Origin of the sequence: Methylosinus sp. KRF6 (assembly GCF_018887255.1) — a bacterium.
In the GTDB taxonomy this organism is placed as follows: Bacteria; Pseudomonadota; Alphaproteobacteria; order Rhizobiales; family Beijerinckiaceae; genus Methylosinus; species Methylosinus sporium.
In genome coordinates this window covers 3,711,573-3,768,003 of sequence record NZ_JAHLJF010000001.1, presented here as the reverse complement: position 1 = coordinate 3,768,003, position 56,431 = coordinate 3,711,573, and the positions used below count along the sequence as shown (strand labels likewise).

The 56,431-nt window shown below is 63.7% G+C and carries 52 protein-coding genes, 1 tRNA gene and 1 pseudogene; 20 read left to right on the top strand and 34 right to left on the bottom strand.

The window, feature by feature from the left end:
• Positions 1-25: 25 nt before the first annotated feature.
• On the bottom strand, positions 26-679 hold the full coding sequence (locus KP010_RS17900; protein WP_142863069.1) for a glutathione S-transferase family protein: 654 nt from the start codon (positions 677-679) through the stop codon (positions 26-28).
• Between the two features lie 137 nt (positions 680-816).
• Here KP010_RS17900 and KP010_RS17895 point away from each other — a divergent pair, with 137 nt between their 5' ends.
• The 3 genes from KP010_RS17895 to mtnA all read left to right on the top strand — a co-directional run bounded on the left by KP010_RS17895 (position 817) and on the right by mtnA (position 3,866).
• The gene (locus KP010_RS17895; protein ID WP_343219793.1) at positions 817-2,034 is read left to right on the top strand and encodes a polyhydroxyalkanoate depolymerase; all 1,218 of its coding nucleotides are present in this window, start codon (positions 817-819) and stop codon (positions 2,032-2,034) included.
• A gap of 332 nt (positions 2,035-2,366) precedes the next feature.
• Complete coding sequence (locus KP010_RS17890) at positions 2,367-2,657, top strand: hypothetical protein (protein ID WP_142863053.1); 291 nt, start codon at positions 2,367-2,369, stop codon at positions 2,655-2,657.
• 120 nt (positions 2,658-2,777) lie between these two features.
• On the top strand, positions 2,778-3,866 hold the full coding sequence (mtnA, locus tag KP010_RS17885) for an S-methyl-5-thioribose-1-phosphate isomerase (RefSeq protein WP_142863054.1): 1,089 nt from the start codon (positions 2,778-2,780) through the stop codon (positions 3,864-3,866).
• A 198-nt stretch (positions 3,867-4,064) separates the two neighbouring features.
• On the opposite strand, the gene KP010_RS17880 is transcribed toward mtnA, so the two are convergent.
• The gene (locus KP010_RS17880) at positions 4,065-4,715 is read right to left on the bottom strand and encodes a class II aldolase/adducin family protein (protein WP_142863055.1); all 651 of its coding nucleotides are present in this window, start codon (positions 4,713-4,715) and stop codon (positions 4,065-4,067) included.
• Positions 4,716-4,804: 89 nt separating this feature from the next.
• Between KP010_RS17880 and hslV the strand changes: the two genes are divergently transcribed.
• The 4 genes from hslV (at position 4,805) to KP010_RS17860 (ending at position 8,223) form a co-directional block, all read left to right on the top strand.
• A complete protein-coding gene (gene hslV / locus KP010_RS17875; protein ID WP_018265038.1) occupies positions 4,805-5,371 on the top strand; it encodes an ATP-dependent protease subunit HslV in 567 nt (188 codons plus the stop codon).
• An 18-nt stretch (positions 5,372-5,389) separates the two neighbouring features.
• Entirely contained in the window at positions 5,390-6,697 is a 1,308-nt protein-coding gene (gene hslU, locus KP010_RS17870) for an ATP-dependent protease ATPase subunit HslU (RefSeq protein WP_142863056.1), read from the top strand.
• 119 nt (positions 6,698-6,816) lie between these two features.
• A tRNA-Ala gene (locus KP010_RS17865) sits at positions 6,817-6,892 on the top strand.
• A gap of 134 nt (positions 6,893-7,026) precedes the next feature.
• Complete coding sequence (locus KP010_RS17860) at positions 7,027-8,223, top strand: acyltransferase (RefSeq protein WP_216281277.1); 1,197 nt, start codon at positions 7,027-7,029, stop codon at positions 8,221-8,223.
• On the opposite strand, the gene pstS is transcribed toward KP010_RS17860, so the two are convergent.
• On the bottom strand, positions 8,190-9,224 hold the full coding sequence (gene pstS, locus KP010_RS17855) for a phosphate ABC transporter substrate-binding protein PstS (RefSeq protein WP_142863058.1): 1,035 nt from the start codon (positions 9,222-9,224) through the stop codon (positions 8,190-8,192). The two genes, KP010_RS17860 and pstS, sit on opposite strands and share 34 nt — an antisense overlap.
• Before the next feature lie 47 nt (positions 9,225-9,271).
• Positions 9,272-10,489: a phosphonoacetate hydrolase gene (phnA, locus tag KP010_RS17850; RefSeq protein ID WP_142863059.1), complete on the bottom strand. Its 1,218-nt coding sequence runs from the start codon at positions 10,487-10,489 to the stop codon at positions 9,272-9,274.
• A gap of 196 nt (positions 10,490-10,685) precedes the next feature.
• On the opposite strand from phnA, the gene KP010_RS17845 reads away from it, so the two are divergent.
• Positions 10,686-11,579, top strand: a complete 894-nt coding sequence (locus KP010_RS17845) for a LysR substrate-binding domain-containing protein (RefSeq protein WP_142863060.1) — start codon at positions 10,686-10,688, stop codon at positions 11,577-11,579.
• Here KP010_RS17845 and KP010_RS17840 read toward each other — a convergent pair.
• The 3 genes from KP010_RS17840 to KP010_RS17830 all read right to left on the bottom strand — a co-directional run bounded on the left by KP010_RS17840 (position 11,576) and on the right by KP010_RS17830 (position 13,620).
• Positions 11,576-11,878, bottom strand: a complete 303-nt coding sequence (locus KP010_RS17840; protein WP_142863061.1) for a hypothetical protein — start codon at positions 11,876-11,878, stop codon at positions 11,576-11,578. The genes KP010_RS17845 and KP010_RS17840 overlap by 4 nt on opposite strands.
• Positions 11,879-11,956: 78 nt before the next feature.
• Positions 11,957-12,757 (bottom strand): 23S rRNA (guanosine(2251)-2'-O)-methyltransferase RlmB, encoded by an 801-nt coding sequence (gene rlmB, locus KP010_RS17835; RefSeq protein WP_142863062.1) that lies wholly within the window; start codon positions 12,755-12,757, stop codon positions 11,957-11,959.
• Entirely contained in the window at positions 12,754-13,620 is an 867-nt protein-coding gene (locus tag KP010_RS17830; protein WP_142863071.1) for a 4-(cytidine 5'-diphospho)-2-C-methyl-D-erythritol kinase, read from the bottom strand. Before KP010_RS17830 ends, rlmB begins: the two co-directional genes overlap by 4 nt.
• Before the next feature lie 636 nt (positions 13,621-14,256).
• Here KP010_RS17830 and KP010_RS17825 point away from each other — a divergent pair.
• The 4 genes from KP010_RS17825 to KP010_RS17810 are packed head-to-tail and all read left to right on the top strand — an operon-like array spanning position 14,257 to position 16,708.
• Positions 14,257-14,541 carry a DUF2282 domain-containing protein gene (locus KP010_RS17825; protein WP_108918068.1) on the top strand — a complete coding sequence of 95 codons (285 nt, stop codon included), beginning with the start codon at positions 14,257-14,259 and terminating at the stop codon, positions 14,539-14,541.
• A gap of 51 nt (positions 14,542-14,592) precedes the next feature.
• Positions 14,593-15,462 (top strand): DUF692 family multinuclear iron-containing protein, encoded by an 870-nt coding sequence (locus KP010_RS17820; RefSeq protein WP_142864761.1) that lies wholly within the window; start codon positions 14,593-14,595, stop codon positions 15,460-15,462.
• Positions 15,459-16,238: a DNA-binding domain-containing protein gene (locus KP010_RS17815; protein WP_246659663.1), complete on the top strand. Its 780-nt coding sequence runs from the start codon at positions 15,459-15,461 to the stop codon at positions 16,236-16,238. The genes KP010_RS17820 and KP010_RS17815 overlap by 4 nt, the downstream gene beginning before the upstream one ends.
• Positions 16,235-16,708 carry a DoxX family protein gene (locus tag KP010_RS17810; RefSeq protein WP_108918071.1) on the top strand — a complete coding sequence of 158 codons (474 nt, stop codon included), beginning with the start codon at positions 16,235-16,237 and terminating at the stop codon, positions 16,706-16,708. The genes KP010_RS17815 and KP010_RS17810 overlap by 4 nt, the downstream gene beginning before the upstream one ends.
• A gap of 16 nt (positions 16,709-16,724) precedes the next feature.
• On the opposite strand, the gene KP010_RS17805 is transcribed toward KP010_RS17810, so the two are convergent.
• The 8 genes from KP010_RS17805 to KP010_RS17770 form a co-directional block, all read right to left on the bottom strand.
• Positions 16,725-17,516: a putative DNA-binding domain-containing protein gene (locus tag KP010_RS17805; protein ID WP_142861408.1), complete on the bottom strand. Its 792-nt coding sequence runs from the start codon at positions 17,514-17,516 to the stop codon at positions 16,725-16,727.
• Complete coding sequence (locus KP010_RS17800) at positions 17,513-18,358, bottom strand: DUF692 domain-containing protein (protein WP_142861407.1); 846 nt, start codon at positions 18,356-18,358, stop codon at positions 17,513-17,515. Before KP010_RS17800 ends, KP010_RS17805 begins: the two co-directional genes overlap by 4 nt.
• An 84-nt stretch (positions 18,359-18,442) precedes the next feature.
• Complete coding sequence (locus KP010_RS17795) at positions 18,443-18,703, bottom strand: hypothetical protein (RefSeq protein ID WP_108918084.1); 261 nt, start codon at positions 18,701-18,703, stop codon at positions 18,443-18,445.
• Positions 18,704-18,860: 157 nt separating this feature from the next.
• The gene (locus KP010_RS17790; protein WP_185966372.1) at positions 18,861-19,967 is read right to left on the bottom strand and encodes an alpha-amylase; all 1,107 of its coding nucleotides are present in this window, start codon (positions 19,965-19,967) and stop codon (positions 18,861-18,863) included.
• Between the two features lie 348 nt (positions 19,968-20,315).
• Positions 20,316-21,878 (bottom strand): hybrid-cluster NAD(P)-dependent oxidoreductase, encoded by a 1,563-nt coding sequence (locus tag KP010_RS17785; protein WP_142861406.1) that lies wholly within the window; start codon positions 21,876-21,878, stop codon positions 20,316-20,318.
• Positions 21,879-21,900: 22 nt separating this feature from the next.
• Positions 21,901-24,687 carry a cyclic nucleotide-binding domain-containing protein gene (locus KP010_RS17780; protein WP_142861405.1) on the bottom strand — a complete coding sequence of 929 codons (2,787 nt, stop codon included), beginning with the start codon at positions 24,685-24,687 and terminating at the stop codon, positions 21,901-21,903.
• 125 nt (positions 24,688-24,812) lie between these two features.
• Entirely contained in the window at positions 24,813-26,462 is a 1,650-nt protein-coding gene (locus KP010_RS17775) for a cytochrome-c peroxidase (protein WP_142861404.1), read from the bottom strand.
• Between the two features lie 39 nt (positions 26,463-26,501).
• Positions 26,502-27,389 carry a transporter gene (locus KP010_RS17770; protein ID WP_142861403.1) on the bottom strand — a complete coding sequence of 296 codons (888 nt, stop codon included), beginning with the start codon at positions 27,387-27,389 and terminating at the stop codon, positions 26,502-26,504.
• A 338-nt stretch (positions 27,390-27,727) separates the two neighbouring features.
• Here KP010_RS17770 and KP010_RS17765 point away from each other — a divergent pair, with 338 nt between their 5' ends.
• The 3 genes from KP010_RS17765 (at position 27,728) to KP010_RS17755 (ending at position 31,948) form a co-directional block, all read left to right on the top strand.
• Entirely contained in the window at positions 27,728-29,062 is a 1,335-nt protein-coding gene (locus KP010_RS17765; protein WP_246659662.1) for a tetratricopeptide repeat protein, read from the top strand.
• Positions 29,063-29,076: 14 nt separating this feature from the next.
• A complete protein-coding gene (locus tag KP010_RS17760; RefSeq protein WP_185966371.1) occupies positions 29,077-30,504 on the top strand; it encodes a FecR domain-containing protein in 1,428 nt (475 codons plus the stop codon).
• 457 nt (positions 30,505-30,961) lie between these two features.
• Positions 30,962-31,948 carry a hypothetical protein gene (locus KP010_RS17755; RefSeq protein WP_142861401.1) on the top strand — a complete coding sequence of 329 codons (987 nt, stop codon included), beginning with the start codon at positions 30,962-30,964 and terminating at the stop codon, positions 31,946-31,948.
• A 218-nt stretch (positions 31,949-32,166) separates the two neighbouring features.
• Here KP010_RS17755 and KP010_RS17750 read toward each other — a convergent pair whose 3' ends face one another.
• On the bottom strand, positions 32,167-34,980 hold the full coding sequence (locus KP010_RS17750) for a winged helix-turn-helix domain-containing protein (protein ID WP_246659661.1): 2,814 nt from the start codon (positions 34,978-34,980) through the stop codon (positions 32,167-32,169).
• A 213-nt stretch (positions 34,981-35,193) separates the two neighbouring features.
• Here KP010_RS17750 and KP010_RS17745 point away from each other — a divergent pair, with 213 nt between their 5' ends.
• Together KP010_RS17745 and KP010_RS17740 are read left to right on the top strand one after the other, a co-directional pair.
• Positions 35,194-36,108 (top strand): helix-turn-helix transcriptional regulator, encoded by a 915-nt coding sequence (locus tag KP010_RS17745; protein WP_142861399.1) that lies wholly within the window; start codon positions 35,194-35,196, stop codon positions 36,106-36,108.
• Positions 36,109-36,343: 235 nt separating this feature from the next.
• A complete protein-coding gene (locus tag KP010_RS17740) occupies positions 36,344-37,753 on the top strand; it encodes an alginate export family protein (RefSeq protein WP_142861398.1) in 1,410 nt (469 codons plus the stop codon).
• A 5-nt stretch (positions 37,754-37,758) separates the two neighbouring features.
• Here KP010_RS17740 and KP010_RS17735 read toward each other — a convergent pair whose 3' ends face one another.
• From KP010_RS17735 to KP010_RS17725, 3 genes are all read right to left on the bottom strand, one after another.
• Entirely contained in the window at positions 37,759-39,249 is a 1,491-nt protein-coding gene (locus KP010_RS17735; RefSeq protein WP_246659660.1) for an MFS transporter, read from the bottom strand.
• Between the two features lie 276 nt (positions 39,250-39,525).
• A complete protein-coding gene (locus KP010_RS17730) occupies positions 39,526-39,957 on the bottom strand; it encodes a DoxX family protein (protein ID WP_142861397.1) in 432 nt (143 codons plus the stop codon).
• 60 nt (positions 39,958-40,017) lie between these two features.
• Positions 40,018-40,716, bottom strand: coding sequence for a pirin family protein (locus KP010_RS17725; RefSeq protein WP_142861396.1), 699 nt, complete (start codon positions 40,714-40,716; stop codon positions 40,018-40,020).
• Positions 40,717-40,828: 112 nt separating this feature from the next.
• Between KP010_RS17725 and KP010_RS17720 the strand changes: the two genes are divergently transcribed.
• A complete protein-coding gene (locus tag KP010_RS17720; RefSeq protein ID WP_142861395.1) occupies positions 40,829-41,758 on the top strand; it encodes a LysR family transcriptional regulator in 930 nt (309 codons plus the stop codon).
• Positions 41,759-41,786: 28 nt separating this feature from the next.
• Here the strand turns inward: KP010_RS17720 and KP010_RS17715 are convergent, their stop codons facing one another.
• The 14 genes from KP010_RS17715 to KP010_RS17665 all read right to left on the bottom strand — a co-directional run bounded on the left by KP010_RS17715 (position 41,787) and on the right by KP010_RS17665 (position 53,207).
• The gene (locus KP010_RS17715; RefSeq protein ID WP_210244266.1) at positions 41,787-42,905 is read right to left on the bottom strand and encodes a DUF1275 family protein; all 1,119 of its coding nucleotides are present in this window, start codon (positions 42,903-42,905) and stop codon (positions 41,787-41,789) included.
• Positions 42,902-43,810, bottom strand: coding sequence for a VOC family protein (locus KP010_RS17710; protein ID WP_216281275.1), 909 nt, complete (start codon positions 43,808-43,810; stop codon positions 42,902-42,904). The genes KP010_RS17715 and KP010_RS17710 overlap by 4 nt, the downstream gene beginning before the upstream one ends.
• Positions 43,811-43,837: 27 nt before the next feature.
• Positions 43,838-45,688 (bottom strand): amidohydrolase, encoded by a 1,851-nt coding sequence (locus tag KP010_RS17705; RefSeq protein WP_210244265.1) that lies wholly within the window; start codon positions 45,686-45,688, stop codon positions 43,838-43,840.
• Positions 45,689-45,741: 53 nt separating this feature from the next.
• The gene (locus KP010_RS17700; protein WP_142861392.1) at positions 45,742-45,990 is read right to left on the bottom strand and encodes a XapX domain-containing protein; all 249 of its coding nucleotides are present in this window, start codon (positions 45,988-45,990) and stop codon (positions 45,742-45,744) included.
• The gene (locus tag KP010_RS17695) at positions 45,987-47,204 is read right to left on the bottom strand and encodes an MFS transporter (RefSeq protein WP_142861391.1); all 1,218 of its coding nucleotides are present in this window, start codon (positions 47,202-47,204) and stop codon (positions 45,987-45,989) included. The genes KP010_RS17700 and KP010_RS17695 overlap by 4 nt, the downstream gene beginning before the upstream one ends.
• Before the next feature lies 1 nt (position 47,205).
• Positions 47,206-47,886, bottom strand: a complete 681-nt coding sequence (locus KP010_RS17690) for a hydrolase (RefSeq protein WP_142861390.1) — start codon at positions 47,884-47,886, stop codon at positions 47,206-47,208.
• Positions 47,887-47,932: 46 nt separating this feature from the next.
• Positions 47,933-48,754, bottom strand: a complete 822-nt coding sequence (locus KP010_RS17685) for an alpha/beta fold hydrolase (RefSeq protein ID WP_142861389.1) — start codon at positions 48,752-48,754, stop codon at positions 47,933-47,935.
• A gap of 303 nt (positions 48,755-49,057) precedes the next feature.
• Positions 49,058-49,360 carry a PepSY-associated TM helix domain-containing protein gene (locus tag KP010_RS23405; RefSeq protein ID WP_246659659.1) on the bottom strand — a complete coding sequence of 101 codons (303 nt, stop codon included), beginning with the start codon at positions 49,358-49,360 and terminating at the stop codon, positions 49,058-49,060.
• An 18-nt stretch (positions 49,361-49,378) separates the two neighbouring features.
• Positions 49,379-49,630, bottom strand: coding sequence for a hypothetical protein (locus KP010_RS22865; protein ID WP_246659658.1), 252 nt, complete (start codon positions 49,628-49,630; stop codon positions 49,379-49,381).
• Complete coding sequence (locus KP010_RS22860; RefSeq protein ID WP_246659657.1) at positions 49,588-50,067, bottom strand: PepSY-associated TM helix domain-containing protein; 480 nt, start codon at positions 50,065-50,067, stop codon at positions 49,588-49,590. Before KP010_RS22860 ends, KP010_RS22865 begins: the two co-directional genes overlap by 43 nt.
• A 17-nt stretch (positions 50,068-50,084) precedes the next feature.
• Positions 50,085-50,387, bottom strand: coding sequence for a TonB-dependent receptor (locus tag KP010_RS17675; RefSeq protein ID WP_185966369.1), 303 nt, complete (start codon positions 50,385-50,387; stop codon positions 50,085-50,087).
• Between the two features lie 94 nt (positions 50,388-50,481).
• A complete protein-coding gene (locus tag KP010_RS23400) occupies positions 50,482-50,655 on the bottom strand; it encodes a hypothetical protein (protein ID WP_343219779.1) in 174 nt (57 codons plus the stop codon).
• Positions 50,588-52,735, bottom strand: a complete 2,148-nt coding sequence (locus KP010_RS17670; RefSeq protein WP_343219778.1) for a TonB-dependent receptor — start codon at positions 52,733-52,735, stop codon at positions 50,588-50,590. The genes KP010_RS23400 and KP010_RS17670 overlap by 68 nt, the downstream gene beginning before the upstream one ends.
• Positions 52,736-52,817: 82 nt before the next feature.
• On the bottom strand, positions 52,818-53,207 hold the full coding sequence (locus tag KP010_RS17665) for a hypothetical protein (protein WP_142861387.1): 390 nt from the start codon (positions 53,205-53,207) through the stop codon (positions 52,818-52,820).
• Between the two features lie 297 nt (positions 53,208-53,504).
• Between KP010_RS17665 and KP010_RS17660 the strand changes: the two genes are divergently transcribed.
• Positions 53,505-54,182, top strand: a complete 678-nt coding sequence (locus tag KP010_RS17660; protein ID WP_142861386.1) for a response regulator transcription factor — start codon at positions 53,505-53,507, stop codon at positions 54,180-54,182.
• Entirely contained in the window at positions 54,179-55,549 is a 1,371-nt protein-coding gene (locus tag KP010_RS17655; RefSeq protein ID WP_142861385.1) for a HAMP domain-containing sensor histidine kinase, read from the top strand. Before KP010_RS17660 ends, KP010_RS17655 begins: the two co-directional genes overlap by 4 nt.
• Before the next feature lie 305 nt (positions 55,550-55,854).
• Here the strand turns inward: KP010_RS17655 and KP010_RS17650 are convergent.
• A pseudogene (locus KP010_RS17650) lies at positions 55,855-56,301 on the bottom strand (UvrD-helicase domain-containing protein); the annotation flags it as partial.
• Positions 56,302-56,431 lie beyond the last annotated feature (130 nt).

The following is a 56,431-nucleotide window of genomic DNA, read 5'->3' as shown; positions in this document are numbered from 1 at the left end:
ATTCGAAGAGCGCGAGGCGCGAGTTTCAAAACTCGACCTCGAGCTCCTCGATCTCCTCCTTCTCGAGGAGCGCGGCGGCGAGCCATTCCTGCATCGCCGGCCATTCGTAGATGCGATCGCAATAGGCTTTGGAGACATCGTCGAGCGGGACGTCATAGGTGCGGAAGCGCGTCGCCACCGGCGCATACATGGCGTCGGCCACGGAGAGCGGACCGAAGAGATAGGGGCCGCCATAAGTCTCGAGGCATTCACGCCAGATTTGCGTGACGCGCGTGATGTCGCCCTGCGCCTTCGACCACACTTTGAACTTGGGAAAACGCCCTTTGAGATTCATCGGCAGCGCCGAGCGCAGCGACGTGAAGCCGGAATGAATCTCGCCGCAGATGGAGCGGCAATGCGCGCGGCGCATTCGGTCGGCGGGCAATAGGCCCGCGGCCGGCGCGATCTCGTTCAGGAACTCTCCGATCGCCAGAGTGTCCCAAATCTTCGCGCCGTCATGCGTGAGGCAGGGCACGAGGATCGACGGCGACAGCAGGAGAATCTCCGCACGCGCCGCGACATCGTCGGGGCTGACCACGATCTCCTCGAATTCGACGCCGGAAAGCTTGGCCATCAGCCAGCCCCGCAAGGACCATGACGAATAGTTCTTGCTGCTGATCGTGAGCGTCGTCGCCGCCATCTGAGCCGACATGAGTAACGATTCCTCCTTTTCTTATAGTGGACTACGGAGCAAGCGCTGTGCCATGCTAGAGCCCGTCCATGGCACGGGGCTTGCTCGACCAGCCCCATCGGTAACGGAAGGTTTCGCTCGGCCGCATGATGTATGACGCATATCAGAGCTACGCCGACGTGAGCAATCGACTTCGTCTGGCGGCGGCGAGCGGCGAGCGACTGGCTCGCTTGTGGAAATCCACGCCCTATGCGTCGCCTTTGCGGTGCTTCGAGGCTTATTGCGAGCTGGTCTCGCTGGCAGGCTTCACCCATGCGCGGCCCGACTATGGGATCACGCAGCTCTCGACCCATAATGGCGCCGTCGTCGATGTGCTCGAGGAGCCGGTCTATTCGACGCCCTTTTGCCAATTGCTGCGTTTTACGCGCAAGGATGCGGAGAATTTGCCGCGCGTGCTGCTGGTCGCGCCCATGTCCGGGCATTTCGCGACCTTGTTGCGCGGCACCATCCGCACGCTGATCCAGGATCACGACGTCTATGTCACCGATTGGATCAATACGCGGGACATAGCGCTTTCGCAGGGCGTCTTCGGCATGGACGAGTTCGCCCAGCATCTCATCGATTTTCTGCGCTTTCTCGGGCCGCCCGCGCATGTCGTCGCCGTGTGCCAGCCGACTGTGGCCGCGCTCGCCGCCGTCTCCATCATGGCCGAGGACAATGACCCTGCCCAGCCGGCGAGCCTCACGCTCATGGCCGGTCCGCTCGACGTCAGCGTCTCGCCCACCAAGGTCAATGAATTCGCCGTCTCCAAGCCGATCGACTGGTTCCGCAACAATGTCATCGGCACGGTGCCGCGCATGTTGCCGGGGGCGGGGCGGCGGGTCTATCCCGGCTTTCTGCAAATCTCCGGCTTCATGAGCATGAACGCCGAGCGCCACGCCAACGCCTTTATCGATCTCTTCCGCCACAGGGTCGAGGGCGAGCACGAGAAGGCGGACCGCATCCGCACCTTCTATGAGGAATATTTCGCCATAATGGACCTCGATGCGGATTTCTATCTGCAGACCATCGAGACCGTCTTCCACCAAAATGCCCTTTCTACAGGCAGGCTGCTCTTCAAAGGGCGCAAGGTGACGCCGCGCGCGATCAAGAAGACCTTTCTGCTCACGGTGGAGGGCGAGAAGGACGATATTTGCGCCGTGGGCCAGACGCTCGCCGCTCAGGATATGTGCAGCGGCCTGCGCCCCTATATGAAGTCGCACCATTTGCAGGCCGGCGTCGGCCATTATGGCGTCTTCAACGGCAAGCGCTGGGACAATCAGATCTACCCGGTCCTGCGCGACCATATCCAAAACAGCTTGTGACCTTGCGCCGCCACGACCGGGACTGTGACATTTTGTTGCAGGGCGTCATGGCGGCGCCGCAGGAGCGGCGGTCGGTAACGAAAACTTTCATATTATATTGATTTTCATACAGTAATATTGCGTTCAGCATTTGTGCGGTCGACCCTTTCATCAGCGTCCTCTATCGACCTACGGGAATTTTTCCTTGAAACTTTTGTGCGGCGCAATATTCTCCATTCATCGGATTTCGGCGCCGCGTCATCGCGCATCATTCGCGAGCCGCGCCGACGAGATCGACAAAAGAAAGCCTTCCGACCCGGTTCTCGTGGCTGCGAAGGCGAGACGAGGTCATTATGGAATCGATCAAGACTTGGTTTCAGGACTGGTCCGACGCCTGCGAATTCGCCAAGGAATGCGCGCCCGACTTGTCGTTCCTCCCCGGCGAGCCTTTCACCGCTCTGTTCGCGGTCGCTGTGAGCTGCTTCCTCGTCTGGTGGTGGAACGAGCGTTCCCTGCGCGCCAAAATGGCGATCGTCGCCAGCGCTTGGGCCGCGCCGCAGCCGGCCGAGGCCCCCGCGAGCCCCGTCGTCGCTCCTGACCGCGCATGGGCTCTCATTCCGGCCGCTCTGAAGCGCGCCGCTTGATCTCACTCGGCGGGCGGCGGCGCGAAAGCGCGGGCCGCCCGATCGCTTTCGGGCGAAAGGTCGACACGGCGACGGCCATAGGCTAGGCGTGGAGCAGAACTCCGCCGGACCGCCGCCGCGATGCGAATCGACTCACGCCACTACCGCACCATCTGGGAAAACGCCGACGGCAGCGTCGAGGCGATCGACCAGACCAAGCTCCCTCACAGATTCGAGACGAAAAGGCTCGCCTCGCTCGATGACGCCGTCGCCGCGATCGCGACAATGGTCGTGCGCGGCGCGCCGCTGATCGGCGTCACCGGCGCCTATGGGCTGGCGCTCGCCGCCGCAGCCGATCCTGGCGACGAGGCGATCGAGGAGGCTCATTCGCGGCTCGCCGCGGCGCGGCCCACAGCCGTCAATCTGCGCTGGGCGCTGGATCGGATGCGCAGGCTGCTGCTTTCGGCGGCGCCCTCGGACCGCCGCGCGCTCGCCTTCGCCGAGGCCGCCGCCATTGCGGATGACGACGCGCTCTGCTGCGAATCGATCGGCGATCATGGCGCGGCGCTGATCTGCGCCGCCGCCGCCGAGCATCCGGGCCGGCCGGTCAATATTCTCACCCATTGCAACGCCGGCTGGCTCGCCGCCGTCGATTGGGGCACGGCGCTCGCGCCCATCTACAAGGCGGCGCGCGACGGAATCGATCTCCATGTATGGGTCGACGAGACGCGGCCGCGCAATCAAGGCGCGAGCCTCACCGCCTTCGAGCTGTCGGGCGAAGGGATTCCCCACACCGTCATCGCCGACAACACCGGCGGCCATCTGATGCAGCACGGGCTCGTCGATCTCTGCATCGTCGGCAGCGACCGCACGACGCGCATCGGCGATGTCTGCAACAAGATCGGCACCTATCTGAAGGCGCTCGCCGCCCATGACAATGGCGTGCCCTTCTATGTCGCTCTGCCGAGCTCGACGATCGATTGGGCGATGCGCGACGGCGTCGCCGAAATCCCGATCGAGCAGCGCGACGCGAGCGAGGTGACGCATATCTCCGGCCTCGCCGACAATGGCGCGGTGACGCGCGTGCGAGTGACGCCGAAAGGCTCGCCCGCCGCCAATTACGCTTTCGACGTGACGCCTGCGCGCCTCGTCGGCGCGCTGATAACGGAGCGCGGAGTGTGCGCCGCGAGCGAGGCGGGACTGCGCGGATTGTTTCCTGATCTGGCGTAAGCGATGTGCGCGATTCCTTCTCCCACTCGTGGGAGAAGGTGGCCTCGCGAAGCGAGGTCGGATGAGGGCTCGATGCGATTTCGAATGGAATCCTGCATCTTGATCGAGCCGCAAATCTCACGGACCCTCATCCGACCCTCGCTGACGCGAGGGCCACCTTCTCCCGCAAGCGGGAGAAGGACGCGCAGCGGCGAGATTTCACTTCACGGACTTCAATCCGTAGTTCTCGAAACGCGTGATCTCGCTCTCTATCTCGTCCTCTGAAATCAGCACCGGCTCGCCGGCGATGCGCGCGAGATAATAGAGCCGCGCCAGCGTCTCCAGCTCCACGGCGCGCCACATTGCGCGGTCCAATCCTTCGCCGAGCGCGATCATGCCGTGGTTGCCGAGCAGCACGCCATGCGCGCGGCCCAATCCCTCCACCGCGAGATCGGAGAGCGCCTGCGTGCCGAAAGGCGCGTAATCCGTGCAGCGAATGCGCGACGTGCGGAAAATCCCGATCATATAATGCACGGGTGGAATCTCGCGCCGCAATGCGGCGAGCGTCGTCGCATAAATCGAATGCGTATGCACGACCGCCTGCACATCCGCGCGCGCGCGCAAAATGTCGCGATGCATCCGCCATTCGGTGGAGGGCGCGAGCGGCCCTTCCGATTCGCCGTCGCCGGCGAGCGGCATTCGCGCGATCATGGCGGGAGTCATTGTGGCGTAGGAAGTTCCGCTCGGCGTGATCAGCATGGTGTCGCCGTCGCGCACGGAAATATTGCCGGCTGTGCCTCGATTGAGGCCGAGCGCATTCATGCTCCGCGCCGCTTCGACGATCGCCTCGCGCTTGGTCGCATCCGTCATTCCGCTCCTCCGCCTGCGGATGCGCGCCTCTTGCCGAGGCGCGCTCCAGTCCCTACATCCTCGAGACTCTTTTTCCAGCCGAGGCTCGGATGACACAAGAACAAAATACGAAACCGGCGAGCTGGCACGCTACGACCATCGTTCTGGTGAAAAAGAACGGCAAGACCGTCATCGCGGGCGACGGACAGGTGAGCCTCGGCCAGACCATCGTCAAGGCGAACGCCAAAAAGGTGCGGCGTCTCGGCAAGGGCGATGTGATCGCGGGTTTCGCCGGCGCAACGGCCGACGCCTTTACTCTGTTCGAGCGGCTCGAGGGCAAGCTCGAACAATATCCGGGGCAGCTGACGCGCGCCTGCGTGGAGCTCGCCAAGGACTGGCGCATGGATCGCTATCTGCGTCGGCTCGAGGCGATGATGCTGGTCGCCGATCGCGAGGTGGGGCTGACGCTGACCGGCGCCGGCGACGTGCTGGAGCCGGAGGCCTTCGAGCATGGCTCGGTGGCGGCGATCGGCTCCGGCGGTAATTATGCGCTGGCCGCGGCGCGCGCGCTGCTCGATCAGCCGATAGAGGCGGATGTGATCGCCAAGCGCGCGATGGAGATCGCCGCCGACATCTGCGTCTACACCAATCGCAACATCGTGCTCGAATCGATCTGAGCTTTCCGAGGAACTGATATGGCCGATTTTTCCCCGCGCGAGATCGTCTCGGAGCTCGACCGATTCATCGTCGGACAGAAGGACGCCAAGCGCGCCGTCGCCATTGCGCTGCGCAATCGCTGGCGCAGGCTCCGCCTTGAAGGCTCCATGCGCGAAGAGGTGCTGCCGAAGAACATATTGATGATCGGTCCCACAGGCTGCGGCAAGACCGAGATCGCGCGGCGTCTCGCCAAGCTCGCCAATGCGCCTTTCCTCAAGATCGAGGCGACGAAATTCACCGAGGTCGGTTATGTCGGCCGCGATGTCGAGCAGATCGTCCGCGATCTCGTCGAGGTGGCGATTCTGCTGGTGAAGGAGCGTCGGCGCAAGGATGTCGAGGCCAAGGCCCAGCTGGCGGCGGAGGAGCGCGTGCTCGATGCGCTCGTCGGCCCGGCGGCCTCGCCGGCGACGCGCGATTCCTTCCGCAAGAAGCTGCGCGCCGGCGAGCTGGACGATAAGGAGATCGAGGTCGAGCTGGCGCAATCGGGGCCGCAGGTTCCCATGTTCGAGCTGCCGAACATGCCCGGCGCCAGCGTCTCCGCTTTCTCGATCGGCGATATTTTCGGCAAGGCGTTTCAGGGCCGGCCGAAGCGCCGAAAAATGCTTGTGAGGGAGGCCCATGGCCCGCTGCTCGCCGAGGAGAGCGACAAGCTCATCGATCAGGAGGAGAGCGTCCGCGAGGCGATTTCCGAGGTCGAGAATAATGGGATCGTCTTCCTCGACGAGATGGACAAGATTTGCGCCCGCGAGGGCAGGGGCGGGGCCGATGTCTCGCGCGAGGGCGTGCAGCGCGACCTGCTACCGCTGATCGAGGGCACCACGGTCGCGACCAAGCACGGGCCGGTGAAGACCGACCATGTGCTGTTCATCGCCTCCGGGGCCTTCCATGTCGCCAAGCCATCCGATCTTCTGCCGGAGCTGCAGGGCCGCCTGCCGATTCGTGTGGAACTCGCCTCGCTGGACGAGGAGGATTTCCGCCGCATCCTCACCGAGACCGAGGCCTGCCTCACCAAGCAATATGTGGCGCTCATGGCCACGGAAGGCGTCGCGCTGGAGATCGCGCCGTCGGCGGTGGACGCCATCGCCCGCGTCGCCGTTCAGGTGAATTCTACGGTCGAGAACATAGGCGCGCGCCGCCTGCAGACGGTGATGGAGCGCGTGCTGGACGAGGTGAGCTTCTCCGCCTCCGACCGCGCCGGCGAGACGGTGACGATCGACGGCGATTATGTGGAAAAGCACATAGGCGACCTCGCCAAGAACCGGGATTTGAGCCGTTTCATTCTCTGACACAGAAACGTCGAAACCGGGCTTGCGGCGCGCGCCCTGCTGAACTATACAGCCCTCGCGCTGCGGCGGTGACGCCGCTTCGCCCCGCCCTCACCCCCAGAGAGGGCGGCGACAAAAGTGGGGCCATAGCTCAGTTGGGAGAGCGCTTCAATGGCATTGAAGAGGTCGTCGGTTCGATTCCGTCTGGCTCCACCAAAGACCTCCCCCTGACATAGGCTGACGCTTCCGCTCTGCGCCGTCCGGGCGGCGCTCGGAGCCCTAATGCGGGCGTAATTCTCTGGTCTCGAAGACGCCGAATCGAATGGGGCCGCACCCCTCGGCGGATCAGAATGGACCTCTCCCGAAAACCTCGTCTCCAGCATCTCGACATGCTGCGCGGCCTCTGCGCGCTCGGCGTGGTGATCAGCCATTTGCGGGCGCTGCTCGTCGTCCCCTATGCCGAGGCGGCGCGGCATGGGCTCTTCGACAAATTGCTGTTCGCGCTCGGCGGCCTCGGCCATGAATGCGTCATCGCCTTTTTCGCGCTCAGCGGCTTTCTCGTCGGCGGCTCGACTTTGGCGGCGATGCGGGCGGGGCGTTTTTCCTGGGCCGATTATGGCGTCGCGCGACTCTCACGCCTGTGGACCGTGCTGGTTCCGGCCCTGGCGCTGACGGCGCTTTGGGACGCGCTGGGCGCCCTGCTGGGGCCGGCCGGCGCTTATCAGGGCGCTTTGGCGGCGATCCTCGAGAGCGGCCCCACGGCGCGCGAGCCGGCCACCCATTCGCTGGTGACGCTCCTCGGCAATCTGTTGTTCTTGCAGACGATCGAGACGCCGGTCTTCGGCTCCAACCGGCCTTTGTGGAGCCTCGCCAACGAGGCCTTTTACTATCTCGTCTTTCCGCTGCTGGCCTTCGCTTTTTTCCATCGCGCGCCGATCATGCGCGCGCTCTGCGCGGCGGCGGGCGCGCTGGCGCTGGCTCTGCTGCCGGTCGAATTGGCTCTGCTCGGGCTTCCCTGGCTCGCCGGGGCGCTCGCCGCGGATAATCCGGCGCGTCCCTCGCTCGCGCGTGCGCTCGCCGGCGCTCTGGCGACGCTCGCGGCGCTCGGCGTCTCGCATATGTCGCGCACTGTTCTCGGCGATATAGCGCTCGGCTGCGCCATCGCTTTCTGGCTGCGCGATCTCGCCGCCTTTCGGCCCATCGGCGGGCTCTATGGCGCGGCGGCGCATGGCGTCTCGGAAATCTCATACACGCTCTACGCCGTGCATTTTCCGCTGCTGCTGATGCTGTGGTTCTGGCTGCTCGCGCCGGCGCGGAGCCAGCCCGGCCTCGCCGTCCTCGGGCAGATGGCCATTCTCATGGCGGTCGCGCTGATCTATGCGGCCGCCGTCTGGTTCCTGTTCGAGCGGCGCACCGATGTCGTGCGCGGCTGGCTGCTGCGGCGGCTGCGAACCCCTCGCGGCGCGCCGGTCGTGAGCCGATGCGCCGGAGTTGAGACAAACCCAGGGGATCGTCAGTCGCGCGCAGAACGGAACGCCGCTTTCTGACGCCAGGCGGCTCTGATCTGATCCTTCACCGCATGGGGCAGCGGAACATATTGCAGGGCTTTGGCCGCCTTGTCGCCATGAGCGAAAGCCCAATCGAAGAATTTCAGCAGCGCGGCCGTCCGCTCCGCCTTGGCCGGCGCTTTGGGCGCCAGCACGAAGGTCGCCGTCACCAGCGGCCAGCTTTTCTCGCCCGGCATATTGGTGAGATCGACGGCGAAATTATCAGCGGCCGCCCAATCCGCATTGGCCGCCGCGGCGGCGAAGCTCTCTTCACTGGGCGCGACATATTTGCCGGCGCGATTGAGCAGCTTCGCCGGCGCGAGATGATTGGTCGTCACATAGGAATTCTCGGCATAGCCGATCGAGCCCAGTGTGCGCGGAACCTCGCCCGCCGTCCCGGCGCTGCCATGCACGCCGACGCCGCTGGGCCATTCCAGAGTCAGCGCGACGCCCATGCGCGTTTTCCACGTCTCGCTCACCTTGGAGAGATAGCGCGACAGCGCGAAGGTCGTTCCCGAGGCGTTGGAATGATGGATCGGGATGATCAGCAGATCGGGAAGCGCGAGGCCATGATTGAGCGCGACGATGCGCGGATCGTTCCAGCGCGTGATGGCGCCGAGATAGATGTCGGCGATGACCGGTCCGTCGAGCTTCAGCGCATTGGCGCCGACGCCGGGAATGTTGACGATGACGTCGAGGCCGCCGACGACGGTCGGAAATTGCAGAAGATCGGCTTCCTCTATGCGCTTTGCGTCCATGGCGACATCAGAGGCGCCGAAATCGACGGTTCCCGCGGCGGCCTGCTTCTGGCCGACGCCGGAGCCTGTCGCCTGATAATTCACTTGGACGCCGACGCTCGGCTTCGCCTCCTGCGCCCAGCGCGTGTAGATGGGCGCGGCGAATGCGGAGCCCGTTCCAGAGAGCGACGTCTCGGCGCGCGCGGCGTCGAGAGAGGAGATGGCGGCGATCGAGATGATGAAAATGCTGCAGGCGTTACGCATGGTCGTTCGTCCTGTTGCGAGAGAAAAGATCGTGAATGTCGCGCGCGTCAGATCGCGCGGTTGAGCGCGAGCGCGAAGACGTCGAAATTCCGCAGGCGCGCATTGCTCTCGCGTCTGACGGGACGATTGAGGAGCAGCGGAACCTGCTGCTCCGAGAGGCCGCCATGCGAGCGCAGCGGCGCGGTCAATCCGCTGAGGTCGTGGCTCGTCGCGGATGTTCCGAGCGCGAAGAGACGCTTGGCCAGCACGACGAGATCGCCGACGCGATCATTGGGCAATTCGAAACGCGCGCAGGCGGTTCGATTGTCGAGCACATGATCGACGCCTTCGAGCGCGGCGACGCATTGCGTCACTTCCGCGAGCAAGGACGCGGGCGCCGAGACGGTCGCATAGGAGCCGAGCGCGCCGTGATGCACGACATAAGGATCGGTGATCGGCAGGATCACGCGGCATGTCCCGGCGCCGAAGCGCATGTCCAGCACGTCTTGCAGAAAGACGATATTGGGACGGCCGATCGAATCCGTCTTGGCGTTCATGCCGTGATCGGCGGTCACTCCGATGACAGCGCCCATCGCGTCGAGCTGCGTGAGATATTTGTCGAGCATCGCACAGAAGGCGTTGGCGACGGGCGTTCCGGGCGCATGCTTGTGCTGCACATAATCCGTCGTCGAGAGATACATGATGTCGGGCCGCATCGTCTTCATCAGCCAGACGCCGGCGGCGAGAACGAATTCCGACAATTCCGCGCTATAGACGGCGGGAAGCGGAAGACCGACTTTGGCCAGAAGATCATCGACGCCGTTTTGCGCGAGCGTCGCCTCATCGGCCTTTTCTGCGGAGAAGCGAACGCCCTCGAGCCCGCTGCCGAGCAGCGCGCTGAGCTTGTCCTTCGCCGTCACCGTCGCGACCTTGCGGCCGGCCTTGGAAAACTCCGCGAGAATCGTCGGCGCGCGAAGATATTTCGCGTCATTCATCAAGACTTCGACGCCCTGCTCGGGATCGAAGAAATAATTGCCGCATATGCCGTGAACGCTCGGCGGCGCGCCGGTCACGATGGAGAGATTATTGGGATTGGTGAAGGAGGGCATCACGCAATCGGCGGTGAGCACGGCGCCGCGCTCGCCGAGGCCGGCGAAGAAAGGCGCGAGGCCGGCGCGGATCGCCTGATTGATGTATTCCTGCTCGCATCCGTCGATGCAGACGACGACGGTCGGCTCGGAGGGCGCGGCGTAGCGCCTTCCGTTGATGGTGATTTCGGATGTCATTTTCGCGCCCCGCATTCTCTCGTCGCTGCGTTTGCGACTTCGCTTCGGCGCTGGTTCATCTATCAGGCGGGGAGGTCATCTCGAAACGAATAAATCTCACAGCCCCTGTGAGCGGAGCCGATATGCTTCACAAAAGCGTCGCATCCGCAGGATGTTCATCACGTGATACGGCCTATGAGAGAGTGAGTGACACGAGATGGCGCGCAAGCCGCTACCGCTGAAAATGCTGCAGACGCTCGAGGCCGTGGTGCGGCTCGACGGCGTCTCCAGCGCCGCCAGGGAGCTCGGCGTCACCCATGGCGCGGTGAGCCGGCAGATCGCCGCGCTGGAGGATTGGCTCGGGCGCGCCTTGTTCGAGCGTGATCGCGGACGTCTGCGGCCGCTCGACGAAACGCGTGAATTCGTCGCCGTCATCACCGATAGTTTCGAGCGCATGGATGCGGCCATGGGACGCGTCGCGACGGCGCGCCGGCGTCTCAAAGTCTTCGCCCATGCGACTTTCGCGATGCATTGGCTGGTGCCGCGGCTCGAGCAATTCTATGCGCTGCATCCCGATGTGGATGTGCATGTGCAGACGCGTCAGACCGGAGAAGATCCCGCTCTCGCCTTTTTCGATGTCGCGATCATGCGCGGCTCCGAGCAGATCGGCAATTGGGAGTCCTCTTCCGTGCTGCAAGAGACGCTCACTCTGCTGACGACGCGTCGCCATGCGGATACGCTCGCCGCGCGCGGCGTCGCTGCGCTCCTCGGCGAGACATTCGCCGTCAGCGACACCCGGCCCGGCGAGACCGAGCGATGGCTCGAGGTCGCGCGACTGCCGCCCTTGCAAAAATGGCGCGTGCGTCGTTTCGGCCATTTCCACACGGCGCTGATGGCGATTCTCAACGGGCAGGGCGTCGCTGTCGGGCCGATCGAGCTGACAATGGGAAAAACCGCGGAAGGATCGCTCGCCGCGCCTTTCCCGCAGATCGTCGCGCCCGGTCCGCGCCATGTCGCCTTCATCGATCCGCATTCGGAGAGCTATCCGATGGCGAAGCGTTTCGTGCTGTGGCTCGCCGAAGCCGCCAGCGCCGTGGAGCGTGGCGGCTAATACACGAATTTCGAGGTCCCGCCGCGGCCGCGCGGGGCGGGGCCGCTCTGCGCGCCCGGCTTGCCTTCGACGCCCGGCGCGCCGGCGGCGAGGGCGCTCGCATCGAGGGCGAAGCCTTTGTTCTCGTCGATGAAGCTCGAGCGTCCTTCCACGGATTTCTGCGTCACCGTGCTCGGCGTCACATTTTGTCCGACGGCGGGGCCGGAGGTGCGGCCGCGCTGCGTCATCTGCTGCTCGGCGATGGCGGCGCCGCCGAGGATCAGAACGAGGCTCGTCGAAACGAGCGCGAGCTTGCGCATGGCGTCTCCTCCTTCGCGAATTCGATCCGCCCCTTACATCGAACCGGCGGGCCGCGCGGCAAGCGGAGGCGTTTCGCCTCAGCCCAGGCGAAGTCGCAGCGCCATCAGAGCGGCGGCGCAGGCGTTGGAGACATTGAGGCTCTTGATCGGCCCCGGCATGTCGAGCCGCGCGAGAATATCGCAGCGCTCGCGCGTCAGACGGCGCAGGCCCTTGCCTTCGGCGCCCAGAACCAGCGCCAGCGGCTTGCGCAAAGGGCTCGCCTCCAGCGGCTGCGGACCCTCCGAATCGAGGCCGACGATCAAAAAATCGCGCTCCGCCAATTGCTCGAGCGCGCGGGCGAGATTGACGACGGAGACGATCGTCACATGCTCGAGCGCGCCGGAGGCGGCCTTGGCGAGCACGCCGGTGAAATCCGGGCTGTGGCGCTCGGTCACGATCAGCGCATCGACCGCGAAGGCGGCCGCCGTGCGCAGAATCGCGCCGACATTGTGCGGGTCGGTCACTTGATCGAGCACGAGGACGAGTCCGCTCTTTTGCTCTATGTCGGCGATATCCGCCTCCGGCAGCGGGCGCGCTTCCAGCATCAGCCCTTGATGGACGCTCTCCTCGCCGAGCCGTTGCGACAGCGCGCGCGGGTCCACGATCTTCGGCGTGAGGCCGGCGGCGGCGGCCAGCGGCGCGATGCGCTCGGCGGCGTTTTCCGTCGCATAGAGCGCCAGCAATTTGCGCCGTCCGGCGATCAGCGCCTCGCGCACCGCATGGGCGCCATAGAGCACGACGACATCCGCCGCCGGGCGGCGAAATTGGGTCTCCTCCTTCGTCGGATGGCGCAGCGGCGGCGGGCGGCGGCCGCGATCCTTGGCTGGCGGGCGGGTCATCGCAGCGCCGCGGTTTTGACCCACCAGCCGCTGTGCTGGCGGCGGATCACCGCCGCGGCGCGGGCGGCCGCCTGACGGGTCGAGAACAGAGCGAAGCAGGTCGCGCCGGAGCCGGACATTCGCGCCAGCCGGCAGCCCTTGGCGGCCGACAGCACGGCGAGCGCATCGACGATGACCGGCGCCTCGACGCAGGCGGCGTCTTCCATATCGTTGCGGCCGCGGCGCAGCACCGCCGCTATCCCCTCGGCGCCGAGCGCCGCCGTGATATCGGGATGCGGAGCTGCGCCGGTCCGCTCGCCCGGGGAGAGGCCGAGGCGGGCGAAGACGCCGCGCGTCTCGACCGGCGCGCCGGGATTGATCAGCACGGCCGGCAGCGGCGGCAGGCCGAGGGGCTCGCCGATCGTCTCGCCCCGGCCGAGCATGAAGCGCGCGCGCGGAGAAAGGCAGACCGGCACGTCGGAGCCGGTGGCGCGGGCGGCCTCCAGCAGGCGCAGATCGTCGAGGGAAAGATCATTGGCGCGGGCGAGCAGGCGAAGCGCCGCGGCGGCGTCCGAGGAGCCGCCGCCTATGCCGGCCGCGACCGGCAGATATTTGGTGAGATGAAAGGCGCCGAGACGCAGGCCGGGGACGCGCTCGGTGAGGCGCTGGGCGGCGCGCAGCACGAGATTATCGCCCATTGGGCCGGCCGCGGCGGCGGTGGGGCCGTCGACGGCGAGGGAGAGGTCGTCGCCCGGCTCCAGCCGCAGAATGTCGCCGGCGCCGGAAAAAGCGACGACGCTCTCGAGCTCGTGATAGCCGTCGGCGCGCCGGCCGAGAATATGCAGCGTCAGATTGATCTTGGCGGGGGCGCGCGTCGCGAGCATGAATTCCAATGTCTCGGGCTGGAACGATCCGGGCGCGCCGGAAGCGGGCGACAGATGCGCCGGCCGCGCCCGCCCTGTCAAGAACCGCGCCTTCGGGCCCAGGGCTCCGAATTCAGGTTTCCAATTGGTTAACAGCCGCGTCATGCCCACGCTTGTCGCGGGCATCCACGCCGCGACATCGCGGAGAACTGCGAACACAGGCAGAACAAATCCGCTTTGATGAAGCATTGCGGAACGTCTCGGCGTGGATGGCCGGGACAAGCCCGGCCATGACGGTGGAACGTCAACGGGTTGTTAACCCGGATTCGTTGCCCTGCCTTCGGGCCCGTCGGGAGGCGGAGCGCCATCCCCATTTGCGGATTCGCGCGGCCTCGGCGTCGCTGACGACGATCGGCGCCGCGCATCATATCGAGGCGCGAGCGGAACTCTCGAGCGCGCATCGAGCGGGTCGCGAATGATGCGCGGCGCGCCTATCGTCGCCGGCGGCCGCATCGCCCGCTTCGTTCGTCGCCGCCGAAGTCGCTGGGGAGTTTTTCCGGCGCCTTGCACCGGGAATAGAGAGCCCGTAACAATCCCGCAAATCGAACGTATAGGGATTTGCAGGCCGGCATTCGGCGCCTTTGAGGAGCAAATAAGATGGACCGTCGTTCTTTCAATCTCGCTTTGGTCGGATCGCTCACGACTGCGCTCACTCTTTTGTCTTCCGCCGCTCCCGCCGAGGAAGACGGCAAGGAAAAGTGCTACGGAGTCGCCCTCAAGGGCCAGAACGACTGCGCCGCCGGCCCCGGGACGACCTGCGCGGGATCGTCCAAGATCGACTATCAAGGCAACGCCTGGAAATATGTTCCGCGTGGAACTTGCGCATCGATAAAGACGCCGTTCGGCAATGGCTCGCTGGAAGCGCTCAAGCGGCGGACCTGATTTTTTTGACGGACGTTTACGATCGAGCGGCGAGATGGCGCGGAGAGGAGCATGGACGAAATCGCCTCGACTTTTTCGTCGCTTCTCCCCGCCCGCGCGGGCGTCGGCTTCAAGCCGGCGCATTTCGACGCGATACTCGCAGATCCGTCCTCTATCGGCTTCTTCGAGATTCACGCCGAAAACTATATGGGCGCGGGCGGGCCGCCGCATCGCTCGCTCGGTCGTCTTCGGCAGGATCATCCGTTGTCGATCCATGGCGTCGGCCTGTCGATCGGCTCGAGCGAGCCGATCGACAAGCGGCAATTGGAACGGCTGCGGGAGCTTTGCGACCGCTATGAGCCAGCGAGCGTTTCCGAACATCTGGCCTGGTCGACGTATGGCGGCGTCTATTTCAACGACCTTCTGCCTTTGCCTTATGATCGCGACACGCTGAAGCGGGTGATCGAGAAAGTCGACGCGGTTCAGAGCTTCCTTGGGAGGCAGATTCTGCTGGAAAATCCTGCGACCTATTTGTCCTTCGCGCAGTCGGAGATTTCGGAGCCGGAGTTTCTCGGCGAAATTGCGGTCCGCAGCGGCTGCGGATTGCTTCTCGACGTCGAGAACATCTATGTGACGGCGACGAACAAGGGCTTCGACGCTGCGGAGCAGCTGGCGCGTTTCGCTTTCGCTCATGTGCGCGAAATCCATCTCGCCGGCCATTTCGAGACGCGCGACGCGGCTGGAGAGCGATTTCTGCTCGACGCCCATTGCGCGCCTGTCGTCGAGGCCGTATGGGCGCTGTACGAGCAGACGCTCTCGCGGACGGGGCCCGTCGCGACGCTGATCGAATGGGACAATGAAACGCCCGAATGGGCCGCGCTCGCTCATGAGGCGCGACGAGCGCAATCCGCGCTCGACGGCGTCTCGCGGCGGGCGGCGTGACAGAGGCCGGCGGCATGTGGGACAGAGCGCAGGCGCAATTCGCAGCCGCGCTGCTCGACACGAGCCTCGCTGCGCCCTCGTCCCTCATTTGCGAGAAGGGCGCGATCGGCGATCGCTTCGACGTTTATCGCAACAGCGTGATCGGCGGACTCGTTCGCGCTCTGGCGACGCGCTTTCCCGCCGTCGAACGTCTCGTGGGAGAGGCGTTTTTCGCAGCGATGGCGCGCGAGTTCGTCTTGCGGCGTCCGCCGACGTCCGCGGCGCTGCTCGAATATGGCGAAGACTTCCCGGATTTCGTCGCGAGCTTTCCGCCGGCGAAGGAGCTGCCCTATCTCTCCGATGTGGCGCGCCTCGAGGATGCGCGCGTGCGCGCCTATCACGCGGCCGATGTCGAGCCGCTGTCGCCGCAATCGCTGGCTCTGGTGTCTCCCGATCGTCTGGCGGAGCTCACTTTCGACATTCACCCATCCGCCTTTGTGCTGCGGTCCGATCACCCGATGGTGACGATATGGTCGATGAACGCCGGCGAAGCGGAGGCCGGGACGCTCGATCATTGGGCGGCCGAAGACGCTCTCGTGACGCGTCCGTGCCTGCGCGTCGAGACTCGCCGTCTCGCGCCGGGCGGAGCGATTTTTCTCCGGCGCCTCGCGGCGGGCGCCGAATTCGGCGAAGCGGTGAGCGCGGCGACTGCCGAGCAGCCGGCATTCGATCTCGCGGCGGTGCTCGTCGAAGCGCTCGCATCAGGATTTTTCACGGCATTCAGAGGTGACACATGAATGATTCCGCCAATGCGCCGACGGGATTCTCGCTCTGCGTCCTCACGCAACGCGTGATCGGCGAGCTCGAACGAATTCCCTATTCCGTGATCGCGCTCGGCGCGCGCATTTTCCCGGCGGCGGTCTTCTGGCAATCGGGACAGACGAAGGTCGAGGGGTGGCGCGTCTCGGAAAACGCCATTTATCTCTTCAAGGAAGATTACAAGCTGCCGCTGCTCGATCCCACAGTCGCGGCGCATCTCGCTGCGGTCGCGGAGCATGTCTTTCCGGCTCTGCTCATTCTCGGCCTCGCGAGCCGGCTCTCGGCCGCGGCGCTTCTCGCCATGACGCTGGTGATCGAAATCTTCGTCTACCCGGACGCCTGGCCGACGCATGGCGTTTGGGCGACGTGCTTGCTGCTCATTGTCGCGCGTGGACCCGGCGTCCTATCGCTCGATCATCTCCTGCCGCGGCGATGCGCGCGCGCGTAATCGGCGCGCGGGCGCGTCATGTGGACAGCGAAATTTTCGTCACTATGCCGTCCGCGAACCATTGCGCGAGAAAGCCGGCGGCGCGCTGCAGCAGCGTCTCGTCATTGTTCTGAAATTCGAGAAGCGTGCAAATATCGCCGAAGCTCTTTCCGGCTCTCGCCTCTATGAGCGCGAGACGCTCGTCCGCGGCGATTTCACGATAGACGGGCTCGTCGTCTCTGCGCCAGAGAAGAATGGTCTCATCGTCATCGGGATCGGCGCGCTCGGCCTCGCCGCCGTCGGAAAGAGCGCTGTAGAGGCGGGCGACGCCTTTCGCGAGGTCCAGAACCGCGACGCTCGGATGAAACTCGAAGACCAGTCTCGGCCAGTCGTCCGGCTCGGCGGCGGCGAGCGCGTCGATGGCGAGCGCAGGAACGTCGACCGAGTCGAACGCATCCGCGAGACTTTTTTCGAACAGAGCGAGATCGCAGGCCGCCCTGTCGCTGCGCCATTGCGCGCTCTCGCGCATGAATTCGGGCAGACGCGACGCATACCAGCGCGCATTGTGATGATGCGACGGCCCTGTGGCGATATATTGCTCGACCAGCGAGCCGAAGGCCTCATCTCCCATATAGTCGCGCAGCACGGCGAAATCGGTCGAGACGAATTCGGCGAGGCGGAGGCGATAGGCGTCCACATAGACGGCGAACAAGGTTGTGCGATCCGTGCGCGGAGGATCTCGCAGCGAGTCGAGAATAGCGGCCTGTCCAGATGCGAGCCCCGCGAGCACGCTCGTCTGAAATCGCTCCTGGATCTCACGCAAGGTCATGCCGCGCTCCGCGAGCGGACATCGTCGGCCGTCCGCGCGATTTCGCGCATATGCTCCAATTCTGCGAGCAACTCGTCGAAAGGCGGATAATTGTCGTCGCGCTCGATCATGGCCGAGATGTCGCCGAAGCGCAGGCGCGTCCGCTCATAGAGCCGCCACACCTCTTCGCAGACGGGCTGATCATGCGTATCGATCTTATGCGTTTCGTAGCTGCTATGGCCGGCCAGATGCAATTGCGCCACGCGCGCGACCGGGATCGATTCGATGAAGCTCTCTGCGTCGAATCCATGATTGAAGCCGGACACGAATATATTGTTCACATCGAGCAGGAGCAGGCAGTCGGCGCGTTCCGCCATTTCCGTCACGAACTCCCATTCCTCCATTTCGGAATCCTGGAAGGTCGCATAGGTCGACGCATTTTCGACGAGGAGCCGACGACCGAGAAAATCCTGCACGCGTCGGATGCGATCGACGACATGGTCCAAGGCCTCTCGCGTATAGGGAATGGGCAAGAGGTCGTGCAGATTGGCCCCGTGAACCCCGGTCCAGGCGAGATGATCGGATATCCATGCGGGCTCGATCCGTTCGGCGAGCGATTTCAGCTCTCTGAGATAGGCGTAATCGAGCGGATCGCTCGAAGCGAGCGACATGGAGACGCCATGCATGACGATCGGGTAGTCGGCGCGAATGCGCTCGAGAATAGCGAGCGGCCGTCCGCCCGGAATCATATAGTTCTCGGAAATGATCTCGAACCAATCGACGTTGGGCTCATGCTCCAGAATGTCGGGATAATAGATCGTTCGAAGCCCGAGTCCGAAACCGAGCGACGACGGAATGCTCATGTCGATCCCCCTGACCGCGAGCGTCATTCGTGAAATGATCGAAAGTGGCGCGGGCGCGCGCGACGGCCGCCCGCGCCGAAGCGATCACATTTCGGCGACCGTGCCGCCCTTGGCTTTGCAGGCCTTGGCGGATTTCGCCGGCAGCCAGCCCTGGCCCTTGCAGCTGTTCTGACCCTTGCAGGCGCTGCTCGCGGTCTTGCACGCGCTCTCGCCCTTGCAGGAATTGATGCCCGCGCAATGAACGGGAGCCTTTTTGGCGAGCGCCGGAGCGACGGCGGCGCCGCTCACCGCGAGGGCGACCGCCGCGGCGGCAATCGAGACGCCTGAAACGATATTGGTCTTCATTCTGGTCTCCTTGGACATTCGATCGCTCGAAAAAGCGATTCTGCGAGTTCGGAAGCCCGAGCTCGCCCGCAATTTATACGTCCATCGGAGATCGAAGTTACACTGTCGGCGCCGATCGAAGGAAAACTTTTTCACGAGAGCGCCCGTACGCGCGCGCTCAAATCTTGAGACGAAGCGACATGCCCGCCTGCCAGTTCTTCATGATCTGCGGACCATTGAGATCCTGATGGACCGGAAGGCCGGCTTCCGCGGCGAGCGTCAGATTGTCGAAGCCGATGAATTTTCCGCTGACGGTCCAGCCGCCGAAGAGCTCGACGCGCGTTCCGCCGTAGAAGAGCGGATTGGTCGGCGCGGCGATTCCGCGAATCTCCGGATCGAAGCCGGCGATGCGTCCCTGCACGGAGGCGAGCGCGCGAAATGTCGTCGTCAGGCCCGGAATCCAGGTGTAGCCCGCCCAGCCGTTGAACTCATGCAGATTTCCCCACATGTAGCCCTGCGGATTGGCGGCCAGCGGGTGGCGTCCGCGGTAGGAGAGGCCCCAGGACCATTTGTCGAGATGGCCAGCGTAGACGACGCCCGGCATGATGTCGAAGGTTCCCGTGCCCGGCTGCATTCCGTAAAACGCGCGGACCAGGGCGCGCGAGCCGTCCGGCAGCAGCAGGCCGTTGAAGGTCGCATGATTGCTGCCGGTCGGGAAAGAGAAGCCCAGATTGATCTGGATGCGGTGGATGTCGTCCTGATAGACGCGATAAATGCCCGAGAGGGAGAAGTCGACCAGGCTGACCGTCCCCACATAGCTTCTACCGCGCTGCTGAACGCCGGCGGCGCCGCTGAACGTCAGCGGCTCCAGGTTTTTCTCGCCCATGCCCCCGGTGAAGACCAGCGAGAAGTCCTTGGTCACGCCATAGGCGAGGCCGACCACTTGCGTCTTGGCTGCGATATTCTGCGGAACGATGCGCACTGTCCGCGTCGGATTGAGGAAGAACGGGACATTGTTGACGATATATTCGTTCGAGACGTTGCGCGTGCCGATCCTCATGCCCGACAAATTCGCGAAATTCGGCGTGATCGAGAGCACGAGCTTCTCGGGCGGCGGCATATCGGCGCCGAAAACCCCCATGGGCGCCGGCGGCGGCGGGGCAGTGGCGGGCGCAGGCGGCGTCGCATTGTCGAGCCTGCCTTTGCCCAATGACGGTTCCGCCGCGAATCCCGCATTTGCGGACAATGTGAGCGCCATCAACGAGACAAGAGAAATTTTCTTCATTATCCACCCCCGTTCCGACGGATCGATGCAATGTCGATCCGCGCCCCGAACGACTGTCGAGATTACGGGAGTCAATGCTGCAGCTTAAGTCTGAAATTCTGTTTCCCGCGTGTTTCCGTAGTTATTGCCCGTATGTGTGGCTTTTCCGCAACGCCTCGGCGCAACGCCGAATTGAGTTCGCGATCGTGCCTGCGCGATTTCGAACGCGACTCCGGGAGCCGGCGCTATCCCACTGTGCGCCTGTCGCGGCGAATGCGAGCCGCTTCCCATCTCGCTCGAAAACACGAGCGGTCCGCTTCATCGAACTCGAGGGTTTTGAAAGAGCGAGTCCGAAGGCTCGCCTCTCGATCAGAGGTCGACGATCAATTTTCCCTCGGGTCGCGCGCGGCAGGCGAGGATCAAGCCGACAGCGACATCGTCCTCCGTGAGCCCGTCCGAACAGTCATGGACGGCTCTTCCTTCGAGCGCCGTCGTTTTACAGACGCCGCATTGGCCGGCGCGGCATGAGTAGGCGGCTTCGATTCCATTGGCGAGCGCAATGTCGAGCACGTAATCGCCGCTCGTGCACGCGATCTCCTTGCCGCTCGCCGAAAAGACGATTTTGGCGCTGGGCGCATCGATCGGCTTCGGCGACGCCGCGGCGGGGCTCGGCGCGCCGCCGAAACTCTCCTGCGCAAAACGCGCCATGTCGTAGCCCGCCTCCGCCAGGCCGGCGCGCACGCTTTCGGTGAAGCCATCGGGACCACAAAGATAGACGGACCGCGACATCATATCGGGCGCGAGCTGCGACAGCAGCTCGACGGAGAAGCGGCCGAGAGCGCCGCTCCACTCATCGGGCGTCGCGCGCGAGCAGGCGAAGCCGCATCTGAAATTGGGGAAGCGAGATTCGAGCAGCCGAAGCTCGCTTTCATAGACGAAATCCTCCGGACGGCGCGCGAAATGCACGAAACGAATATCTGCGTCCGCGGTCGTGTCCAAGAGCCAGCGCGCCATCGCCATGACCGGCGTGACGCCGCTGCCGCCGGAAATGAAGAGATAGGGACCCGCGGCGCCGTCGACACAGGTGAATTTCCCATAGGGGCCATCGGCCGACAGCGTCATGCCCGGATGCAGATGATCGTGAAGCCAATTGGAGACGAGGCCATTCTCGACCCGCTTGACGGTGACGGAGAGAATATGCGGCCGCGACGGCGACGATGAGATCGTATAGCTGCGCCGCACGATCCGGCCGTCGATCGGCAGCTCCAGCGTGAGAAACTGGCCTGGCTCGTAGCAGAAGAACTTCCGCGGCTCGCAGACGAAGTCGAAGGTTTTGACGTCATGCGTCTCGTCGATCGCGCGGATGCATCTCAACGGCAGCTTGCCGCCGCGCCAAAACGCCTCTTCGCCCGCGAGCGCCAAATGGAGCGCGCCGTCGCTGTCGGTCGGCGCGGGGCGGGTCTTGGACATTCGATGCAGCGCGGCGGCGCGCCCGCGCGCGGAAGGGCGACGAATCAGCTCGTCCAGCGCATCGAACGATGCATGGGCTTTCGCATCGCTCTTGAACCACCCGGCGTGACGATCGGCGGCTTCGAGAATTCGACGCGAGAAGGACAGCAGATCCTGTTCGACGAGCGCCTGCTGATCGCTCGCGAGCGCGCCGAGAACGCTGTCCAGCGCCGTCGCGACGGCGCCGGAATCGACGGAGAGATCGCCGTCGACATAACGACGCCACAGCGCGCCTTTTTCTTTCTCGGTGAGCGCCAGAGACTGTCGTAATAGCGGCGAGCGGCACCAGTCCGGCGCGCGGAGCAGAGCGTCGAATCGCTCCATCTCCTGCGCCGACATCGCGCCGTCGCCATCGGCGATCCTCAGGAAAAGCAGCATGGGCAGCTCGACGAGCGCCCGGGAATTGTCTTTCGTTCCTGTCATGATCGAAATCCGGCGAGGGCGGTCATGATGTCTGCAATTCCTGTTTCGCTTTGGCCGATGCGGCGGCCATATTGTCGAGCAGATAGCCGGTGACGGTTTTCAATATGCTCTGGACCGCGCTCGCGTCCCGTCCGAGCAAATCGTCGACTGCGCTGCGCGGTATGGCGACGACGCAGGCCTCCTCGCTCGCCACTTCGACGAAAGCCGATCTCGGCCGGCCGCTGATGACGCCGAGTTCGCCGAACACGGTTCCGGCGCCGCCGCGACCGATGATCTCGCGGCCGTTCTCGCCGGCGACCCAGGCGATCGTTTCGCCGCGAACCAGCACGAACATGCCGTCGGAACTCTCTCCGTAGCGACAGATTTGCGCTCCCTCGGGGTGGATCTCGATCGACGAGCGGCGCGCGATTTCCGCGAGCACGGACAGATCGACGCGCGAGAAGACGGATGAGACGAGGAGTTCCGCCATGATCGTGACCATGGGCGAGCGCTCGCCATGCTTGGCGCTGGCGACGATCTCCTCGGCGAGCGGCGGCAGCGCCTCGCCATGGCCGAAGATTTCGCGGGCGAGCGCGGCTCCCTCGGCGGATTCCGTCGCGAGCGCCGAGACAGCGAGCGCGCGCACGAGCGCGTCGCGATCGTCGAGAAAGCTGCGAAACACGACATCGGCAGGCCGCGACATTTCGATGATCTCGAAATAAGACGCGGAGGAGGCCTGGGTTCTGGCGCTGTGAACAGCGTCGCGCAGCGCCGCCGGCGCGGCGTCGATCGTCTCGAGGAGCGCGGAGTTGCCTTCGGTTCCCAATATCAGCGCGATCGGGCGTACGAGCTCGGCGGCGCGGGCGGCGTCTTCCAGAGTCGCGGCGAGATGAACGATCTCGCGGACGAGCTGAGCCTGCCATTTGACGATGGTCTTTGCGATCAGCGAGGCTTCGGGCCGATTTTCGTGCGAGAGCGTGAAGCGAGCGGATTCGGTCCACTTCAGCGAATGGACGAGCGCCTCTATGCGTTCGGTCGAACGCTTTTGATCATTGGTCGCTTCGCCGACGATCTCGCCATGCTCTTCGTCCGAAATGTTGAACCAGTTGCGCATCTGGCGGATCGAGGCGAGCGTCTCCGTCCGCGCCAGCCACGCTTTCGGCGCGACGCCGGCCGCAAGGCCCTTCTGGACGAGATCGATCACGAATTCGCGATAATTTCTCCGTCGCGCATGTTCTTCGACAGTGCGCGCGAGATCGGAGTTGAAGAGCGAGGGATCCTCGACGCCGAGCGCATGGGCGATGGCGTCGTGATCGGAATCCGAGAGGCCCAACTGCACGCGCAGGTCGCGCAGCAGCTTCAGGCTCTCCGACGAGCGAGTCTGTCCCGTCGCGAGCGTGTCGGCGAGAATGGCGCGATAGGCGTTGCGCTTCTGGTCGACGGAGAAATTCGGCAGCGTTTTGGCGAGCACATAGATTTCGTCGGCGGAAAGCTGATCGAGCGAGCGTCCGTCTAGAAACTCTTCCGATCGAAAGCCCATGCGTTTCAGCTCCAACCGCAGGGCGTGACCGAGACTCTCGTGCCGATAGAGATCGGCGTTGCGCGCCAGTGAACTGATCAGCCAGGCCACCGAGGTCGCGGCGATGGCAAGATCGATGAGCTTTACGGCGATGGACGGCATCAGCAAAATATTCGGCCGGCCGGCGAAAGCGTAGAACAGGGTGAAGCTCGCGAAGCCGGAAATCGTCAGCATATGGTGCCGACGCTGCGTCTTGGAGAGCGCGAGGCCGCGCGCCGAGCTGCAGCGCTCGTAGAGACGCTCCAAGCCGAGGAACAGCGCGAATGAGAGGACCATGCAGAGGACGATATAGACAGGCGCGGCGACGAGCTTGGGAACCGGAATGCTGTGGCCGTCGAAATAGAGGCCGGGTTTCAAAAGCGCGCCGAACGGATCGCTCTCATGCGTCCAAAAACCGCTCATATAATAGTCCCAAGTGCCGGAATAGATGAAATAATATGTGTAGAATCCAAATACGAGGCCGAAAAACAGATAATAGACGTTCCGCTTCTGGTCGAGGTCGACAGTCTTCCAATAGTTATTCTCGAGATCGATATCCGGGCAATTCGTCGTGCAGCCGACGCAAATGCTGCGGTCGGCCGAAGCGGTCGAGGCGCGGCAGGAAGATTGTTTGACCGCCACCCGCTCGATATGCGGCTTCGAGTCGAAGAGGCCGCCGGGGCCCGTGTAGATTTGCTGCACGACCGCCGTGGGGCAGAAGTAATTGCACCAGCTCTTGCCGCCATAGACGAAGCCGACGAAAATGGCGAAAGAGATGATGAAAATAAAGGCCGCCGCGAGGGCGACATGGCTCGAATTATAAAAGAGGATGCGTCCAGAAACGCCGACTGTCAAAAATCCGAGCTGGAAATAAAGATGATTGCGGCGCAGCCAGGATTGTGAGGGCAATAGCGCCAAGACGCGTTCGACGCGTCCCGTCTTGCGGTTCAGATTGGGCAGCTTGCGCTCGAAGCCGAAAGTGCGGGCGAATTGGCTGGCGTGCGAGAGCGGGCAGACGCGACGCCAGAACTCATGTCCGAGCAGCATGATCGAAAAGGGGACGAGCGGCACCGCTATCGTCCAGAAAATGCGGTTGGTCATCGAATAGGGCGTCGAATAGCGAGGGACGCCCTGAATGACGACGGGGTCGTCGCCGATCCGAAACGGACTGCCCGAATCGGGCAGAGTGAGCCAGGCGGTCAGCGGATCGTAGAACAGGGCGACGATGAGCGCGCCCCAAGCGAGCAATAGGACAACTCTGACGCTCCGCATGGAGCGTTCGGATGTTTGCGAAAGCACTTGTCCCCCCGCGCGGCCGGGTCATGCTCGTCAGCCGGCCAAATCATAGACTACCCAAAAATGCGGCGTTTGCTCCATGAGCAAACGCCGCATCTGGATCAGCGCCGAGCGCTCGACTTGCGGCACGAGCCGGGCAGGAACTCACGGCCGCGCTGGTCGACCGCGCATAGCCGCAGGCCATCTGGGTCAGGATCGCTCGCATTCGGAATCCACTGCGCGAGGCATTTATCGCTCTTCAGGCAGGGATCGGTCAGCGCCTTCAGGAAATTCACGATGTCGGCGACCTGACCATCGGTCAATTCGACGTCGCGAATGACGCCGGGCAGTCGGGCCTCGCGCTGCGAGCGAAGCATGTCGAGCGCGTTTTGCGTGTGATCCTTGGCGAATTTCGAGTTGATTGGCCCGCCGGACGCGGGGATCGTCTTGTAATCGAAGCCGGCGAGCGAGCGCTCGACATTGAGATGATGCCGGACGACGTCCTCGAGCGTATTGAACACGCCGCTATGGCCGAAGGGCGCCGTCACCTCGACGCCGAGAAGCGTCGGCGTGCGATAGGCGTATTTGTCGTCGCGATGGCCGGTGACATGCGCGCGGCCCCAATCGTCGATGCCGTCCTCGATCGTATCGAGGTCGGTCTTTCCGCGGCCGATCTGCGGCACGGCGAGCACCCAATATTTCTCGTCGCTGAAGAAATCGCCGGAATGGCAGGAGGCGCAATCGGCGCCGCCTTGCTCGGCCGTCGCGAAGAACAGCCGCGCGCCGCGCTTGGCCGATTCGCTGATCGCATGGCTGTCGCCGCGCACATAGGCGCGCCAGGGCGTATGGGTGAAAGTCATGGTCCGCTCGTAGTCGGCCAGGGCGATCGAAATATTATTGGCTGTCACCAGCTGCTCGGGCGGCGATTGATAGTCTTTGAAGCCGGCGCGGAACAGCGGCAGCCATTCGTTTTTGGCGAATTGATCGTTCGGATCGCCATAGCCGCCGAAGCGCGCGGCGAGCTTCTGGCGAACCTCGAGGTCGGTGGCGCCCGGAGTCTGTGGACTTCCGGCCGCGCCATAGGCCTTGCCGCGCATGGCGGCGTTGACCGCGGTCGGGAACATTCCATGCCCCGAGCTGATCGGCATTCCGGCTTTGAATTTTTCCTCGTAGGAGATGTATTCTTGCCGCGGCAGCATGAAATTATTGAACATCCCGCGCACGGGCGGCGAATCGACCGGCGCGACGATGCGGCCGTCGACGCCGCTCATGCCCGGCGTGCCGGTGGTGCTGAACACAGTGCCGTCCCAGGTGATCGACTGATCCCAGAAGGCGAGGCCGATCAGCGTCGGCGAATTGCGCGGCATCGCCGAATCGCCGGTTCCGAAAGGCGGGAACATGCCGGGCTTGTCGACGCGCTTGCGGCCGGGACCGAGCATGTCCGGATTATTGGCGCCGACGCCGACCGGCAGCGGCATTGCGTCGCCGAATCCGAGCATCGGATGATGGCAGGTCACGCAGGCCACATCTTTCCCCGGGCTCATGCCTTTCGACCAGAACAAGAGCTTGCCGAGCCGCGGCAGCGGATCGGACAGCGGAGGGATCGGCAGCTTGCGGCTGTCGACGGCGTCGCCGGTGAGATGGTTTTGGGCTATGAAGGCGCGCAGCTCGCGATCGAGCGACGATCCGCCGTGCGCGTCTTCACTCGCCGTGGCGCCGACCATGGCGCTCGCCGATAGGATGGCTCCCGCGAGAACGGTCCGGATTTCCATCGAATTCTCCCGCTCGTCCGAGCTTGATTTGACGTTGAACTAGCGCGCCGCGAGCGCCTCTGCGGAATTGGAGGGCACAGGCGCGGCCGGCGTGTAGATCGGGATGATGAACTGAATGCCGAGCCTTGTGTCGCGCGCCGTATTCTTCGCGTAGAATGTGTGCGACAGCTTGATTTGCGCGCTGATCTGATTGCCGATCAGATAGCCGTAGAGGGCGCCGATCGCGACCGAGCTCTGGCGGTTCATATAGCCGATCGCAGGCTTGTCGAGGTCGACTTCGCTGAAGGCGATCAAGCCCCATTCGGCGCGGCCGTCGCGCTTGATCGCCGTCAAATCGAAATTCAGCGTCTGCGGCGAGCTCGCGAAAGCGTTGGTGTGCCCCGTCGCATAGAAGCTGTTGAGGGTGATGTTCCAATTGTCTCGCAGATAGGTAATTGCGAGATTTTGCTGGAAAGCCGTGAAATCTGTGCCGAGCGCGCGCGTCAGCGGGGAGCCCGTCGATATCCATGCGCCTTCGCCGATCGCCACATTGACGCCATGGCCGAGAAACCACGAGAACCACGTGCCGACATAGGAATTGTAAGTGCCGATTCGATGCAGGCCCTGCATGTTGACGTTGGCGACGACGAGCGGCACGGTCTTCAATTGCACGCGCGCGCCGGCGACTTCGAGCGGCGTGGAGAAGTTGAGAAAGGCGGGCACGCCGACCGTCGAGTTGAACTTTTCGTCCGCGCCGGAATTGAAGGCCATGACGCCATAGAGACCCGGCTCCGGCGCCCAGCCTTCCGGCAGGCCGGCCATGAGTCCTGGCTGCTGGATCGAGCCGGCGGAAGCCGGCGCACACCCATTCGCCATCGCGAGCAAAGTCGCGGCGGCGACATGAGCGCGCGCAAACACAGCAGCGCCGTAACGCTTCAAATTGAACATCGCCCGCCCCCGCGAAGCTTGACCGTATCAATATTTGATTAATCGTTCGGCTCGAGCTCGATGTCAACCCGGTCGGGAAATCGCGTCGTCGATTGTATTCGACATATCGACGCGCTTCGTGCGCGCAATTGTCGGTTGCATGTCGCGCGCGACGAATGGCGGGCGCGATCGCGATCGCCGGCCGCGAGTCGGATCGTCATTCGACGATCGCGCCGGCGGTGGCGGCGCGATACGGTCACGGTCGAGCCTCTTGACGAGGTCCCAAAAAAGACGCATTTGAGTAAAGCTTTAGATATAAATTGGACGATCAGTGACATTTTGCGCGTCGGGGCGGGCTCGTGAGACAGTATAAAATCAGCGTAGTAGCGTTGATCGTCGGCCTTGTGGCCGCTTCGGCGCAGGCGGAGACAGTGCAGGCGGCGCGTTCCGAATTGGACCGGCTCGCGGCTCATGTCCGCACGCATCCGACGGATTACGAGCAGACCTACGCCTATATTCGGCTGGCGACGGAGCTGCATGACGAAGCCGCGATCGGCGCGCTCGAGCGATTGCTCATGTATAATCCTTCGCTCGGCCGCGCGCGTAAGGAGCTCGGTTTTCTCTATGCGCGCATCGGCGCTTATCAGAGCGCCGCGTTCAATCTGCGCGCGGCGTTGAAATCCGCCGATCTCGACGCGACGCAGAAAGCGCAGATCGAGGCGCAGATTCCCGATATCGAAAGACAGACGCGGGCCAGCCGCTTCTCGGGAAATCTGCAGATCGGCGTGCGGACGCAATCCAACGCCGCCTATTTGCCGTCGGGCGGTCTCTATGACGTCGGCGGCGTGCAGACCTTCGGCGGCGTGACGGGACGCCAATCGGACGTCAACGCATTCGAGCAGGCGCAAATCGCGCATGACTATGATTTCCAGAATCAACGCGGCGATGTGCTGGAGACGCGCGGACTGGCCTATGCGACGCAGCAATTCGCGCTGTCGCAATATAACGTCGCCTTGTTTTCGCTGTCCGTCGGGCCGCGATTCGGCCTGAGCGAAATCGCGCCCGGCCTCTCTGTTCGGCCTCATGTCTCGGGCTCGGCTTCGCTCGTCGGCAATCTGAATTATCTCAACACCGGCGGCGCCGGCGTCGGCTTCCGGCAGATGATCGGCGATCGGCTGTCGCTTGAGCCGGGCTTCGAATGGTCGCGGCTCTGGGTCAATTCGGGCTCTGGTCCGGGAAGCAGCGCGCAGACAGTGGCGACGATCGCGAGCGGCGATGTGTTCACCGGCTCGCTCGGCGTCAGCCTGCGCATTTTCGACCATGTTCGGCTCGAAGGGCGCGGCGCTTATTCGCGCGCTGCGGCCTATGTCGCGGCGCAGGCTTCCGATCAGTTCGATCTGCAGGCGATGTTGCGTTTCGAGGTCGATCCGCCGCTCTCGGAGATGCCGCGGCGATGGACCTTCGCGCCCTATGCGCGTTTCCGGCAGATCGCCTTCGACATCGCCAATCCGGCGCTCGATCCCTCGCGCATGAGGCGCGACGACGCCTGGACCTATGGCCTCGCTCTGGATGCGCCGATCACCGCGCAATTGGGCGTTTCCGGCCATCTCGAATTTCTACGCAACGATTCGAATATTTCGAGCTTCAAAATGCACAATGTGTCACTGACGTTCGGGCCGACGGCGAAATTTTGACGATGGGGAAGGCTATGCGAAATCTGCCGAGCGTCGCGTTCCTCGCGCTCATTGGATTAGGTGCCGCGAATGTTCGCGCGGAAGTGGTCGGCAATGTCGGCGCCGTCAATCCGGCGGCGCAGGGAACTCCGCCCGGCGGCGCGGCCAAAGGGCTGACGCTCGGCGCGGGAGTCGTCGATCGCGAGCGCATCGACACCAAGACGGAGGGGCGAGCGCAAATCGTCTTTCTCGACAAATCGACGCTCGGAATCGGCGCGAACAGCTCGGTGACCATCGATCGTTTCGTCTATGATTCGGCGGCGGGGGGCGGAAAGCAGAGTCTCTCCATCACCAAAGGCGCGCTGCGCTTCATCGGCGGCGAGGTCAGTCACGGCGTCGGCATGGAGATCAAGACGCCTTCTGCGACGATCGGCGTGCGCGGCGGCATGGTGCTCGTGCGCGTCGGCGGCGCCGATTGCGGCGCCATGGCGCAGGCGGGCGGCTGCGACGAGATCGTCTTGCTGAACGGCGTCGCAACCATCGTCACGGCGACGGGTCGGAGATTGCGCCTGACACGTCCGGGCTATGGCGTGGTCATCGGCTCGGGTGGCGGAGATGTCTCCGATCCCGCGCCGGCGGGCGAGGGCGCCATAGAAGGATTCGACCAGCAATTCGCCAGCCTGCCGGGGCAGACGGGAGGCGCGAGCCTCGGCTCTCTGCCGAGCGACGCGCAGGCCTTCGCGCGCCTCGGCAATATACGCGAGCCAGATCGCACGCCCTGGGCCGGACTGGGGGCGATCGGCGCGCATTGGGGCGGCGCTGGAATTGCGCAGAGCCGTGCGCAGACGAATAATCAGGCGATCGCGACGCAAACGCAGCAAACGATCGCCGCGGTCGTCGCGGCGCAGAACGCGGCCGCTCATCATCCGACAACGGGCGATGGAACGCCGTCGTCTGGAATCCCGATCGATCCGTCCAATCCCGCGAGCGGCGTGGCGGGCGCGCTATTCGCGAATGGATTCTGCGTGTGGGGCTGCGTGGCGCCGACATTCGTCTCGACGAGCGTTTCCGGCGCCAATGCGACCATAACGATGCAGGCGACCTTCCCCGGACACGGCTATTTTCTGATCGCGCTGACGGTGAACGCCGAGAGCATCAATTATACGGCCGGACAGGCGTCCGCGACCATCAACGGCGTGATCGGCGCGACGGTCTCCTATTATCCGCAGAGCGGCGCGGCGGCTCAGACCAATATGTATAATTTTGCGATCAACGAGAATGTGAACTGGTCCGGCTCGGTGTCGGGGAATGGCGTCCCGACGACATTCACGGTCAGCGGCAGCGATACGCTGCATTTCGTGAATGCATCCAGCATCATTCTCGAGACGGCGGCCACATCGGTGAATTCCTTCTTCAGCCTGCCGGACGGTTTCACGGAGACCTTCGACTTCTCCTATCCGTGAGCGACGGCGCTCCGCCGCGCTCATGGCGCCGGAAAATAGATTTGCTGCGGCGACCTCATGCTCGTCCGTTGAGCGGTCGGCCGGCGTCGCTACCGCTATAGTCTGACGGCGGCGTCCGAGCGACGCCCCCGATCCGCGCCCGCGGGATAGGCTGCGCTCTCGGCGGCATGGCGCCCATTATGTTTTGAGGATTGGCGCGCCGGACAGGATGAAGCTGGGCACTGGGAGCTGGAGGTCGCGCTATGACCCGCGGCGGGCTTCTCTGTCGAGCATATATGTTTGAAATTACGTATCAAAGTTACTCAGCAAGGGGGGTGGCTCGGGTCGGCTCGCCTCGACTCTTTTTGTTTCGAAGTGACTCGGCGCTCCGGAAAGTCCCGGTCCTTTTTCGTTCTCATGCGGCGTCTTCGGATCCTTGTAACGGCAACGTATCCAAATTGGCGGGAGGGCGCCGCACATGACGACGCCCGAAACCAGCGTCCGCTATGCTGAACGGTTCCGCTTGCTCAGCTGCATGGCTGCCAGAGAGGTGATGCAGGACGCCGATGCGCCTATCGCCCTCGAAGCCATTGTTCGTTGGCTCTCCGACCGACGCGCGAGTCTGCGGAGCGCCTCATGGCGACAGTATCGTTGTGCGATCGACCATCATTGCAAGACCGCTCTCGATCTCGATGAAGAGACGCGAAAAGACCTATTGAAGTCGCTCTACGGCAAATCGGATCCGGAGACTATTGCCGCCCGCAAGGCCTTGTCGCCGGCGACGTCGTCGCATGTCCTCAAGCGACTTCTCGATTCGGAGTGGGACAAATTGCTCGATAGCCTGAAGCGCGGGCTTGCAGGAAACTCGGTTTATGACACGCCGCTGCTCGCCTATTTGGAAGCCGGTCGAGCAACCGGCTTGCGGCCCTGCGAATGGGCCCGCGTTCGTCTCGTGACGTTTCCGGGGGCCGCCGTATCGGTTTTGGTTGTCAAGAATGCCAAGGAAGACGAGGTCCGCGCCCATGGCGACTTTCGGCGGCTGGTCTTCGCGCATGAAACCTGCGGCGCATCCCTAATGGCCATTCGTCGATGGCTCGCGATTGTCGACAGCAGCCTTGCAGGAACTGTGGGCGGTGACCGTGCCCCATATGGGAAAAATTTTACAATGCGCTCGGCGATCGGCTCTATTGTGTCAGCCGCCGAATCTGGAATAGAAAAAAGCACCCCGCGCTCTATACGACGCGGCACATGTTCGCGGCGGCCGCAAAGGCGGTATTCGCTCCCGACGAGGTCGCCGCGCTCATGGGGCATAAGCTCGATACGACAGCAACCCAACATTACGCTCGGCCGCCGCGCGGTCAACGTCGAATGCCGCACGTTGAGCTTCCGACGGCGCATCCACGCGACCTTGGTAGAGTTGTGCATTCCCTTAAATTCGATCCAGAAGCGCTTAAGAGCCTTTTGAAACGCGCCTCTTTTGAAAGCTAGGCGCGAAGTAGCGGGAGCGTGGGGACTCCGCCTTTTTGGCTGTTCCACGATTTCTGACAATAATCGTCTGCGTTTGTCTCGAGCGACTTGCTTGCGCCGTAACTGAGAGACAGAAGTTCGGGAGAGCCACGATCGAAACCCGAAAGGTGAGTGTCATGCGGCCGCCTTTGGCCTCTAGCTTCTCGTCTTTCGCATTCAGTCTTTCGGAACCCAAAACATTGGATCGCCGTCGTCGCGATAATGATCCGACAGCCAGTGGCCCCATTCATCTGCCTTCTTTCGTAGAGCCAGCGGCGCATCGCTCCAAATCTTGACGCGGTGGAAATTTCTGATCGCGAGCGCGAGCGAGCCTTGCGACGTGGATAAGCAATGGCTCTTCTCGAACCAAGCCGTCGCCGTCGCATCGTTCGCCGAGCGCGTCTCCAATTGCCCCATCAGCGACGAGAGCTCTGGCAACCACCATCCATTCTGGTTGGCTTCACAGAAAAAGATCGCATCCATCAAAATGGCGCGACAGGCATCGAGGTCTCCTTCCGCGAGACGGGCCTCGGCGTGAACGCCTTCGAGCCACGGCAAAAGAAGATGGAAATGATTGCGCCGCAATGTTCCCAGCAACCGCGGCAAGTCCGATCGCACACGGCCTGAGACCTTGGTTTCCAGAGCGGCTTCGGCCGCGAGCCCCGCGACGCATCTGATCTGCATCGACTGACCTTGCGCTGAAACGGCAAGCTCTTCGATCACAGCGCGCGCAGCGTCATAATCCCCCATGGCGCAATAGAGAGGAACGAGCGCCTCGTTCAGCGCCCAGGCGCGATAGAGCCCATGCTCTGGCGCACACAAGCCGGGGCGGATGTGTTCGTAGAGGTCGATCGCGCTTCGAAAACGTCCTTGCAGCCAGAGTGTCTTCATCAAAAAAATCTGCGACATGAGGCCGGGATCGCTGCCGATGCGCATGAAGCGGCCGAGGCTGACGCGCGCTTGGCGATCCACCACGTCTCTGAGCTCTCGTTCGGCCGCCGCGGTGCGGCCCATCGCCTGATGCGCCATGGCGGCGTAATTATCCGCCACGAGATCGTCGTCCTCGCCTAGGTCGGCGTCGCCCTGCGGCCGCAAAGCCTCCGCGCAGCCAAGCGCGCGCAGCGGCTCGCCGCGATACATCCAGAGCCAATAGAGGCCTGACGCAGCCAAGGCCGCGATCCGTGCGCTCGCCGGCGTCGCCGCTCGGCTCGAGCCGGCTTCGAGTGCGGCCTTCGCGTCGTCGGTCGGCCCCTTTGTCGCCAGAGTCGCAGCCCCCAAAAACGCGCTCAGCGCTTGCCAAACCTCGGACGGAGCATCGACCTTCTCGCGATCGGTGAGAGCGTCGCGCGCCATGCTCTCGCATTCGGACAACAAGGAGAGCTGCATCAGCAGCGGCGCCGCATATTGCGCCAATTCGACGGCCAGCGCCGGATCGCCGCCTGCGCCGAAAGCCCAAGCCTTTGCGAGGCGCAGATTGGCCAGATTGGGACAGGCGGGACCGAACCATCGGTCGACCGTCTGCTTATGCCCTTCGACGCTCGTCTGATCGCGGATGAGCGCCGCCAGATAGCGCGTCAGACGCGAAAGAACGCGATCCTCCTCGCCGCGCAAGCGGAGCTTCGCCAGACAATGCGCTCGCGTCGTGTCCAACAACCGATAGAGCGCGCGCCCGCTTGCGCATTCTCGTATCACGAGCGATTTCTCGACCAATCGCGCCAGCGCCTCGATCAATCCATTTTGGGAAACGCCCTCTCCGGAGATCACACGCAGGCAGGCGTCGAGGTCTGCGCCGCCGACGAAAATCGACAATTGGTCGAGCACGGTCTTATCGCGTGCGTCCAACCGATCATAGCTCCAGTCGATCATGTTACGGAGCGTCTGATGCCTATCCGGCGTGTCGCGCGGCAGAAGACTGACGAGATCGAAATCCTTTTGTAGGAGCCGATCGAGATCTTGCGGGCTGAAGCTGGAAAGATGCGCGACCGCGAGCTCGATGGCGAGAGGAATGCCGTCGAGACGCCGAACGATATTTCGGATCGCATCCACATCAGTCTCGGCGAGCGTATATTCGCCCGCCATGTCTCGCGCGCGTCGAATGAACAGCTCGAGAGCTCCATAGGCGCCGGCGCTCGCAAAATCGAGATGCTCGTTCGCGCCGGGCAAACCGAGCGGCGCGAGCCGAATGACCCGCTCGTCGCGAATACGCAAAGTCTCGCGCGAGGTCGCGAGGATCGGCGTCGCGACACCCATGCTTCGGATGTCGCGAATGAAGCGCCCGACGCTGTCGATGACATGCTCGCAGCAATCGAGAACGAGCAGCGGCGTGTTCCTCGGCAGGGCGGACAGCGCCGCCTGAGCGAGGTTTTGCGCGCCCGCGCCGACGCCGAGCTCCCGCGCGAGCGCGGGCCAAATATCTTCGTCTTCCGATCCGCTCGACAGGTCGAGCCAGATCGGATCAGGACGCCCCTCCGCAAGGAGCGCGCGCGCGGCGCATTTTGCAACGGTGGTCTTGCCGATGCCGCCCGGCCCAGTGATGGTGAGGGAGACATTCGGCCCGAGAGAATCGATGGTTTCGCGTATCGTGTCGTCCCGACCGACGATCGCGCCCGTTTCGAAGCGCTTTCCGCGTTCCGCGCTCTGCGTTGGTCTCTCGATCGCACTTTCGACAAACCGAGGCTCTGAGCGAAAGCTCACCGTTCCGCTGAAATAATAGCCGGTTCGAGCGACGGTCCCGATCAGCCGAGCCCCATCCGCTTTCAGCGCGCTTCTCAATTCATTGATCTGAAATCTCAACGCTCCGTCCGAAATTTGCGATGCTCCCCAGACCTCCGCGACGATGTCCGCTCGCTTGACCGTCTCACCCGGTGTCCGGATCAAGAGAAGCAGGATGTCGAGCGCCCGATCCCCGATCGGCACGGTCTGATCGCCGCGGGATAGGCGACGGGAGCGCGTTTCCAGCCGGTAATCCCCGAAGTTGTAGATGCCCTCCATAACATCCCCCGAGACGGGCTCTTCAGCGCAATGTCGCGCGTCTCCTCGCCCGGCTAACATAAACTAACAAAATCAGATTTGTAACATGAATTAAATACACATAATTGTCTCCGCCCGGGACCGGGGAATGGTCTCCCGGCCGTCGAGCCCGCGGGCCTATCGAGGCGAATACGGCGCAGAATCCTTTCCGCAACACGCTGAAGGAAAACGAAAATGGATGCAGCGGCAAAAGGCGCGAGCCCGAAAGCGGGCGCCATAAAGGACTCTCTCGGCTGCTCGCTGACCGAGCTGAGCAAGGATCAGGCTTTGGACGCCGGCCATATGGTTTTTCGCCGCAAGGCCGCCAGCGGGCGGCATCGTGCGCAAGTCGCCACGCAGGCGCAGGATCGCGGCGTTCTGATCGGGATTTCCCTGGCCGACGGACACCGGCGCAGCCTCCGAGAAGGCCGAGCCGCGCATGATTGCCTATTCGATCGTGGCGACATCTATCTCCGAGACTTCGAAGAGAACTACAAAGCGGAGATGGACGGAAGCTTCGATTTCTTTCTCATCGAGTTGATGCCGGAGTTTTGGCGGGATGCAGAAAAAGTCGCAGGCGTTTCACCAGATGTCGGACTGGCCCGCCAGCTCGCGAAGCGAGACATGACCTTATATCACCTCGCAAACGCTGTTCTCCCACTCCTCGAGGATCCGGAGCTCCTCGATCCGATCCTGCTCGAGCAGATGGCGACGACGATCGGCGCGCATCTGTTGAAGCGTCATGGCGATCGGCGAAGCGAAGCGACGGGCTTCGATCGCGGGCTGGGTTCCGTGATGGTCCGGAAGGCGAAGGAGATGCTCGTCTCCACCGACGAGGAGGATGGGACGTCGATCGCCACGATCGCTGAGGCGCTGAACATGTCGCGCAGCCATTTTTTCAGGGCTTTTCGCGAGTCGACGGGCATCAGCCCCTATCAATGGCTGCTGAAACAGCGGATCGATAATGCGCAGCGCTTGTTGCGCACGACGAACCTCCCCTTGTCGGAAATCGCGCTTCACTGCGGCTTTTCCGACCAAAGCCATTTCACGCGAATTTTCAGCCGGGATGTCGGAGTGACGCCGAAGGTTTGGCGGCAGCGCGTGCGATAGTAGGACGTCACGGGACGATTGTGAAATAGCGCATACGAACATGCAAGACGCTTCGCAGCAGCCGGCGTATTCGATCGTCGCGAAAAATCGTGAGGGTCGATGATGACTTGGTCCAGATCGACGACCGCGGCCGGCGCGCCTGTCGCTGGCGTCGGCAAGACCACGCCGCTGATCGCATGTCTCGGGCGATGGCTCGAGATCGCGTAGTGAGCGTTCGGCGTAGGGGGTGAGCATCATGTCGTGGCGAGGCGGTGGAAACGCGTTGGCGTTGATCGTGATCGTCTCGGCTTGCGGCGCGCATGCGGATGAAGCCGCGAGCGTCGCGCCGAGCCGACCGCGGCTCATGTCCAATCGTTGGCAGGAGAATTGGTCCGCGCTCGTCGATCCCGGCCTCCGCACAGAGCCCGGAGACGAGCTCAAATTCATCCTGCTGTCGCCGAGTGATCCGAACTTCTATCTCTCTTTCGGCGCGACTCTGCGTGAGCGATTCGAGCTCGCCAATGCGCCGTCCTTCGGCGTCGGCAAGACCAATCGGAACGACAGCTATCTGCTTCAGCGCATTCAGCTGCACGCCGATTTGCATTTGAATGAGGATTGGCGGATCTTTGCGCAAATCGAGGACGCGCGCGCCTTCGACAAGAAAAATCTCGGAAAGGCCGATCAGAATCCCCCCGATCTTCGTTTGGCCTTTTTGGAATATGGCCATGCGTTCCCCGATGGCGCGCTGAAGGCGCGCATCGGTCGTCAGGAGTTCGCTTTCGATCTCCAGCGCTTCGTCTCGAATCGCGACGGTCCGAACGTCAGGCAAGCGTTCGACGCGGCGTGGCTCGATTTCGAGGTTGAGCCGTGGCGCGTTCTCGGCTTCGTGAGCCGCCCGGTTCAATATTATCGGGAGCAGGCTTTCGACGATAGATCGACGAGAGATGTTCAATTCCATACGCTACGCCTGGAACGGCATGTCTTCGGCCAGAACGAGCTCTCCGCATATTATTCCTTTTACGGCAATAGAAACGCCTCCTATCTGGACGCTTCGGGAAGCGAGCGTCGACATATTTTCGATATTCGCTTCGCTGGAGAAAAAGACGGATTCGATTGGGATGTCGAGGGAATGGCGCAGTCGGGAAGCGTCGGCGCCAAGAGCATTCGCGCATGGGCTGTCGGGGCGCGCGCAGGCTATCGCTTCTCGATGCTGCCGCTGAGGCCGCGCATCGGAATTCAAGCGGATGCAGCCTCTGGGGACCGGCGCAGGGGAGATGGACGGATCGAGACCTTCGATCCGCTGTTTCCCAATGGCTATTACTTCACGCTGGCGGGATTCACCGGCTATGCGAATCTCATTCACCTCAAACCGTCCCTCACTCTCGCGGCGAGCGACAAGGTGACTGTGCTCGCGGGCGTCGGCCTGCAATGGCGTGAAACCACAGCGGATGCGATCTATGTGTTTCCGAATATCGCCGTCGCTGGCACTGCCGGATCGCCGGGCCGCTGGACCGGCGCCTATGAGCAATTGCGCGTGGATTGGGCTGTCACGGCAAATCTTTCCGCAGCGCTCGAATGCGTGCATTTTGCGGCAGGCGACACAATTCGTCGCGCTGGTGGACATGACGGCAATTATCTCGGCGCGGAAGTCAAATTTCTGTGGTGAACGACCTATGAGGCGATCCGCTCGGAGCCGGAGGCGCTCGAGGATGCGGCGATGAGATGCGTGACTTTAGGCTCCTGGTCGGCCCCGAATTGGCGAACCATTTCCTGAAGGATGCGATCGGCGTTCGTCACGCGACGATGCTGCCGCAAATGCTCGAGCCAAGAAGCGACGTAGAAGATTTCGATGAAGCGTCCCTCTTGGGCGACATCTTCGAAAATATCCCAGGCATAGGCCCCGTCGCGGCGTCGTCCTTCGCCGAGCTCGCGGACAGCTTGCAAAAAGGCGTCGCGATGCTGGGAGTCGACAGAATATTCGACGCTGATCATGACTGGGCCTCGATCCGCCTCCGCATTGATCGAGATCACCGGGTTCGGCCAATGCATGGACGGAGTGAGATCCGTGCCGGCGCCTGCGGACAGCTTCCATCGGCGGCTCGGGAGAATGCCGAACAGAAGGCCTGCCGCTGCGACGTAATTCGTCGTCGAAAGATCGAGCATCGTGGCTATTTGCCCCCAGACTGCGCTGCCGAGGGTCATCGCGCCAAAGAAACCGGTCGCGAACATGGCGAGTCCGCGTCCCCTCACCCAGTCCGGCAGCGAGATCTGCGCTGAAACATTGAGCGTCGCGATCACGAGGATCCAGGAGAAGCCAGCGAGAACACATGCGGCCAAGGCGGGCGTCGGCGAGCGCGCGAGTCCGAGCGTCGCCAATGTGGCCGCTGTGCCGCAGGAGCCCAGAATGACGAGCCCGTCTGCGTCGAGCGCTCGCCTCAGACGCGGAAGCGCCAACGCGCCGATGACGGCGCCTAGACCGATGGCGCCGAGAAGCATGCCATAGATGGCAGGGCCGCTCTCGATTTGGCTGCGCGCGATCAGCGGAAGGAGAGCCCAATAGGCGCTCGCGAAAAAGAAGAAGAAAGCCGCTCTCATCAAAGTGGCCCTCAATGGCCGATTATAGCGGGCATGACGAAATCCGATGATCAATGCGCTCATCAGCCGTTCGGCCGGCAGCGCATGCTCGGTGTTCGCAGGCGGACGCCACCATAGGAGCGCGCCGATCACGGCGAAATTGCTCGCGGCGTTGAGCCAGAACGGAGCCGCGTTTCCGAACGCGCCGATGACGACGCCCGCGAGGGCTGGACCAATGGCGCGGCTGATGTTGATGCCGACGCCATTGCCCGCGACGGCCGCGGGGAGATCACGGCGAGGGACCAATTGCGGAACGATCGATTGCCAGGCGGGGGCGGTGAGGGCTGCCCCGATGCTCAGGAGGAAGGTGCAGAGCAGCAAGAGGAAAGGAGTGATGATATCGAGCCTGACGAGCACGGCGCTCGCTGCGGCGACGATGGTGACGGAAATTTCCGCATAGATGAGGAAGCGGCGTCTGTCGACGATGTCGGCGAGCGCCCCGGCCGGTAGCGCGAAAAGAAACATGGGCAGGCTCGACGCGACCTGGATCAGCGATACTGTCATCGGGCTCGCGTCCAGGCCGGTCATCAGCCAGCCGGATGCGGCGTTTGTACATCCAGGTTCCGATGTTCGAGACGACCGTCGCGGTCCATATGATCGCGAAAGCACGATGGCGGAACGCGGACCAGAAGGATTGGCCCGAATCGTTCGTCTCATGAGATTTGAGATCGTGCATCGGTCATCTCCTGGCAAAGTCGTTCAGAGCAGTTCGGCGGAGGTCGTTTGCGAGCAGGGTGGGGAGCGCGTCGATGAGCGCTCTGTGCACCCTGCTCGTTCTTTGTCGTGGGTGGCCGGCTCGTTGCTTCAGCCGCGCGCGGCGCTCCCGAGCGCCTGTCCTTCTGCCTGCGGGAGCCTGACGGCGAAAGCGCCGGGGCCGAGCAGAGCCTGCACGATCAGGAGCGCCGTCCACAGCGCCGGAAACTCCCAACCGCCATTGGCGTTGGAAAACAGCCAGCCATTGGGCAGATGCACGATCAGCGCGCCGATCATCAGAGGAATGAGCGTGAGGGACACGACGCGCGTGAGAATGCCGAAGATCAATGCGAGGCCCCCGCCGATCTCAGCGGCCACGACGACATAGGCGAGCAGCGATGGATAGCCGAGCGACTCGAAAAATTTCGCCGTTCCCGGCAATGTGAATACGAAAATTTTGAGCAGCCCATGCGCGAGAAACAGCGCGCCGAGGGTCACACGAAGCAGCAGAGCGGCATAATCCGCGTTACGAACATTGGTCATTGTCTCGATCCTTTCTTCACGATTTGAATGGCTGCCGGCGCCCGGGAGCCGGTCCCGAGGTCACGCGGCGTCGACGAGTACGATCTCGCTGTCCTCCAGCGCGGTGACGCGCAGGATTTCGACATCGCTGATCGCGGCGCCGTCGCGGGCGTTCACGCGCAGATCGTCGATCCGCACGGCGCCGCTCGCCGGCACGAGATAGGCTTTGCGCTCGCGGCCGAGCGCGTATTCCGCCGTCTCGCCGGCTCTGAGAGTCGCGGCGACGACGCGCGCATCGGCGCGGATCGGCAGCGTGTCGCCGTCATTGTCGAAGCCGGAAGCGAGAGTGACGAAACGGCCCGAGCGCTCGCCCTTGGGAAAGGGCCGCGATCCCCAGCTAGGCGCGCCGCCGCGCGTCGTCGGCAGGATCCAGATCTGAAAGATCCGGGTCGTCTCGTTCTCGAGATTATATTCGGAATGGGCGATCCCTGAGCCCGCGCTCATCACCTGCACATCGCCGGCCGCGGTGCGGCCCTTGTTGCCGAGACTGTCCTGATGCGTGATCGCGCCCTCACGGACATAGGTGACGATCTCCATGTCGCGATGCGGATGCGTCGGAAAGCCGGAGTGCGGCGCGATCGTGTCGTCGTTCCAAACGCGTAGATTGCCCCAATGCATCCGCTCGGGATCGTGATAGCCGGCGAATGAGAAATGATGCTTGGCGTCGAGCCAGCCGTGATCGGCGCCGCCGAGGCTGTCGAAAGGTCTGAGTTCGATCATTTGCAATCTCCTGTCGCGTGATCGGTCGCTGTCGATGGAGACGGATTTAAGGGTTGCGCGCCTTGCTGTTCAGTCGGATAATTTTGGTCGAACTATTCGAGAAAGTTGAAAAGTGAGCAATCCCGGCGCGCCCAGCCTCGACCAGCTGACCATTTTTCTAGCCATCGTCGACGCCGGCAGCTTCGCTGGCGCTGCGCGGCGGCTGAATCGCGCCGTATCGGTCATTAGCTATGGAATCGCGAACCTCGAGGCGCAGCTCGGCATAGAGCTGTTCGAGCGCGAGGGAACGCGCAAGCCGCGGCTCACTGTGGCCGGGCGCGCGTTGCTGGCCGAGGCGCGGGCGATTTCGCGCGGCGTCGATGATTTGCGCGCCAAGGTCAAAGGCCTGCTCGAGGGGCTGGAGGCGGAGGTCGATCTCGCCGTCGATGTGATGCTGCCGACCGAGCGGGTCGGGGCCGTGCTGCGGGAATTCGCGCAGCATTTCCCGACGGTGCAGCTGCGGCTGCATATGGAGGCGCTCGGCGCGGTCACGGCGATGGTGCAGGGCGGCGCGGCGATGATCGGCGTGTCGGGGCCGCTCGCGCTCGGCGTCGAGGGGATAGAGAGCATAGCGGCCGGATCGGCGGCCTTGGCGCCTGTCGCGGCTCCAGACCATCCGCTCGGGCGCATGGCGCGCATCCCGCCCGGCGCCGCGCGCGAGCATACCCAGCTCGTGCTCACGGATCGCTCGCGCTTCACCGAGGGACGTGATTTTGCGGTGATCAGTCCGCGTACATGGCGGCTCGCCGATCTCGGGGCCAAGCACGCTCTGCTGCGCGAGGGAGTCGGCTGGGGCAACATGCCTTTGCATATGGTCGCGAGCGATCTGGCGTCGGGCGCATTGGTGCGGCTCGCCATGCCGGATCATCCGGGCGGCCTCTATCGCTTTTCGTGCATTTGGCGGCGCGAGGCTCCGCCAGGCCCGGCCGCCTCGTGGCTGGTCGATCGCTTCGTCGCGCTCGGCGCAGCCGATTTGCCGGTCGAAGGGCTGAGCGACGTTTGATCGGGATTTCATTCTCGAGAAAACCTCGTCAACCCTTTGCCGGCTCGCTCGATGAGGGATGAAGCGCGCAGAGGATGGTTCCAAGCAGGATCAGCGCTCCGGCCAGGAACAGCGGCGCCGCGAGACCGCTATGGACGACGAGAAACGCGCCGATTCCCGCGCCGAGAAAGATTGCCGCGACACTGCCCAGGCGCCGCGGCCAATTGGCGTTGGCGCCGCCGGCGAGCGGCGAATCCGCGGCGAGGCCGGTCAGCGTCAAGGTCAGAACGGTCGTGGTCAGATCCGGAATCTTCAGCTGCCGAATGGTCGCGTTGCGAAAACCCATTGCGATGGCGGTGAAGGCGATGATCGCATAGATCGTCATCGCCGAGCGCGGGCTCGTGGCTTCGACCCCGGAGGCCATGACCGCGCTCGCCCAGATCAAAAGCGCCTCGATGATCGCGGCCGCGGTCAGCCAGCGACGCAGCGGCAGGCCCACATGCGCGCGACCGATGCGTCCGGCGCCGAGAGCGCCTAGCAGAAAGGCGGAGAGGGCGACGAGATAAGGAATCGGCTCGAAGGCAGGCGCCCCTGTCGCGGCGAGGCCGAGGAAGACGATATTGCCGGTCATATTCGCGGTGAAGACCTTGCCGAGGCCGAGCACGCTGATCGCATCGACGAGGCCGGTCGTGACCGAGAGCAACAAGAGCAGCCATGGCAGCGGAGACTGCGAGGGATCGCCCATGAGCGGCTTTCGGTCGCGCTTGCCGAGGTCGAGCATGGCGATGAGAGCGAAACCCGCGACGAGCCCGAGATGCTCGAAAAAGGCGTTCGCCGCAGCTATGCGCTCCGGCCCCGGCATCGTCCAGAAGGGGTTCGCGATGAAAGCGGCGAGCAAGGTGAAAATCCCGAGAGCCGCAGCTCCGAGCCACGCCAATCGATCGAGAAGAATGAGCGCCGGACCGATGAGCTCGACCGCGATCGTCAGCGCGGCGAAGAGGGTGGGCGGATGCGGTCCGAAATGCGCCTGTTCCGCCACGGCGCCTTGCCAATCCAAAAGCTTGCTCACGCCACCGAGCAGATAGGCCGCGACGAGCAGCAGGCGAATGAGGAAGCTCGTCCATCGCGACGAGAGAATGGCCGCGATGGGCCTGGCGGTCGCACTCATCGCGCGCGCGCCTGATGGATTTCGGCGATATAGCCGCCTGGAAATTCGACGAGCGCCGCGTGTCGATCGCCGGCGTCATAAGGTTGCACGACGACTTTCGCCCCGGCGGCCTCCGCCTTGGCGAGCGTCGCTCGAAGGTCGTTCACCTCATAGCCGGTGAGGTCGCGGCCCCACGGCCAGGGCAATTGTCCGTTGGAGACCAGAAGCGCGAGCTTGCCATAGCCGGAGGCGATGCGGACGCGGCGGATCGTCTTGTCCGGCTGACCGACTTCGCTCCCGGGCGCCGACTTCTCGTCGGAGAGGATGCGTCCATGCGCGAAGCCGGTCCAGCGACGGATGAACTCATCGGCGGCGTCGGCGGTGAGATAGACGCGGTTTTCGGGGATGCTCGTCAGCGGCGCATAATTCGACTTGGCCGTATGCCAATAGAGCTGCATGTTCACGCCGCCCGGCCATTGCACCACGATGTCGCGGCCGATGGGGTCGGGGAAGGTTTCGATCAGCCGTATCGCCCCATTGCGTCGCGCCGCCTTCACCGCGGCGTCTATGTCGGTGACGAGATAGCCGGTGCGCTCGGCCCCGAAAGGATAGGGAACGGGCGTGAGAAAGCCGAACACGGAAATCGTGCCCGCAGGCGTGAGCACGAGCTGCGATTTGGTGAGGCTGGATGTGGGCGTGACCTGGAATTGGCCCTGCTTGCTGGTCTCGCCGCCGAATGTCGCGACGAAGCTCGCGACGAATTTGTCGAAGTCCGCCGCTGCGACATAGACATGAGTCGTGTCATATTGCGGTCCCACGGCGAAGTCGGTCGCGGCGCGCGGCCGGGCGGCGGCGGGAGCCGCTGTGGCGATGGCGGCGCTGAGGCCGAATGCGGCGGCCGCGACGAGGAATTTGGTTCGGCGCATATTTATCTCCAATTTCGGAATCGACATTCAAACCGCCCAGCAGCCGCAACCGAAGGCGCCCCAAAAGCTCCGCGCATCGGCTGTCGGAACTTGCGAGACGAGCGCGGCCGCATGGTCGTGCCCATGTACGGCGCAGGCGGAAACGCAGCCGCAGGCGGAGGCCAGCCTCCGCGTGGAGTCGGGCGCGCGGCGATAGCCGCCGAAGGAGGCGACGGGCGACCAATCGGGCATGGCTTTCGGCAGCGCCGGCGCGAGCGTGGCGTAGTCGCCTTCGCCGTGAACGATCTTGCCGCCGAGCAGCGTCAGCACGGAACGTATGTTGACGATCTCGCTTTCAGCGACTTTGAAATAATCATCGGACAGCAGCGCGAGATCGGCTAGCTGCCCCACTTTGATTTGGCCCTTCTTGCCTTCTTCGTTCGAGAACCAAGTATTGGCTTCGGTCCAGAGGCGCAGCGCCGTCTCGCGATCGAGACGGTTGCGCGCGGGATAGAGCGTGAGGCCGCCGAGCGTCCTGCCGGTGACGAGCCAGGAGAGCGAGACCCATGGATTATAGCTGGCGACGCGCGTCGCATCGGTGCCCGCGCCGACCTTCAGGCCGGCCGCCATCATGCGTGCAATCGGCGGCGTCGCCTCCGCGGCTTTGGCGCCATAGCGCTCGACGAAATATTCGCCCTGAAACGCCATGCGATGCTGCACGGCGACGCCGCCGCCCAACGCCGCTATGCGGTCGATGTTGCGCTCGCTGATTGTCTCGGCATGGTCGAAAAACCAATTCAAGCCTGCGAGCGGAATATCTTTGTCGACCTTCTCGAATACATCGAGCGCGCGGCCGATCGTCTCGTCATAGGTCGCATGCAGCCGCCAAGGCCATTTGCGTTCGGCGAGCAGGCGCACGACCGGCTCGAGATCGGCTTCCATGCTCGCGGGCATGTCCGGACGCTCGACGCGGAAGTCTTCGAAATCGGCCGCGGAATAGACCAGCATCTCGCCGGCGCCATTGTGGCGATAGAGATCGTCGCCATCGCCCGGCTTCACCTTCGTCGACCAATTCGCAAAATCGGCGAGTTCCTCCCTCGGCTTTTGCGTGAAGAGATTATAGGCGATGCGCAGCGTCAGCTCGCCGTCTCGATGCAGCGTCTCGATGATCTGGTAGTCGTCGGGATAATTCTGGAATCCGCCGCCGGCGTCGATGACGCTGGTGACGCCGAGCGAATTCAGCTCGCGCATGAAATGCCGGGTGGAATTCAGCTGATAATCATGCGGCAGCTTCGGACCCTTGGCCAGCGTGGAATAGAGAATCATGGCGTTGGGCCGAGCGAGCAGCAGTCCGGTCGGATTGCCGGCGGCGTCACGAACGATCTCGCCGCCCGGCGGATTCGGCGTGTCCTTCGTGTAGCCGACGACGCGCAATGCCGCCGCATTCAGCAAGGCCCGATCATAGAGATGCAGAATGAATACCGGCGTCTCGGGCGCCGCGGCGTTGATCTCGTCCAGAGTCGGCAGGCGCTTCTCGGCGAACTGATGTTCGGTGAAGCCGCCGACGACGCGCACCCATTGCGGCGGCGGCGTGTTTTCCGCCTGCTTCTTCAGCATCGCCATCGCATCGGCGAGAGTCGGCACACCGTCCCAGCGCAGCTCCATATTGTAGTTGAGCCCGCCGCGGATCACGTGAATATGGCTGTCGATGAGGCCGGGCACGAGCCGCCTGCCGCCTGCGTCGATCACATCCGCGTCGGGCGCCGCCGCGTGTATCTCCGCCTCGGAGCCGACGGCGAGAAATTTGCCGTCACGGATCGCGACGGCGCGGGCGACGGGATTGGCGCGATCGAGCGTCGTCACCTCGGCGTTGACGATAATCAGGTCCTTGGCTTTCATTTCGAGCCTCCGGTGGCGCAAGCCTGTCATTGATGGATATCGACGCGTCCGCGTCAGCCGTCGCGGTCCCTATTCGTGGGGAGCGGCCCCAGAACATGCTGCGAGCAATCATGGCGAATGAAGCGAGTGAGCTCGGCTCGATCGGCGATCCGTTTGGCGATCGGAACGATCTGCTCGCCGAGCAATATTCCGGCGAGCCCGACGAGCGCGACGACCGGCGGCGCGGGGGAGCGGACGCCGAGCAGGCTGTAGATGACGCCGATCAAAAGTCCGGCGCCGAGGGATAGGAGATAAGAGCTCATCGCGTTTCGCTTCCTGCTTCTCGTGAGAGTGACGGGCGCGGCGGGGCGCGAAGCTGAATAGCGAGCGCCGCCGCGCTGAACGCCATCCCCAAGACGGCGACCGCCGGCCATTCGCCGAGCCGCCAAGCGATCATCGCGCTGAACGAGCCCCCCGCGCCGCCGAGGAACATGGTCGTCATGAACAGAGTGTTGAGCCGTCCGCGCGCGTCGGCGCGCAGCGCATAGATCACATGCTGATTGGACACGAGCGCCGCCTGCATCGCCAGATCGAGCGCCAGAACGCCGGCGACGAGTCCTGCAAGATCGCTCCAGAGAGCCATCCCCGCCCAGGAAGCCAGCGCGAGAGCCGCGCCCAGGCGAACGATCGTGGACGGTCCGCGCGCGTCGGCTAGGCGTCCGGCGAGCGGCGCGGCGATTACGCCTATTGTTCCGACCACGCCGAACAAGCCGGCGGAGCCGGCTCCGAGCCCGAGAGGCGGCGCTGCGAGCCGTAACGCCAGCACGGTCCAAAAGGCGGAAAAAGCCGCGAACAGGAAAGCTTGCGTGAACGCGGCGCGCCGTAGCGCCGCCAGATCGCGCCAGAGGCGCCGCAGAGAGCCCATCAGCTCTGGATAGGGGAGGCGCAGCTCGCCGCGCACATCGGGGAGAATGGCCTGGAGAGCGAGCGCCACCAGCAGCATCGTCGGAGACGCGGCGAGGAACATGGTGCGCCAGCCGAATTGTGCGGCGACGAAGCCGGCGAGCGTGCGGCTCAGCAGCACGCCGAGCAATAGTCCCGACATCACCGCGCCGATGGCGGCGCCCCGCCGCTGTGGCTGCGCGAGCTCCGCTGTGAGTGGAACGAGCTGCTGCGCGACGCTCGCAGCGAAACCGACGAGCGCCGAAGCGATGGCCAGCGTGAGCGCATCGGGCGCCGCGCCAGCCAAGACCAGCGCGATCGCGAGCAGCACGAATTCAGCGACGATCAGCTGCTTGCGCCGCGTGACGTCGCCGAGCGGCGTGAGCAGGAACAATCCCGACGCATAGCCGAGCTGCGTCAGCACCGGAACGCTCGTCGCCGCGCCAGGGCCCAGCGACGCCTCGATCAGGCTGAGCATCGGCTGGTTGTAATAAATATTGGCGACCGCGAGCCCGGTGGCCGCGGCGAGCGTGAGCAGCAAGCCGCGGCTGAGACGCTCTGCCGCGATCTCGTCAGAGCCGCCGAGCGCGTCCATGCTAGACCGCCGGGACGGGCGCGAGCGTGGGACCATGCGAGACGCGCTCCGGCGCCTTGTGCACCATCGTATAGGCGTAATCGACGCCCATGCCGTAAGCGCCGGAATGCTCCTTCACGATCGACATGACGGCGTCATAGCTTTCGCGCCGCGCCCAGTCGCGCTGCCATTCGAGCAGGACCTGCTGCCAGGTCACGGGCACGACGCCCGCCTGAATCATGCGCTGCATGGCGTAGTCATGCGCTTCCTTCGACGTGCCGCCGGAAGCGTCGGCGACCATGTAGATTTCATAGCCGCCTTCCAGCATGGCGCAGAAGGCGAAAGAATTGTTGCAGACCTCGGTCCACAGGCCCGAGACGACGACCTTCTTACGTCCATTCGCGGCCAGCGCGTCGCGGACCTTCTTATCGTCCCAGGAATTCATCGAGGTGCGCTCGAGGAGCGGCGCCTCGGGGAAAACGGCGAGCAGCTCTGGATAGGTATGGCCGGAGAAGCTTTCCGTCTCGACGGTGGTGATCGTCGTCGGAATCGCAAACACCTTCGCCGATTTGGCGAGGGCTACGGCGTTGTTCTTGAGCGCCTGCCGATCGATCGACTGAACCCCAAAGGCCATTTGCGGCTGGTGGTCGATGAAGATCAGCTGGCTGTTCTGCGGCGTCAGCAATTCGAGCTTAGCGGTCATGTCGTTCTCCAATTGTGGATTGCGGATTTGGGCGGCGCCTCGCGCGTCAGCGCTTGATGAACGCGAGCACGTCGTGATTGAATTTCTCTGGGTCGGTTTGGGCGAGGCCGTGCGATCCGCCGGGATAGACCAGAAGCTCGCCCTGCGGCGTCAGCCGAACGGCCTTCCGTGCCGAGGCCGCGAGGGGAACGATCTGATCATCATCGCCATGGATGAACAATGTGGGGATCGTCATCTTGGCGAGATCGGGCGAATAGTCGAGTTCAGAAAACTCGCGGATGCAATCGTAGAGCCCCTTCAGCCCGCCCTCCATTCCTTGCAGCCAGAAGGCGTCCTCTAGCCCCGCGCTTCGCTTCGCGGCATCTCGGTTATGGCCATAGAAAGGAACGGCGAGATCCTTGAAGAATTGCGATCGATTGCTCGCGACGCCAGCGCGCGTGCTGTCGAACACGTCCATCGGCAGACCTTCTGGATTGGAGGACGAGGCGAGCATGATCGGCGGCACGGCGCCGACGAGCACGGCTTTTGCGACGCGACCGACGCCATGGCGTCCGACGTAGCGTGCGACCTCGCCGCCGCCGGTCGAATGCCCGACGAGAACGGCGTCGCGCAGATCGAGGAGCTCGAGCAGCTCGGCGAGATCGTCCGCGTAGCGGTCCATCGTATTGCCGTCCCAGACCTGCTGGGAGCGGCCATGGCTGCGACGGTCGTGCGCCACGACGCGATAGCCGCGCATGCCGAAGAACAGCATTTGCCCTTCCCATGCGTCGGCCGTCAGCGGCCAGCCATGCGAGAACACGATCGGCTGGCCGTCGCCGAAGCTCTTGTAAAAAATTTCTACGCCGTCGGATGCGGTGAAGTAGCTCATGCTCTCGGCTCCTCGGCTGCCGTGATCGGAGGCGCGTTGCGGCTGATCGTGCACCTCATTCAGAGAAATGCACGAGCCGTTCTGGCGATGCTTTCCTGGTCGCCTGCTTGAAAGACTAAGTCCGGCCGGCGCCTTGGTCTTGAACATTCGGCGTGGACTTATAACGATCGTGCTCGGCAGCTCGGCACGATCCCGACGTTCAGGCGCCGGCGGCGGTGCGATTATTCTTCGACGCTTTCAAGGCGATACGCGTTAGCGCACAGCGGCGTCGGGGGCGCGCGATCGGAGGTCGAGTGCGCGCCGCTACGGCTCGCCCGGGCAGGGCTTGCGCCGGCCGGAAGGCGCCGACTTGGCCGCTCTCTTCTTCCACCAGATATACACTCCCGTCCCGGAGAGCATGGCGATGACCAGCCCCAGGATGCAGACGAAGATGCGATAGGGTAGGTCGAAGACGCGCGCCATATGCAGGGCGGTGAGCCAATTGGTGACGGTGTCGCCGCTGCGCAGCCCCGACGGCAGGCTCAGCGTCACCAACTCGCCCGTATAGGCGTCGAAGAGAACGGAAGTCGTCGCAGTACGCTCGCCGATATCCCGGCTCGACCGCACGCGATATTGGTTGAGGCCCTAGGCCGGCTTGTAGTAGAGCGCATCGGCGCGCTCGATGGAAAAGCCGCGCTCGCGCGCCTCATCGGCCATCAGCCGCTGGCCGACGGCCTGCGCCTCCTCCCATTCCAGCATTTTGCGCGCGTCCGTGCGCGGCGGCTGCGCGGGCCATTCCCAGGGCGGGCGCGAGTAGTCGAAGACGAGCTTGGTCACACCGGCATAGACGCTGTTCAGATTGAAGAAGACGCTGGACCAGGCGAACACGAGCAGCATCGCCTACAGCCACAATCCGCCGGCGCGATGCAGATCGAAATTGATGCGATAGAAGGAGCCGGAGAGCTTGCCTGCATCGTGACGCGGGCCGCGCCGGATTTGCCGCCGAGATAGACGGCGACCGCGCGCCCCTGCGGAACGAGGCTCTCGGCGCGGCGCGCGAGGGCGGCGGGCGGGAGCGTCTCGCCATGCGGCCCCGGATAGGCCTCCGGGGCGATCCAATGGCTCAGTTCCCCATAGAAGGCGAGCAGCGCCCCGGTCAGCCCGACCAGGATCAGGAAGCCCGCCGTGACGAGGCCGACCCAGCGGTGGAGCCAAACGAAGAGGCGACGCGCGTCGGCGCGCGTCCGTGTGTCGGCGGCGCTTCGCGCCGAAGTGGCCGGCGCGTCGACCGCGCCGGAAGAAAGGGGCTGTAGCCCGGTCGTGATTTGCCGCATCTCTTCCTCTCGTATTTCTAGAACTCCGCCCGCATCGAGGAAATGAACGTCCGAGGCGCGCCGGGTATGATGGCGTTGCGACTGGTCGCGCCCGTATAATAGATCTCGTCGAGCAAATTGCGCACGTTCAATTGAAAGCTCAGATTTTTCATCATGGGCAGATGCGCCGGCTGGAAGCGATACATCGCCATTGCATAGCCGGGCAGCCGGAAGCTGCTGTTGTTGTCGCCCTGCCGCGCGACCGCCTGAACGCCCGCGCCGAGGCTCGGCCCGCGGAAATCGCCATCGGCGTCGTATTTTACCCAGAGACTAATGATCAATATCGCCGCCAAGACTCGGCGGTGAGCTCTGATGCGAGCTTCCATAGCCCACCGCCTTGCCGTGTTCTGTTCTCCCGCGGTCGCAACCCGGACTTCAGAATTTCATCGTGAGCCCGAAAGTCACGCTGCGCGGCGCGCCCAATATCACCTCGCCCGGATAGGACACTTCCGCCCAGTTCACATAGGTCTTGTCGAAGAGATTATTGACGCGGAACGTCGCGTCGACTCCCGGCGTGACATGATAGGTGAGGCCGATATCGGCGAGCACATAGCCTTCGAGAAAAAGCGTGTTGGCGTTTGTTGCCGGCGCGCGAGTCGACGAAGCGCAGGCCGAAGCCGGCGTCGAAGGGAAGATCGGCGATGTTGGAATAGGAGGTCCAGAGATTGGCGGTCCAGGTCGGCACATTCGGCGGCCGATTGCCCGTGCCGATCACCAGCGTCGCCGGATCGACGAAGAAGCCGTAGCGCGCATAGGCATAGGCGGCGTTGACCGAGACTTTCCATTGCGGCGTTATGAGAAAGTTCGCCGAGGCCTCGACGCCGCGCGACATTTGGCTGCCGATGCTGCTCGCCGAGTTCTGCGTCGTCTGCGTCAGAATATTGGCGCGATGAATTTCATAGAGAGCGAGAGTCGCTTCGCCCTTGCCGTCCTGGAATGACGCCTTGGCACCGAGTTCATATTGGCGTGAGCTGCTCAGATTAAAATTCTGCGCCGCATTGACGACATAGATCGCCGAGCCGATCGGGTCTTTCGCCGTCGTATATTGCCCATAGAGCGAAAGATCCTTCGTCACGTCGTAGATCATGCCGACGCGAAAATTGAAGGGGTGGAAATTGCGCCGGAAGCTCGTCGTGTTGGAGAATGTGCCGTTCTGATTGTAGTTGACGCGGTCCAATCGCTCGAACTCATAGCGCGCGCCCGTCACGAGCTTCAGATCGGGGCGCAGAGTGAGCACGTCCTCGAAGAGCGCGGCGTAATCGTCTATGCGCGTCGGCGAGCGGCGGATCGGCCATTCGCCGGCATAGAGGCCCCACGCGCCCTGATTCGGATTCCATGCGTCGACATAATCGGCGATCGACGCGCTCGGAAAGCCGCGGTCGCGGATGAAATGCGTCGAATTGACGTCGGCGCCGAGCAGGAATTTATTGTCGAGGCCCAGGATCGGTCGATCGACCGTCATCGTCAGCGTGTTCCCGAGCTTGTGCTGATCGTGATAGACATAGAAGCGATCACGGGCGATCGTTCCGGCGGGAATGGGGTTGCCGAGAGCGTCCGTTCTGCCATTGTTCGGGCCGAGGAATGTGTAGGTCTCGGCGTTCTGCCATTTGCGATCGGCGAAGAAATAATAGGCGTCGTCGGTGAAGGTGATCTCGCTCGTCGGCTTGTAGACGACATGCGCCGTCGGCATGAATTGCGTGGTCGCCAGCAGCGCGTCGCCGACATTGTAATTATTGAAGCGAATCGCCTGATCGAGCGCGAGGCCCGTCGACGAGGTGACGACCCCGGTCATGGGCGAGCGCGCATAGGGCAGCGGGACGAGGGGCGTGCCGTAATAGGGCGACATATTGTCGTCGAGAAAATCCATACCCAGCTTGATGCTGAAATTCTCCTGCGGCTTCCACAGCATGCTCGCAGTGAGATTGAGCGAATCGGAGGGCGCATTCTTCACGAAGCCCGATGAGCGGCTGCGGCTGACGTCGAGCCGCGCCGCAATGTCGTCGGAAAGCTGCGCGCCGACACCGACGCCGAGATTGACTGTCCCGAAGCTCCCGCCAGCCACGAAAGCGTCGAAGCGCGTCGGGCCGAAGCTCGGCTCCTTGGTGCGAATATCGACGACGCCGCCGATCGCGCCCTGCCCATGCAGCAGCGAGGCCGGGCCCTTCAGCAACTCGACGCTCTCGACATTGAAGCTGTTGGCGGGACGATTGATGAAATTGGCCGGCCCGAGATAGACGCCATCGCGCAGCACGGTGATCTGATTGCCCGTGAAGCCGCGCATGGAATAGCTCGTCGGGCTGATCGGATTATTGCCGACGACGACGCCGGGAAAAGCGGCGACGGCGTCCTGCGCCTGATCGAAGCCGCGCTCGCGCATCTCGTCGCTCGTCATCACATGGACCGAGGCCGGCGTCTGTCGCGGCGTCAGATCGAGACGGCTCGCAGCCGGCGCCACCGTGTCGAGCGGCGCGCGGGGCTCGGCGCGTCTCGGCGCGCGATCGCCAGCCCCGGTTCCGGCGGAGCCGATATCGATCGTCGGCAGGGATTCCTGAGAAAAGGCGGCGGACGCATCGATGACGAATAGGAGCGCGACGGCGGAGGCGCCTCGCGATAGGCTGTTGCGAAACATGAAAATTCTCCTGACGCGGCCGCTGGCGCGCGTTGGTGGCGATTTCTGCGGGCTCTTCTTGGTCGAGCGGGGCTCGATCGGTTCAGGAGAAGGAAAGTGGAGGCGCGCGGGAGGACCAGGATCGTCCAAAACTGTCGGTCCGTCGCGCGCCTTTGTGCAGCAGCGGCGTGTCAGCGACGATTATCGCCGGCGCGGCGGGCGCTTCGACGAGGCCGACTCCGACGGGGGCAAAGCCGCCGCATATGATCGCGCAGCCGAGCGCGCAGGCGAGGCCATGCCGCTCGCTCGGAGCGACGGGATCGGCGGCGCCGCGCGCCGGCCGAGCGCAGTCGGCGAACGAGAGGCCTGTCGCGAGTGGGAAGCCGTCGGCCATATGCCGTCCCGCCGTCGCCGGGATATGCGCGCAAAGCGGATTGGCGGCAAACAGCAATATGAGAACGAGCGCGACCAGGGAGCGCGCCGTCGAAATCATGCGCCGAGCGCCTTCCCGACCTCCGTCTCTTTGTGACATTCGCCTTCCGCTCGAACGCGGGGCGCGGCGAGATTCGCTCGCATCCCGGTTTCGGCACTCCGCCGCATCGAGTTCTGTCTTAAGCGCGCAACCTGTCGAGTGTCTGGCAGGGGGCGCGCGGTGGGCGAATTCGTGTAGCTGTGTCCGCGGCGCCGTACCTTCGACATGAAAGCCGCAAGCCGCTTGATTCGGCGATCGATCTGCGCCACCAATCACGACGCACAGTTCATGTCTGCCACGATGAGGGAGCGTCGTTCGATGCGGATATTGCTCATCGAGGACGAGCGGGATATGGCGCGCCTCATCGCATCGCTCGTCTCGCACGCCGGCTTCATCATCGATAGGGCGTCGACTCTGGCCGATGCGCTCGCGGCCTTGCGCGTGCATGCCTATGATCTTCTGCTGCTGGACCGCCGCTTGCCGGATGGAGACGGCATATCGTTCCTATCTCGCGCGCGCGCCATGCGGCCGGGCATAAGAGTGATGATGATCACCGCGCTGGACGCGCTCGGCGATAAGATTTCGGGCCTCGAGGCGGGCGCTGACGATTATCTCACCAAACCGTTCCAAGGAGAGGAGCTGATCGCCCGCATTCGCGCCTGCATGCGTCGTCCCGGCGGAAGCGTGCTGCCGCCGATCGTCGTCGGCGCCGTCGCCTTCGATCTCGAGAACAACGAGGTCATGGTGGGCGGCGCGCCAGTCGCGCTCAACCGGCGCGAGATGATGCTGCTGCGTTCCTTGATGCAGCGCGCGAGCCGAGTCGCCGCGCGAGAGATTCTCATTCAGGAGATCTATGGCCTCGACGAGGAGGTTCAGGCGAATGCGTTGGACACGGTCGTATCGCGCCTTCGCCGCGAGCTCGCCACGCTGGACGCGCAGATCGAGATTCACACGGTGAAAGGGCGGGGATATCTGCTGACGGAGCAGGCGCGTTGATCACCAAGTCGCTGGCGCATCGCATCGTCCTCTATCTGGTCATAGCGCAACTCGCCGCCTTTCTGCTCGGCTGGGTCTTTACCCTGGGGCTCGGCATGGCCGGCGTCGAGCTGTTTGCGACGACCTGGGACGAACTCGCCAAGGCGCGCGCCGAAAAGCAGGTCGTCGCCTCTGTGGCCATTGGCGCGGACGGAGCCGCCGTCCTCGCGCCGACCGCAGAATTGCGGGCGGAGCTCGATCGTGCGCCGAAAATGAAGATCGCCGCTTTCGACTTGCAGCGACGGGCGCTCGCCGGCTCGTCGCCGGAGCTGGTCGAGGTGCTCCGCAATCTGATCGGCGTCAGTCCGACGCATACGCATTTCATCCTGCCGGGCGACGAGGAGTCGGCGCCTCTCGGCTTGATGGAGCAGAAATGGACGCCCTATGGGCGGTTTCACATCGCCGTCTACGGCCAGAAGTTTCGGTGGGACGATCTTTTCGACGCCTGGCAGCAGGAGTTTCGTTGGCTCAACATCTATGTGGTGATGGCTGTATCGCTTTCGACCGCGACCGCATGGTTCGCGATGCGGCGCGGGCTGCGGCCATTGCGGGCCGTCGCGGAGGAGGCGGCGCGCGTGGATATGGATTCGCTCGATCAGCGGCTGACCTCCAGCATCGTGCCGACCGAAATCACGCCGCTCGTCGGCGCGATGAACGAGGCGCTCGAACGGCTGGACCGCGGAACGCAGCGCCAGCGCCGCTTCACCGCGAATGCTGCGCATGAGCTGCGCACGCCCATCGCCGTGCTCGCGGCGAGGCTCGACGCGCCGGAGGAGGCGAGCTTCAAGATCGATCTGAAGCGCGACGCCTATCGCATCAAATATATCGTCGAGCAATTGCTGGCGACGCTTCGAGCCGGCGAGCAGCCGACGCTGCTCGAAGAGACCGTCGATCTCGGCGCGGTGACGCGCGCCGTTGTCGACGACGCCGCGCTGCTCGCCATTCGTGATTGCCGGCATATAGAGTTCGTCGGTCCTTCCGTCGTTGTCGACGTGCGCGGCAATGGCGCGGCGATCACGGCGGTCATCGGCAATCTCATCGACAATGCGCTCCGCGCTGAGCCGGAGGGCGGCGAGATCACCGTGTGCGTCGATGATGAGGCGATTATCTCAATCATCGATCATGGTCCGGGCGTGCCGGAGGATGAGCGGGAAATGATCTTCGAGCCGTTCTGGCGAAAGAGCGAAGCGACGCCCGGCGCCGGCCTCGGTCTCGCCATCGCCAAGGATCTCATCGCCAAGCTCAATGGCCGCATCTGGCTGGAGGAGACGCCGGGCGGCGGCGCGACGTTCAAATTATCGTTCGGTCGGCTCGGCGCCGCCGCGTGACGCATTGCCGCTTGCAGAGCGAGGCGCCGAGCCTTCGGCGAAGGCCGCGAGAGGACGAAGGCGCTTCGCTGGATCGTCTCGGCGAAATCGCCTGCTGTGCTTCACGTCCCTTCGACGCTGCAATGCGGCTCGAATTGGCGTCCGGCGTCGACGCCGGCTTCATAGTCGTCGAGCGTCACCTTGCGTCGACGCCCTTGCGGCTTCGCATGAAAAGAGAGTCCGAGCTTCGCCAATTCTTCCTCTATGACATTGTGCTTGATCGGCACGAGTTCGCGGGTGCCGGAGGCCCGGTTCGTGGCGTCGCGCTCCGTCTTCATCGCGTGGAGCTTGTGACGAATGCCATGCGTCAGCCCGATCTGAAACGAGCGGACGGATGCGCCTGGCTCGCGCTTCTTGTAGGCGGCGGTTTCGCGCAGCAGTCTGGCGCCGATCGCGTGAAACGTGCCGGCCCAGGCGAGGACATCGCCGCCGCCCTTAGCGCCCAGCGCCTCGGCGCAAATGCGCTCGGCCTGCCGCGTCATCTCGGCGGCGGCGCGGCGGGAGAAGGTCATCAGCAGCATCCGCTGCGGATCGGCGCCCCGGACGATGAGATGCGCGACCCGATGGGCGAGCGTGTTCGTCTTGCCGGAGCCGGCGCCAGCGATGATGAGCAGCGGGCTGCCGACGGACGCCGACAAGCCGTCAGCAAGGCCGTGCTCGACGGCGCGGCGTTGTTCGGCGTTGAGCTTTTCGAGATAGGCGACGGCGGTCATGGACGAATCGGCAGGGTGAGCGGACTGTGGACTGAACCACAATTCTTGTTTTGTTCGCAATGACGGTGTGCCTCGGGGCAGGGCTCCGAATCCGGGTTAACGGGCTGAAGCGCCCAAGGCTGTGGCGAGA

Coding starts and splice junctions, on each gene's coding strand:
- KP010_RS17695 (WP_142861391.1), bottom strand. CDS start 47,204: ATGGACGCGCTCGGCGGCTCTGACGAGATCGCGGCAGAGCGTCTCAGC.
- phnA (WP_142863059.1), bottom strand. CDS start 10,489: ATGACATCCGAAATCACCATCAACGGAAGGCGCTACGCCGCGCCCTCC.
- KP010_RS17715 (WP_210244266.1), bottom strand. CDS start 42,905: ATGAGTGCGACCGCCAGGCCCATCGCGGCCATTCTCTCGTCGCGATGG.
- KP010_RS17755 (WP_142861401.1), top strand. CDS start 30,962: ATGACGACGCCCGAAACCAGCGTCCGCTATGCTGAACGGTTCCGCTTG.
- KP010_RS22865 (WP_246659658.1), bottom strand. CDS start 49,630: ATGCTGCTCGTGTTCGCCTGGTCCAGCGTCTTCTTCAATCTGAACAGC.
- KP010_RS17845 (WP_142863060.1), top strand. CDS start 10,686: ATGGCGCGCAAGCCGCTACCGCTGAAAATGCTGCAGACGCTCGAGGCC.
- KP010_RS17710 (WP_216281275.1), bottom strand. CDS start 43,810: ATGCGCCGAACCAAATTCCTCGTCGCGGCCGCCGCATTCGGCCTCAGC.
- KP010_RS17900 (WP_142863069.1), bottom strand. CDS start 679: ATGGCGGCGACGACGCTCACGATCAGCAGCAAGAACTATTCGTCATGG.
- KP010_RS22860 (WP_246659657.1), bottom strand. CDS start 50,067: ATGCGGCAAATCACGACCGGGCTACAGCCCCTTTCTTCCGGCGCGGTC.
- KP010_RS17825 (WP_108918068.1), top strand. CDS start 14,257: ATGGACCGTCGTTCTTTCAATCTCGCTTTGGTCGGATCGCTCACGACT.
- KP010_RS17830 (WP_142863071.1), bottom strand. CDS start 13,620: ATGCTCGCGACGCGCGCCCCCGCCAAGATCAATCTGACGCTGCATATT.
- KP010_RS17700 (WP_142861392.1), bottom strand. CDS start 45,990: ATGAGCTCTTATCTCCTATCCCTCGGCGCCGGACTTTTGATCGGCGTC.
- KP010_RS17735 (WP_246659660.1), bottom strand. CDS start 39,249: ATGACCGGCCTGGACGCGAGCCCGATGACAGTATCGCTGATCCAGGTC.
- KP010_RS17725 (WP_142861396.1), bottom strand. CDS start 40,716: ATGATCGAACTCAGACCTTTCGACAGCCTCGGCGGCGCCGATCACGGC.
- KP010_RS17890 (WP_142863053.1), top strand. CDS start 2,367: ATGGAATCGATCAAGACTTGGTTTCAGGACTGGTCCGACGCCTGCGAA.
- KP010_RS17800 (WP_142861407.1), bottom strand. CDS start 18,358: ATGAGCATTCCGTCGTCGCTCGGTTTCGGACTCGGGCTTCGAACGATC.
- KP010_RS17690 (WP_142861390.1), bottom strand. CDS start 47,886: ATGACCGCTAAGCTCGAATTGCTGACGCCGCAGAACAGCCAGCTGATC.
- KP010_RS17840 (WP_142863061.1), bottom strand. CDS start 11,878: ATGCGCAAGCTCGCGCTCGTTTCGACGAGCCTCGTTCTGATCCTCGGC.
- pstS (WP_142863058.1), bottom strand. CDS start 9,224: ATGCGTAACGCCTGCAGCATTTTCATCATCTCGATCGCCGCCATCTCC.
- KP010_RS17785 (WP_142861406.1), bottom strand. CDS start 21,878: ATGACAGGAACGAAAGACAATTCCCGGGCGCTCGTCGAGCTGCCCATG.
- KP010_RS17820 (WP_142864761.1), top strand. CDS start 14,593: ATGGACGAAATCGCCTCGACTTTTTCGTCGCTTCTCCCCGCCCGCGCG.
- rlmB (WP_142863062.1), bottom strand. CDS start 12,757: ATGACCCGCCCGCCAGCCAAGGATCGCGGCCGCCGCCCGCCGCCGCTG.
- KP010_RS17730 (WP_142861397.1), bottom strand. CDS start 39,957: ATGACCAATGTTCGTAACGCGGATTATGCCGCTCTGCTGCTTCGTGTG.
- KP010_RS17665 (WP_142861387.1), bottom strand. CDS start 53,207: ATGATTTCGACGGCGCGCTCCCTGGTCGCGCTCGTTCTCATATTGCTG.
- KP010_RS17775 (WP_142861404.1), bottom strand. CDS start 26,462: ATGGAAATCCGGACCGTTCTCGCGGGAGCCATCCTATCGGCGAGCGCC.
- KP010_RS17795 (WP_108918084.1), bottom strand. CDS start 18,703: ATGAAGACCAATATCGTTTCAGGCGTCTCGATTGCCGCCGCGGCGGTC.
- KP010_RS17740 (WP_142861398.1), top strand. CDS start 36,344: ATGTCGTGGCGAGGCGGTGGAAACGCGTTGGCGTTGATCGTGATCGTC.
- KP010_RS17685 (WP_142861389.1), bottom strand. CDS start 48,754: ATGAGCTACTTCACCGCATCCGACGGCGTAGAAATTTTTTACAAGAGC.
- KP010_RS17770 (WP_142861403.1), bottom strand. CDS start 27,389: ATGTTCAATTTGAAGCGTTACGGCGCTGCTGTGTTTGCGCGCGCTCAT.
- KP010_RS17895 (WP_343219793.1), top strand. CDS start 817: ATGATGTATGACGCATATCAGAGCTACGCCGACGTGAGCAATCGACTT.
- KP010_RS17660 (WP_142861386.1), top strand. CDS start 53,505: ATGCGGATATTGCTCATCGAGGACGAGCGGGATATGGCGCGCCTCATC.
- hslV (WP_018265038.1), top strand. CDS start 4,805: ATGACACAAGAACAAAATACGAAACCGGCGAGCTGGCACGCTACGACC.
- KP010_RS17745 (WP_142861399.1), top strand. CDS start 35,194: ATGGATGCAGCGGCAAAAGGCGCGAGCCCGAAAGCGGGCGCCATAAAG.
- mtnA (WP_142863054.1), top strand. CDS start 2,778: ATGCGAATCGACTCACGCCACTACCGCACCATCTGGGAAAACGCCGAC.
- KP010_RS17760 (WP_185966371.1), top strand. CDS start 29,077: ATGCGAAATCTGCCGAGCGTCGCGTTCCTCGCGCTCATTGGATTAGGT.
- KP010_RS17670 (WP_343219778.1), bottom strand. CDS start 52,735: ATGTTTCGCAACAGCCTATCGCGAGGCGCCTCCGCCGTCGCGCTCCTA.
- KP010_RS17705 (WP_210244265.1), bottom strand. CDS start 45,688: ATGAAAGCCAAGGACCTGATTATCGTCAACGCCGAGGTGACGACGCTC.
- KP010_RS17880 (WP_142863055.1), bottom strand. CDS start 4,715: ATGACGGATGCGACCAAGCGCGAGGCGATCGTCGAAGCGGCGCGGAGC.
- KP010_RS17780 (WP_142861405.1), bottom strand. CDS start 24,687: ATGCGGAGCGTCAGAGTTGTCCTATTGCTCGCTTGGGGCGCGCTCATC.
- hslU (WP_142863056.1), top strand. CDS start 5,390: ATGGCCGATTTTTCCCCGCGCGAGATCGTCTCGGAGCTCGACCGATTC.
- KP010_RS17805 (WP_142861408.1), bottom strand. CDS start 17,516: ATGACCTTGCGTGAGATCCAGGAGCGATTTCAGACGAGCGTGCTCGCG.
- KP010_RS17860 (WP_216281277.1), top strand. CDS start 7,027: ATGGACCTCTCCCGAAAACCTCGTCTCCAGCATCTCGACATGCTGCGC.
- KP010_RS17790 (WP_185966372.1), bottom strand. CDS start 19,967: ATGAAGAAAATTTCTCTTGTCTCGTTGATGGCGCTCACATTGTCCGCA.
- KP010_RS17810 (WP_108918071.1), top strand. CDS start 16,235: ATGAATGATTCCGCCAATGCGCCGACGGGATTCTCGCTCTGCGTCCTC.
- KP010_RS17750 (WP_246659661.1), bottom strand. CDS start 34,980: ATGGAGGGCATCTACAACTTCGGGGATTACCGGCTGGAAACGCGCTCC.